This window comes from Streptomyces sp. NPDC005070, from assembly GCF_053600395.1.
The window spans coordinates 1-53,802 of sequence record NZ_JBSFZS010000056.1; the positions used below are offsets into that span (position 1 = coordinate 1).

A 53,802-nucleotide genomic window follows, 5' to 3' on the forward strand; every position below is an offset into this window, starting at 1 on the left:
GCCCCCCGCCGGTAGCGGCTAGCGCAGCTTCGCCGCGATGCCGGCCAGCGCCTCCGTCGCCCGGCGCTGCAGGCCGGGGCCGAACGTGACGCGTGTGGCGCCCAGTTCACCCAGTTCGGCGGGGGACGCCCCGTCGAGGCGGGCGAAAGCGCTCAGGGGCCCCTGGATGCCGGACCGCAGCAGCGGAAGCACCTCGGCCGGAGCCCCGATCGGATACACGCAGTCCGCACCCGCCGCGACGTACAGCGCGGCCCGCCCGATGGCCTGCCCGGGATCCCCGTCCCCGTACGCGAAGACGTCGACACGGGCGTTCATGAACAGCAGGTCGGCCGCCGCGCTCCGCACCTCGGCCAGCCAGTCGGCGTGCCGGGCCGCGTCCTTGAGGACCCCGCCCTCGGAGTCCTCAAGGTTGCAGCCCACAACCCCCGCCTCCAGCAACCGCTCCACCAGCTCCCGGGGCGCCAGCCCGTAGCCGCCCTCGACGTCCGCCGACACCGGCACGTCGACCGCCCGGGCGATCCGGGCGACGGCGGCGAACATCTCCGCGGCGGGTGTCTCCCCGTCCGCGTACCCCAGCGACGCGGCCACGCCGGCGCTGGGCGTGGCGAGCGCGGGGAACCCCTCGTCCGCGAACACCCGGGCGCTCGCCGCGTCCCAGGGCCCGGGCAGCACCAGCGGGTCGCCCGGCACGCGTCCGTGGTGCAGCGCCCGGAACCGCTCGGCCCCGTCCGGCGCCGCGTGCTCCCCGCCCACGGCCGGCCGGGTCGTCACTTGTGCCCGCCCGGCCGGTAGTGGCCCGGCACCATGCGGCAGGTCACGGCGAACCGGTTCCAGGCGTTGATCATCGTGATCGAGGCGATGAGCTGGACCAGATCGGCGTCCTCGAAGTGCCGGGCCGCGCGCTCGTACACCTCGTCCGGGACGAAACCGTCCGTGATGACCGTGACGGCCTCGGTCAGCTCGATCGCCGCGATCTCCTTCTCCGTGTAGAAGTGCCGCGACTCCTCCCACGCGCCGAGCTGGATGATCCGCTCCACGCTCTCGCCCGCCGCGAGCGCGTCCTTGGTGTGCATGTCCAGGCAGAACGCGCAGTGGTTGAGCTGCGAGGCGCGGATCTTCACCAGTTCGAGGAGCGTGGGGTCCACCCCGCGCCGGGCCGCCGCGTCGAGCCTGACCATCGCCTTGTAGACGTCGGGGGCGAGCTCGGCCCAGGGCAGCCGGGGGGAGTGCTCGGGTGCGTACGGTGCGGTCCCGGCGGGGGCCGGGAGGGAGGAGCCGGCGGGGGGCGTGGGGGTCGTGGTGGGCTGCGTGGTCGTGTCCTGCGTCGTCATGCGATCGACCCTACGAGGGGAGTAGCCCAGGAGTATGGTCCATTCCCATGGGGAAAACATGGGCCACTCTGGGTGTCGACCTCCATGTCGAGCCGACTGGGTCCGGCATCCGCAGGGGGCTGACGGAGGCGCTGCGCGAGGCCGTCCGGGGCGGCCGGCTGGCCCCCGGGACCCGGCTCCCGTCCTCCCGCTCCCTCGCCGCCGACCTGGGCATCGCCCGCAACACGGTCGCCGAGTCCTACGCCGACCTCGTCGCCGAGGGCTGGCTCACCGCACGCCAGGGCTCGGGCACACGCGTCGCCGAGCGGAGCGTCGTACGACCGGGGCCGCAGGCCGCGCCGCGCCGCCGCGAGCAGACCCGTCCCGCCTACGACCTCGTCCCCGGCCGCCCCGACCTCGCGTCCTTCCCGCGCGCCGCCTGGCTCAAGGCGGCCCGCCGCGCCCTGGCCGGCGCCCCGCACGAGGCCCTCGGCTACGGCGATCCGCGCGGCCGCCCCGAACTGCGCACCGCCCTCGCGGGTTATCTCTCCCGCGCCCGGGGCGTCCGCGCCGACCCGGAGCGCATCGTGGTCTGTTCCGGCTTCTCGGACGGCCTCACACTGCTCGGCGCGATCCTGCGGCGGCGGGGGCTCCGCTCGATCGCCGTGGAGTCGTACGGGCTCGACGTGCACTGGAACCTCCTGCACCGGTCGGGCCTGCGCACGACCCCCCTGCCGTTCGACGAACTCGGCACCGACACACGGGACATGGCGGGCGTGCGGGCCGCACTCCTCACCCCCGCCCACCAGTTCCCGATGGGCCTGCCCCTGCACCCGGACCGACGGGCCGCCGTCGTCGCCTGGGCGCGCCGTACCGGCGGCCTCGTCCTGGACGACGACTACGACGGCGAGTTCCGCTACGACCGGCAGCCCGTCGGCGCGTTGCAGGGCCTCGACCCCGAGCACGTGGTCCATCTGGGCACCGCCAGCAAGTCCCTGGCACCCGCGCTGCGCCTCGGCTGGCTCGTGCTGCCGCCGTCGCTCGTGGACGAGGTCGTCTCCCTGAAGGGGGAGGGCGGCTGGTCCACCGGGGTCCTTGACCAGCTCACCCTGGCGGAGTTCATCACCTCCGGCGCCTACGACCGGCACGTCCGTTCCGCCCGGCTGCGCTACCGGCGCCGCCGGGACGCCCTCGTCGCGGCGCTCGCCACCCGTGCGCCCGACGTGCACGCCACCGGCATCGCGGCCGGGCTGCACGCCGTGCTCCGGCTCCCGCCGGGCACCGAGGGGTCCGTGGTCCAGGCCGCCGCCTTCCAGGGCCTGGCCGTGCACGGCCTCGCCCACCACCGCCATCCGGACGCGCTCGTCCCGCACCGGGACGCGCTGGTCGTCGGTTACGGCACCCCGCCGGACCACGCCTGGTCGGGCGCCCTGGACGCACTGTGCCGGGCGCTTCCCTGAAGGGGCCGTGCGCTCGAACGGGTTCACCGGAGCGCACGGCGGCCACGAGGTTCACGAGGACGCCGGCGCGGACGGCTCCTTGGCCGGTGCCTCGCCGAACCGCGCCAGCGCCAGAGCCCCCGCCACCGCCACCGCGAAGCCGAGAACCGCCAGCCAGGTCAGCCCCTCGCGGGTGCGGTCGCCCAGCCACACCACGCCGACCAGCGCGGGCCCGATGGTCTCCCCGATGACCAGACCGGCGGTGGCCGTGGTCACCGAACCCCGTTCCAGGGCCGTGGTGAGCAGCAGGAACGCGGCGCCGCCACCGATCAGCAGCGCGTACGTCGCCGGATTGGCCAGGAGCGTCCCCGGATCGAGGTCGGCGATCAGCCGTACCGCCACCTCGACCACGCCGAACCCGAACCCCGACCCGAGGCCCAGCGCGAGCGCCCGCCCCCGGTCGGGCAGCCGTCCGCCGACGAGCGCCAGCAGCAGGACGGCGACGGACGTCCCGAGCATCGCGTACTTCAGTGCCAGGGACCCCGTCCGGTCCCCCTCCGGCCCGGAGGCCAGCCCCAGCATCGCGAGTCCGCCGCACACCACCGCCACCGCGGCCCACTCGACCCGGCTCAGCCGTACATGGAGCAGCCGCGAGGCGACCACGGCGGTGACGGCCAGGCTCGCCGCGAGGGCCGCGCCGACCGCGTAGATCGGAAGCGACCGCAGCGCGAGGATCTGCAGCACGAATCCGACCCCGTCGAGGCCCAGTCCCGCCAGGTAGCGCCACTGGCGCAGCGCCCGCAGCAGCAGGACGGCCGCGCCGCCGGCGCCGCCGCCCGTCCCGCCCTCGCCCGCGGCCCGTGCCGCCATGGCCTGCAGAACCGTCGCCGTACCGAAACAGACCGAGGCGCCGAGGGCGCAGATCATTCCAAAGAGCACGAAGCGACTGTAGGGGACGCCGCGTTGCCCGGGGCCGTCGTGGACTCGCCGTGTGCGGGATCTCTAATCTGTCCTCTTCGATCAGAAAACGAACCACAGAGAACAAACGGGGGAACGAACATGGCAAACATACGACGTCAACTGCGCTCGGGCACGGTCGTCCTCGGCGGCATGGGACTTCTCGCGGCGACGCTCACCGCCTGCTCCTCGGACCCCGACAAGCGCTGCGTCGACCGCGACAGCTACCGCGCGGCCAAGGGCTACGAGGTCGTCGCGGACAAGTACTGCACGTCCTCCTCGGGTTCGTACCACACCGGCTGGTACTACGGCGGCAGCAAGAAGAGCAGTCGGGTCGAGGGCGGCTCCTTCGTCAAGCCCAAGGGCTCCGGCGGCTCCGGGGGCTCGGGCGGCAGCGGCGTCCACCGCGGCGGTTTCGGCGGCGGCAAGGGCAGCTCCGGCGGCTGATCCGCGCCCGCCCGCCGGAGCGAGAGCTCCGGCACCCGACCCACCCGCCGAGACGGAGAACCCACACACCCCATGGAACGCCGCACCATCACCCCCCGTCCCGGCTGGCAGCAGACCGTCGAGCGGCAGGGGCTGATCTACCCGCTCACCCGTCACCCCGACGACTCCCTGCGTCCGTACTGGGACGAGAGCGCCTACTACGCCTTCTCGCTGCCCGAGGTGGAGGCGCTGGAGGAGGCTGTCGAGGAACTGCACACCATGTGCCTGACGGCGGCCGGCCACATCGTCGAGCGGGGACGCTTCGCCGACCTCGGCATCGACGATCCCCGGGTCGCGGCGGCCGTCGCCGAGGCCTGGCACCGGCGCGCCGAACTCCCTTCGGTCTACGGCCGCTTCGACCTCCGCTACGACGGAACGGGCCCGGCGAAGCTCCTGGAGTACAACGCCGACACGCCGACCTCACTGGTGGAGGCCGCGAGCCCGCAGTGGTTCTGGATGGAGGACCGCTTCCCCGGCGCCGACCAGTGGAACTCCCTCCACGAACGCCTCGTCGCGGCCTGGAAGAAGCAGGGCGCGCTCCTGCCGCCGGGCGGCCCGCTCTACTTCGCGCACTCCGCCGAGGACGAACTCGGCGAGGACCTGATGACGGTCGCCTACCTGAAGGAGACCGCGGAGCAGGCGGGACTCGACACGGACTGGATCTCCATGGAGGAGATCGGCTGGGACCCGCTCTCCGGCCGCTTCGTCGACAACCGGCTCGCGTTCATCCGGAGCTGCTTCAAGCTCTATCCCTGGGAGTGGCTGACCTCCGACGCGTTCGCCGACCATGTCCTGGACACCCTCGACAACGGCGGCGGCACCGGTACGACCCTGTGGATCGAGCCCGCCTGGAAGATGCTCCTCTCCAACAAGGCGCTCCTCGCCGTCCTCTGGGAGCTCTACCCGGACCATCCGAACCTGCTCCCCGCCTACCTCGACGGCCCCCGCGAGCTGGCCCGCACGAACGGCTACGTCGCCAAGGCCCTGCTCGGCCGCGAGGGCGCCGGGGTGACGATCCACGAACCCGGCGCCGCGCCCGTCGTACGCGAAGAGGCCTGCTGCTACCAGGAGCTGGCGCCGCTCCCGGACTTCGACGGCAACCGTGTCGTCCTCGGCGCCTGGGTCGTCGAGGACGAGTCGGCGGGCCTCGGCATCCGGGAGTCCTCCGGCCTGATCACGGACGAGTACGCCCGCTTCCTGCCCCACGTGATCCTCTAGGGCGGTTCGCAGGGACCCGGGCCCGGGTCCCTGCGCGGGTCCTCCCGGGCCCGGGTTCCTACGCGCCGAGTACGGCCCGGAGCTGGGCCAGGCCCCAGTCCAGGTCCTCCTCGGTGATGACCAGAGGCGGGGCGATCCGGACGGTGACGCCGTGGGTGTCCTTGACGAGGACGCCCCGCTCCATCAGCCTCTCCGAGATCTCCCGGCCCGTGCCATGGGCGGGGGCGATGTCGACGCCCGCCCACAGACCGCGCCCGCGCACCGCCGTGACATGACCGGAGTCCTTCAACAGGCCCAGTTCACGGTGCAGCCGCTCGCCGAGCGTGGTCGCCCGCCGCTGGTACTCGCCCGACCGCAGCATCGCGATCACCTCCAGCGCCACCGCGCACGCCAGCGGATTCCCGCCGAAGGTCGACCCGTGCTCCCCTGGCCGGAACACCCCGAGCACCTCCGCGCTCGACACCACCGCCGACACCGGTACGACCCCGCCGCCGAGCGCCTTCCCGAGGACGTACATGTCCGGCACCACGCCCTCGTGCTCGCACGCGAACGTACGGCCGGTCCGTCCCAGACCCGACTGGATCTCGTCCGCGACGAACAGCACGTTCCGCTCCCGCGTCAGCTCCCGCACGGCCGGCAGATATCCGGCCGGCGGCACCAGCACCCCCGCCTCGCCCTGGATCGGTTCCAGCAGCACGGCCACCGTGTTCTCCGTGACCGCCGCCCGCAGGGCCGTCAGGTCCCCGTACGGCACGATCTCGAAGCCCGGTGTGTACGGGCCGAAGTCCGCCCGGGCCTCCGGGTCCGTCGAGAAGCTGATGACCGTCGTCGTACGCCCGTGGAAGTTGTTGCCCGCGACCACGATCTTCGCCATCTCGGCCGGGACGCCCTTGACCCGGTACCCCCACTTTCTGGCCGTCTTCACCGCCGTCTCCACCGCCTCCGCGCCGGTGTTCATCGGCAGCACCATCTCCATGCCGCACAGTTCGGCCAGTTCCCGGCAGAAGTCCGCGAACCGGTCGTGGTGGAACGCCCGCGACGTCAGCGTCACCCGGTCCAGTTGCGCCTTGGCCGCCTCGATCAGCCGCCGGTTGCCGTGGCCGAAATTCAGCGCCGAGTATCCGGCCAGCATGTCGAGGAAGCGGCGCCCCTCGACGTCCGTCATCCAGGCCCCGTCCGCCGTCGCCACGACGACGGGCAGCGGGTGGTAGTTGTGCGCGCTGTGCGCGTCGGCCGAGGCGATGAACGCCTCCGTCGTCTCCCTGGCATCCATGGTGGTCACGGGATCTCCGTTCTCTGTCGAGCGGCACGGGGGAGAGGCGCGGTCCCTTCCGGCGTGCCGCACGGCGCGTTCTCCCCGGGCCCGGACGCGTGGCGTCCGCGCGGGGGCGGGTTTCTGGCCTATTTCCTATCGTCGCTCGCATGGTGGAACGGGGACCCCCGTGATCCGGCGCGCCCGGTAGTCTGACCGGCGGGGCCGTGACTGGCGCGCTGGGATGGGACCGACCATCGGGGAGCGGCACCCGCGCTGAGGCTTTCCCGGGGCGATCCCGGACCTCCGGACGGAGCGGCAGGCCGCCTGGAGGAGCCCGGAGTGTCCGGGCGAGGAGTCGTGGCAACCGAGTGCCGTGCGCCTGGGCCGACCCGTGAACGCTGAACGCAACGTCCGGAGGCCGTCATGCCAGAGCCCCTTTCCACCGAGTCCACCGCCTTCCGCAGCGCCCTCGACGTGATCCGGGCCGTGGAGCCCCGCGTCGCCGACGCCATCGGCCAGGAGATCGCCGACCAGCGCGACATGCTCAAACTGATCGCGTCCGAGAACTACGCCTCCCCGGCCACCCTCCTGGCCATGGGCAACTGGTTCAGCGACAAGTACGCCGAGGGCACCGTCGGGCGCCGCTTCTACGCCGGCTGCCGCAACGTCGACACCGTCGAGGCCCTCGCCGCCGAGCACGCCCGCGAACTCTTCGGCGCCGAGCACGCCTACGCCCAGCCGCACTCCGGCATCGACGCGAACCTCGTCGCCTTCTGGGCCGTCCTCGCCGCCCGCGTGGAGGCCCCGGCCCTCGCCCAGGCCGGCGTCCGCAACGTCAACGACCTCTCCGAGGCCGACTGGGCCGAACTGCGCCAGGCCTTCGGCAACCAGCGCATGCTCGGCATGTCCCTGGACGCCGGCGGCCACCTCACCCACGGCTTCAGGCCCAACATCAGCGGCAAGATGTTCGACCAGCGCTCGTACGGCACCGACCCCGCCACCGGCCTCATCGACTACGAGGCCCTGCGCGTCTCCGCCCGCGAGTTCAAGCCGCTCATCATCGTCGCCGGATACTCCGCCTACCCCCGCCTGGTGAACTTCCGGATCATGCGCGAGATCGCCGACGAGGTCGGCGCCACGCTCATGGTCGACATGGCGCACTTCGCCGGCCTCGTCGCGGGCAAGGTCCTCACCGGCGACTTCGACCCGGTCCCGCACGCCCAGATCGTCACCACCACCACGCACAAGTCGCTCCGCGGCCCGCGCGGCGGCATGGTCCTGTGCGACGAGACCCTCGCCGAACAGGTCGACCGCGGCTGCCCGATGGTGCTCGGCGGCCCGCTGCCCCACGTCATGGCCGCCAAGGCCGTCGCGCTCGCCGAGGCCCGCCGCCCCGAGTTCCGCGACTACGCCCAGGCCGTCGTCGACAACTCCCGTGCCCTGGCCGAGGGGCTGATGCGCCGCGGCGCCACGCTGGTCACCGGCGGCACCGACAACCACCTCAACCTCATCGACGTCGCCACCTCCTACGAACTGACCGGCCGCCAGGCCGAGTCCGCGCTGCTCGACTCGGGCATCGTCACCAACCGCAACGCCATCCCCGCCGACCCGAACGGCGCCTGGTACACCTCCGGCATCCGCATCGGCACCCCCGCGCTGACCACCCGCGGGCTCGGCGCCACCGAGATGGACGAGATCGCCGGTCTGATCGACCGCGTCCTGACCACCACGGAGGCGGGCACCACCGCCAAGGGCGCGCCCTCCAAGGCCCAGCACGTGCTGGACGCGAAGATCTCCGACGAGATCGCCCACCGCGCGAGCGACCTGCTCACCGGCTTCCCGCTCTACCCGGAGATCGACCTGGGCTGACGCACCGCACCGGGGCCGGATCCCTCCGGCCCCGGACCGCGGACCGGCCCGTCCTAGACCTCGACCAGCTCCTGGACCGGCTCCGGCAGCGGTTCGGCGTTCACTCGGCGGGCCGTCGCGCGGCGGACGAACCACGTGGCCCCGGCGCCGAGGGCCAGGCCCGCGGCGAGTCCGGGCAGTGCCCACGCCGCCGGGTCCGGCTCCACCCGGACGGAGGACGCGGCCGCCCCGGAGCCGAACAGTCTTTCCTCCCGCGCGAGCTGGTCGAACACCGAGAGCGGCGCCCGGTGCCAGCGGAAGTCGCCGCCCACCATGTCGGGAGCCAGATCCGACCGCACCCACGGCGCGCCGTCGGCGGTGAGGAACACCTGGTCCTGGCGCTCGATGGCGACGTCACCCCCGGGACCCGTGACCCCCCAGATCACCGTGACCTCAGGACCGGGAAGGTGGCCGTCCGCCCACTCGTCGGGCGTCTTCTTCGGCCCCGTGTACCGGGGTGACAGCAGCCGCCACAGCAGTCCGAAATCCGGATCGCCGCTGTGCAGGGTGGTCGTCCGTCCCGTGTCACCGGCGATGGTCAGGACGATGTCCGGGCTGTCGCCCGAGGGGCGCTGCGCGGCGTTCTCGGCGCTCTCCCGGACCGCCGGTGCGGCCACCGGCCCGCTCGCCGCCGGGCCGGCCAGGGCGGACGGCGCCGCCGACACCACCACCGCGGCGGTCGCCCCCAACGCCCCCACCACCGTGACCAGTCCACGAAGCCCGCGCATGGAACCCCCAACCGGCCGACGCAGAGCCGGCCCGCACACCGTTGTGCCAATTTCTGGGTACGCCGACGGACCCGCCGGGGTTCCCCTCGACGACGACGTCCGAGCAGCGCTCCGCCCTGCCGAATCCGGCTACCTGGGCGGATCGGCATTGTTAAGCGCCCGTGACGCCGAAAGCACCCCCTCCAGGCGGAACGTCACCTCACCGTTGCACTTCCATGACGGTGGGTGTTCGAATCCCGCTCAGGTGAGCGAAATGGTCACCGTCTGTGCCGGTGAGCCGGAGGCTCGGAGGGCGCGGTTCCCGGAACCGCGGCGCCGACGCACCCGAGTCGCATCTCTTTCCGGCCAGTTCCGGAGCGGGCGCCGGTACCTGAGAGAATGGTGAACATGGCCTCTGACAGTCCTCGCGTGCTCTCCGGAATCCAGCCCACGGCAGGCTCGTTCCACCTCGGCAACTACCTCGGCGCCGTCCGTCAGTGGGTGGCGCTCCAGGAGTCCCACGACGCGTTCTACATGGTCGTCGACCTGCACGCGATCACGATTCCGCAGGACCCCGCGGACCTGCGGGCCAACACCCGGCTCGCCGCGGCGCAGCTCCTCGCCGCCGGTCTCGATCCCGAGCGCTGCACGCTGTTCGTCCAGAGCCACGTCCCCGAGCACGCGCAGCTCGCCTGGGTCATGAACTGCCTCACCGGCTTCGGCGAGGCCTCCCGCATGACCCAGTTCAAGGACAAGTCCGCCAAGCAGGGCGCCGACCGCGCGAGCGTCGGCCTCTTCACGTACCCGGTCCTCCAGGTGGCGGACATCCTGCTGTACCAGGCCCACGAGGTCCCGGTCGGCGAGGACCAGCGCCAGCACATCGAGCTGACGCGTGACCTCGCCGAGCGCTTCAACGGCCGCTTCGGCGACACGTTCAGGATTCCGAAGCCGTACATCCTCAAGGAGACGGCGAAGATCTTCGATCTCCAGGACCCGTCGATCAAGATGAGCAAGTCGGCGTCGACGCCGAAGGGGCTCATCAACCTGCTCGACGACCCGAAGGTGACCGCCAAGAAGGTCAAGAGCGCCGTCACGGACACGGACACCGTCATCCGGTACGACACGGAGGACAAGCCGGGCATCAGCAATCTCCTCACCATCTACTCCACCCTCACCGGCACGTCGATCGCCGCGCTGGAGCAGGAGTACGAGGGCAAGATGTACGGCGCGCTCAAGACGGACCTCGCCCAGGTCATGGTCGACTTCGTGACGCCGTTCCGGGAGCGCACCCAGCAGTATCTGGACGACCCCGAGACGCTCGACTCGATCCTGGCCAAGGGTGCGGAGAAGGCGCGCGCCGTCGCCGCGGAGACGCTCTCGCAGGCGTACGAGCGGGTCGGATTCCTGCCCGCCAAGCACTGACGGCCGAGGCCGCCGCCGAAGGCGGGGCCGTGCCCCGGCCCCGCGCGGCACGGCCCGTACCACACCACCTTCGGCAGTCAGTACGAGACGAGCGCGACACTCTTACGACGGCCGATTGCGGGTCATACCGCCGTACAGTCGAGAGCGGGGCGGGCGGAGCGATCGCCCCCTCCCGCGCGCAGCACCACCGAACAGCCCTGACCATCGACAACGACAGGAGACGACGTGGGGACCGTAACGATCGGCGTGTCGATCGCGGTCCCGGAGCCTCACGGCAGCCTGCTCCAGGAGCGGCGCGCGGGCTTCGGCGACCCCGCGGCTTGCTGCATTCCCACGCACGTCACCCTGCTGCCGCCGACCGAGGTCGAGGAATCAGCGCTGCCCGCGATCGAGACGCACCTCGTCGAGGTCGCGGCCGCCGGGCGCCCGTTCCCGATGCGGCTGTCCGGCACGGGCACCTTCCGCCCCCTGTCACCGGTCGTGTACGTCCGCGTCGCCGAGGGCGCCGAGGCCTGCACCTGGCTCCAGAAGCAGGTCCGGGATGCCTCGGGCCCCGTCGCCCGCGAGCTGCAGTTCCCGTACCACCCGCACGTCACCGTGGCGCACGGCATCGACGAAGCGGCCATGGACCGTGCCTTCGAGGCGCTCTCCGACTACGAGGCCGCGTGGCCCTGCGCCGGATTCGCGCTCTACGAGCAGGGCGCCGACGGTGTGTGGCGCAAGCTCCGCGAGTTCGCCTTCGGCAGCGCCGTGGTGCCCCCGCAGGCCACCTCGCCCGAGCGGGACACCACGCTTCCCGCGCTCTGACCGGCGCGTACCTCAGACCGGCAGCCGCCTGAACACCGCTCGCGGCGTGTGCCGCAGTGCCGACATGACCATGCGGAGAGCCCCCGGCACCCACACCGTCTCGGAGCGCCGCCTCAGCCCCAGCTCGATCGCCGCGGCCACCGCCTCCGGAGTGGTCGACAGCGGGACCTCGGGCAGATGGGCCGTCATCCGCGTACGGACGAATCCGGGGCGTACGACCATGACGTGCGCGCCCGTGCCGTGCAGCGCGTCCCCCAGGCCCTGCGCGAAGGCGTCCAGGCCCGCCTTGCTGGAGCCGTAGATGAAGTTCGAGCGGCGGGCGCGTTCGCCCGCGACCGAGGACAGCACCACCAGCGAGCCGTGCCCCTGCGTCTGCAGCGCCCGCGCGCACACCAGACCCGAGGACACCGCGCCTGTGTAGTTCGTCTGCGCGACCCGGACCGCCGCGACCGGCTCCTTCTCGTCCAGGGCCTGGTCGCCGAGCACCCCGAACGCCATCAGGACCATGTCGATGTCGCCCTCGGCGAAGACCTTGCCGAGCACGGCCTCGTGGGACTCGGGATCGAGGGCGTCGAAGGCGAGGGTACGGACGTCCGCGCCGAGTCCGCGCAGCCGCTCGGCCGCCTCCTCCAGGGCGGGCGTCGGCCGTCCGGCGAGCCACACCGTGCGGGTGCGCCGGGTGATCATCCGGCGCGCGGTGGCCAGCGCGATCTCGGACGTGCCGCCGAGAACCAGCAGGGACTGGGGGAATCCGAAGGCGTCCTTCATGACAGCTAGCTCCTAAAGACGGGGAACCGGAGGGGCGTGCGGGGCCGGGCGCTCCGCGGGCCGGGAACGGCGTGGGGCGGGGCCGGGAACGGCGCGGTACAGGCTGGGCCGGGAACGGCGCGGGGCGGGGCTGGGCCGGGAACGGCGCGGGGCGCTCTACAGGCCGAGGCGGCGGGACAGGTCCGAGGTGAAGACGCCCCGCGGGTCCAGCTCCCGGCGCAGCGAACGGAACGCGCCGAGCCGCGGATACATCGCTTCCAGCAGTTCGGGCCGCAGCCGCGCGTCCTTGGCGAGGTACACGCGCCCTCCGGCCTCCGCCACCTCCTCGTCCAGCTCGTCGAGGAAGGCGCCGAGGCCCGGCAGGCCCGCCGGGATGTCCAGGGCCAGGGTCCAGCCGGGCACGGGGAAGGACAGCCAGCCCGGATCGCCCTCTCCGAAGCGCTTCAGCACGGCGAGGAAGGACGGGCAGCGGCGTTCGGAGATGCGCCGCACGATGCGCCGCAGGGTCTCCTCCCGGCCGTGTCCGACGACGAACTGGTACTGCACGAAGCCGCCGCGCCCGTAGACGCGGTTCCAGTGCGGTACCCCGTCGAGGGGGTGGAAGAAGGCCGGGATCGGCTGGAGTTCGCCGGTCCGCGCGCGGGGTGCCTTGCGGTACCAGAGTTCGTTGAAGAGGCCCACGGTCGTCCGCCCGAGGAGCCCTTCCGGTACGAACGAGGGGGCGGCCGGCAGGCGCGACGGGCGGAACGCCAGCGGGTGTCTGCGGGCCCGCGGGGGCAGCGCGTCCAGCGGAGCGTGATCGCCGCGGGTCAGCACCGAGCGTCCGGTCCCCGCCCCGCGGGCGAGGAGGTCGATCCAGGCCACCGAGTAGCGGTACCGGTGGTCGGTGGCGGTGAGGCGGGCCATCAGGTCGTCCAGGTCCACCGTGCGTTCGGTGTCGACGGACATCAGGCCGCTCTCCACCGGCTGGAGGCGGACGGTCGCCGTCAGGATCACCCCGGTCAGGCCCATGCCGCCCGCCGTCGCGTCGAACAGGGGGGTGCCGCGCCCGACCGTCCTGATCTCGCCGTCCGCCGTCAGCAGCTCGAAGGACAGGACGTGACGGGCGAAGGAGCCGGACACGTGGTGGTTCTTGCCGTGGATGTCCGCGCCGATCGCGCCGCCCACGGTCACATAGCGGGTCCCCGGCGTCACGGGCACGAACCAGCCGAGGGGGAGCAGGACCTCCATGAGCCGGTGCAGGGACACCCCCGCGTCGCACAGGACCGTGCCGCCGCCCGCGTCGATGGCGTGGATCCGGTCCAGGCCCGTCATGTCGAGCACCGCCCCGCCCGCGTTCTGCGCGGCGTCGCCGTAGGCCCGTCCGAGCCCCCGGGCGATCCCTCCCCGGGCCCCGCACTCCCGGACGGCGGCCGCCGCCTCCCCGTAGGTGCGCGGACGGACCAGACGGGCGGTGGTCGGAGCGGTGCGGCCCCAACCCGTGACGGAGACGGAGTCGGCAGGCATGACCGTGACCGTAGCGCCGCCGAGGGTGCGCAACGGGGCAATCTGCCCACCGCTCCCGGCTCCTCACCGAAATGGGTGATTAATGGGATGTCGTCCAAGATTGCCGTAGTTCTGCGACCGCTCCCTAGAAGAGTGGCCTCACATGGACGACCTTGACGACCGTGACGAGATGGATCGGCGGCTTGACGGCGTGGACCGTCCACCGGGCGACATGGACCGCCGACTGCTGTCCGTGCTCCACGCGTACGGCGGGAATCCGCACGTCGCGGCCGTCGCGCGCACCCTGTCCCGGAGCGGGGAGCACGGCGCCCTGTGGCTCGCCGCCGGGCTTGCCGGGGCGGCCGCCGACCGCGATCGGCGCGGCGCGTGGCTGCGCGCGACGGCGCTCACCGCCGGCGCGCACCTCGCGAGCATGGGCGTGAAACGGATCGTGCGCCGCCCGCGTCCCACGCACGTGGCGCCCCGGGCGCGCACGGCCGGACGGCACTCCTTCCCCAGCTCCCACGCGGCCTCCGCCACCGCCGCGGCGGTGGCCTACGGCACGCTCGGCGCCTACGCCGTCCCGCCGCTCGCCGCCGCGATGTGCCTCTCGCGCCTCGTCGTGGGCGTCCACTACCCCACGGACGTCGCCGCCGGCGCGGCCCTCGGCGCCGCGGCGGCCGGACTGGGCGCCCGCTGGATCGGGGCCGGCCGTGACTGAGCGCACGGCGCTGCTGGAGCGCACCTCGGCCCCGGCCCCGCCACCGCGGAGCCTGAGCCGGCTGCTGCGCGGCCTCGTCCGGACCGCGCGCCCCCGCCAGTGGGTCAAGAACATGCTCGTCGTGGCCGCCCCGGCCGCCGCCGGCCGGCTCTTCTCGCAGCACGCGGTCGTTCAACTCGCCGTGGTCTTCGTGCTGTTCACGGCCTGCGCCGCCGCCGTGTATCTGATCAACGACGCCCGGGACGCCACCGCCGACCGCGCCCATCCCGTGAAGCGCCACCGCCCGGTGGCCGCGGGCCAGGTCCCCGTCCCGGTCGCGTACGCCGTCGGCGGCACCCTCGTGGTCCTCGCGCCCGCGGCCGCCGCCTGGTTCTGCCCGGCGGCCGTCTGCGCGCTGCTGACCGCGTACCTCGGCATGCAGCTCGCGTACTGCGTGAGCCTCAAGCACGTGCTCGTCGTGGACCTCGTCGTCGTCACGACCGGGTTCCTGATGCGGGCCATGATCGGCGGTCTGGCCCTCGGCATCCCGCTCTCGCGCTGGTTCCTCATCACCACCGGCTTCGGGGCGCTGTTCATGGTCTCGGCGAAGCGCTACTCCGAAGCGGTGCAGATGGCGGGCACAGCGGGAGCCACGCGCGCGCTGCTCACCGAGTACACGACCGGCTACCTGCGTTTCGTCTGGCAGCTCGCCGCCGGGGTCTCCGTCCTCGGCTACTGCCTGTGGGCCCTGGAGGAGGGCGGAGTGCCGAGCACCGGGCTGCTGCCGTGGCGTCAGCTCTCCATGGTCGCCTTCATCCTGGCCGTCCTGCGCTACGCGGTCTTCGCCGACCGGGGCACGGCGGGCGAGCCGGAGGACGTGGTCCTGCGCGACCGTCCGCTCGCCCTCATCGGTCTGGTGTGGCTGGCGATGTACGGACTCGCCGTGGCCAACTGGTGAGCGTGACCGAGGACCGGCCCGGCCCCGCTCTCCTCGCCGGCCACGGCGCGGACTCCGGGGCGCCCGCCGCCTCGGCGTCCGCCGTCGCGGAACGGGTGACGGCCCGCGAGGAGGCCCGCCCGCGGCGGCGGTTCCTGCGGGAGCTCCTCGGCTTCGCGGCGGTCGGGGTCCTCGCCTACGCGGCCGACCTCGGCCTGTTCGTGTGGCTCCGTGGCCCGGCGGGTCTCGACCCTCTGACGGCCAAGGCGGTGTCCTTCCTCGCGGGCTGCTCGGTGGCGTACGTCGGGAACGCGCTCGGCACCTACCGGCACGCGGCGGCGCGGAGCCCGCGGCGGTACCTGATCTTCCTCGCGGTGAACATCGCGGGCGCGCTGATGCAGTTGCTGTGCCTCGCCGTCAGTCACTACGGGCTCGGGTTCACCTCACCGCGCGCGGACATCGTCTCCGGCGCGGGAGTCGGTATGGCGCTGGCCACGGTCCTGCGATTCTGGGGTACCCGGTCACTGGTTTTCCGAGGCGAGGGCAGAGTCGGATCATGGACTGGCTGAAAAAGATTCCCGGCGTGGGACCTTGGGTCGTACGCCTCATGGCGACGCACGCGTGGCGGTCGTACGAGCGGCTCGACCGCGTGAAGTGGACGCGGCTCGCCGCGGCGATGACCTTCATCAGCTTCGTGGCGCTGTTCCCGCTGCTGACCGTGGCCGCGGCGGTCGGTGCCGCCACGCTGAGCGCGCAGCAACAGAAGGACCTCCAGGACAAGCTGGCCGAGCAGGTGCCGGGCATCTCCGACCAGCTAGACATCAACAGCCTCGTGCAGAACGCCGGCACGATCGGGCTCGTCGCGGGCGCTCTGCTGCTGGTCACCGGCATCGGCTGGGTCGGCTCCATGCGGGAGTGCCTGCGCGCGGTCTGGGAGCTGCCCGACAGCGAGGGGAACCCGCTTCTGCGCAAGATCAAGGACGGGGGAGTCCTCGTCGGTCTCGGCGGCGCCGTGCTCCTCACCATCGCCGTCTCCACGCTCGCCTCCACGGCGATGGGCTGGTCCGCGCGGCACGTGGGCCTCGACGAGAACGGCTGGGGGAGCACCCTTCTCCAGGCTGTCGCCTTCGCGGTGGCCGTGCTCGCCGACTTCCTGGTCCTGCTGTACGTGCTGACCCTGCTGCCCGGTGTGGAGCCGCCGCGCCGCCGGCTGATCGTCGCCGCGCTGATCGGCGCCGTCGGGTTCGAGCTGCTCAAGCTGCTGCTCAGCGGCTACATGCGGGGGGTGGCGTCGAAGAGCATGTACGGGGCTTTCGGCGTGCCGATCGCGCTGCTCCTGTGGATCAACTTCACCTCGAAACTGCTCCTGTACTCCGCCGCCTGGACGGCGACGCCCAGCGAGGGCCAGGACCGGGAGGCGGCCGCAGACGGCGAACCGGCGGGCGACGGCGAACCGGCGGGCGACGGCGAACCGGCGGGCCCGGGGGACCGGGGGGACTCGGGGGATCCGAAGAGCGCGACCAAACCGCCCGAGTCCCGGGCGGTCAACGGCGGCGGCGCATCAGGTCCGGCAGCGGCCAGCGGCGGTTGACCAGGAAGACGCCCGCCGCGAGCAGGGCGAGGAAACCGCCCGTCAGACCGAGCGCGATACCGATACCGCTCGAACCGCCCTTCGCCGCCGCGGTGGAGGCCGCCACCGGCTTCGTGGAGCTGTGCGCGGTGCCCGTGCCGGAGCCGGTGCCGGGGCTCGACCCGTCCGACGCGTTCGCGCCCGGCTGGGCCGTGGTGTCCACGCCCTTGGGCGCGACCAGTTCGCCCACCGGCTGGACCTTGTCCGCGGCCTGGAAGCCCCAGTCGAGCAGTTGCGCGGCCTCCTTGTAGACCTCGTTGTGCTCCTTCTTCTCCGGGTTCATGACCGTGACGAGCAGCACCTTGCCGCCGCGCTCGGCGACGCCCGTGAACGTGGCGCCCGCGTTGGTGGTGTTGCCGTTCTTCACACCCGCGATGCCCTGGTACGGGGTGATGTCGCTGTCACCGGACAACAGCCGGTTGGTGTTCCGGATCTCCGAGGACGCGCGGGCGGACGTGCCCTTCTTGTTCCCGGTCGTCTTCCCGGCCGTCGTGCCCGGGAAGGTGGCCCGCACGGTCGAGCAGTACTCCCGGAAGTCCTTCTTCTGGAGCCCCGAACGGGCGAACAGCGTCAGGTCGTAGGCGGACGACACCTGGCCCCTGGCGTCGTAGCCGTCCGGGCTCACCACGTGCGTGTCGAGGGCCTGGAGGTCGTCCGCGTGCGCCTGCATGTCCTTGACCGTCTCGGGGACGCCGCCGTTCATCGCGGACAGCACGTGGACGGCGTCGTTGCCGGACTTCAGGAAGACACCGAGCCACAGGTCGTGGACGGTGTACGTCTGGTTCTCCTTTATGCCCACCACGCTGGAGCCCGCGCCGATGCCCGCCAGCTCGGAGGAGGCCACCTTGTGCGAGGTGCTTCTCGGGAACTTGGGCAGCACCGTGTCGGCGAACAGCATCTTCAGCGTGCTCGCCGGAGGCAGCCGCCAGTGCGCGTTGTGCGCGGCCAGGACGTCGCCGGACTCCGCGTCGGCGACGATCCAGGAACGGGCGGTGATGTCCGGAGGCAGCACGGGGGCGCCGGTGCCGAGGTCCACCTGGTTGCCGGGCCGGCCGAGCCGCTCGCCGCCGAGGCTCGACATGTTCGCCGGGGGCGTGGCCGACGGGGAGGAGGCGGGGCTCGCCGTCGGGCTCGCGTCATCGGTGTCGGCGAACGCGGGCGCGGTGAGGGAAACGGTCAGCAGAGTGGCTGAAGTGATCAGCAAGGATCGTCGAATGGTCTTTTTCGAGGCGGGCACGATCGAGAAAGTACAGGTGTTGTGACCGGAATTCCCGTCACCATTCGGGGGAGCCGCCTCGCCCTCTCCACCCCGGCGCCGGATCACGGTGGCCGACGGCGATACTGAACGCATGAAGCTCAGCCGCCCCGTGTCCTGGTTCCTGCTCGCCTTCGGGGTGTGGAGTTGGGTCATTTGGGTCACTTTCGCTAAGAATCTCTGGAAAGACGCCAGTGGGCTCGCGTTCGACGACGCGGGCGATCCGACCGCGTATTTCTGGGTGCACCTGACGCTCGCCGTCGTGTCGTTTGTCCTTGGGACGGTCGTCGGGGTCATCGGGTTGCGCGGCGTACGCGCTTTGCGCCAGACGTCATAACGGGGGATACGGCGTCATGGTCATCTTGTTCGTGTTGGTGGGCCTGACCGTGCTGGCCGTGCTCGGCGGCCTGCACTGGTACGCATGGCGCCGGCTGGTGCGGGACACCACGAGCGGGCCCGGACCGGCCCGTCGGCTGGGCACGGTCCTCTTCGTCGCCGCGCCGCTGCTGATGGTCGGCGCCCTCGTGGCCGAGCGCGCGGGCGCTCCCTTCGTGCTCCAGCGGACGCTGGCCTGGCCCGGATTCCTGTGGATGCCGCTGAGCCTCTACCTCGTACTGGCGCTGCTGGCCGGGGAGCTCGTACGGCCGCTCCTGCTCCGCGCCGACGCGCGCAGGGCGGCCCGGCGGCAGGAGACCGACGGCTCCTCGGCACCCGTGGCCGCCGAGGGTGCGGAGCCGCGCGCGAGTGCGCGATCCGCCTCCGGCGCGGCACCGGCGGGGAAGGAGCGGCCCGGACCCGCGGAGGCGCCGGAACCGGCGGGCAGGGCCGAGCCGGCGGGGCCGGCTGAAACGGAGGGGCCCGCTGGACCGGTGGGGTCCGCCGAACCGGCGGAAGCCGTGTCCGTGCCCTCGCGGCGGCTGTTCGTCTCGCGGGTCGTGGGTGGCACGGCCGCGGCCGTCGCCGTCGGGACCGTGGCCCACGGGACGTACGGCGTGCTGCGCGGGCCCAGGGTGAAGCGGGTCACCGTGCCGCTCGCCAAACTGCCCCGGTCCGCCCACGGTTTCCGGATCGCCGTCGTGAGCGACATCCACCTCGGACCGGTGCTCGGACGCGGATTCGCGCAGAAGGTCGTCGACACGATCAACTCCACGCAGCCCGATCTGATCGCCGTCGTCGGTGACCTGGTCGACGGCAGCGTGAAGAACCTCGGCCCCGCCGCCGCACCGCTCGCCGGGCTGCGCGCCCGGCACGGGTCCTACTTCGTCACCGGGAACCACGAGTACTTCTCCGGAGCCGAGCAGTGGATCCAGGAGGTGCGGGAGCTGGGGATCCATCCCCTGGAGAACGCGCGGACCGAGCTGGCCGGATTCGACCTCGCCGGCGTGAACGACCTCCAGGGCGAGAGCGAGGGACAGGGACCCGACTTCGGCAAGGCGCTCGGAGACCGCGACACGACACGAGCCTGTGTGCTCCTCGCACATCAGCCCGTACAGATCCATGAAGCGGTACGCCACGGGGTCGACCTCCAGTTGTCCGGACACACCCATGGCGGACAGCTCTGGCCGGGCAATCTCATCGCGGCCGCCGCCAATCCGACGGTCGCCGGCCTGGACCGCTACGGCGACACACAGCTCTACGTCTCCCGGGGCGCCGGAGCCTGGGGGCCGCCCACCCGGGTCGGCGCGCCCTCGGACATCACCGTCGTCGAGCTGGCGTCACGCGAAGCCTGAGAATCCCCTGTGAAAGAGGGACGGAAAAGATCATTTTCGTCGGTCCTGAGCACTTTCCCGATTCGCTTCCCCGGCCGAAACTCCTGTGATTAGGTGATCCGCGCCACTAAGGGAGTGGTGTGCGGGGCGCCTGGGGAGGGCACCGATGCGATCGGTTCGCTTATGGATTCTGGTGGCGTTACTCGTCGTCGCGGGCGCCGGTGTGGCCGGCTGGCAGCTCCTGCCGGCGAAGGGGAACGACAACCGCACCATCACCGTGGGCACCACGGACGCCGTCACCTCGCTCGACCCGGCCGGCGCCTACGACGCCGGATCCTGGGCTCTGTTCAGCAATGTCTTCCAGTCGCTGCTCACCTTCGAGCCCGGCGGCGCCAAGCCCGTCCCGGACGCCGCCAAGAGCTGCGCGTTCACCGACACGGGCCTGCGCACGTACCGCTGCACGCTCCGTGACGACCTGGCGTTCCCGAGCGGGCGCACGATGACTGCCGAGGACGTGAAGTTCTCCTTCGACCGCGTCAAGCGCATCAACGACGAGGTCGGGCCCGCCTCACTCCTCGCCACCCTGGGCAGCGTGGACGCGAGCGGCCGGACCGTCGTCTTCCATCTGTCCTCGCCCGACGCGACCTTCCCGTTCAAGCTGGCGACCGGCGCCGGGTCGATCGTCGACAGCACCCGCTACCCCAGGCGCAGCCTGCGCACCGGCTCCGGCGTCGACGGCACGGGACCCTACGTCCTGAAGACGTACACGCAGAGCTCGCAGGCCGTCCTCGCCCCCAACCCTCGCTACCTGGGCGCCGTCGACGGCCTCGGCAGCCCCGTCGTGCTGCGCTACTACGCCAACTCGGAGGCGCTGCAGGTGGCGTGGAAGGCGAAGGAGCTCGACGTCGTGGCCCGTCAGTTACCGCCCGCCGTGCTCGCCGCCCTCTCACCGAGCGACCCCGCGCAACGCGTCACGGAGGCCGAGAGCGCCGAGACCCGCAACCTCGTCCTCGACGTGCGCGAGAGTTCGCCGCTGCACGACCGGCGGGTCCGGCAGGCCCTCGCCTCGCTGATCGACCGCCAGGAGCTGGTCGACCGGACGTACCGCGGGACCACCGACGCGCTGTACGGGCTGATCCCGGCGGGCATCACCGGGCACGCGACCTCGTTCTTCGACGCCTATCCGAAACCGGATCCCAAGAAGGCGCGGGCCCTGCTGACCGAGGCCGGGGTCTCCCTGCCCGTGCGCTTCACCTACGGGTTCGCCGAGGGACGCGGTGCCGCGGGCGAGGAGGCGGCCGAGCTCAAGCGGCAACTGGAGGCGGACGGACTCTTCAAGGTGACGACCGAGGGGTTCGAGTGGACCGAGTTCCAGAAGAAGTACGCGGAGGGCGGGCTGGACGCCTGGGCGGTCGGCTGGGTCGCCGACTATCCCGACGCGGACACCTTCGGCGCGCAGCTCGTCGGCACCGGCAACAGCATGAAGAACGGCTACACCAGCAACGAGGTCGACCGTCTGATCAAGGAGACGCAGGACGACGCCGACCGAAGCCGCACGGCGGACGCGTTCCGGCGGCTCCAGACGCGCGTCGCGGAGGACGTCCCGCTGGTTCCCCTGTGGCAGCGCAAGGACTACGTCATCAGCACGGAGGACATCAGCGGCGGCCAGTACCTGTCCGACGGCACCGGAGTCTTCCGCCTCTGGCGGCTGAACTGGCTGTGACGACGGCCCCGGGAGCCGGGGCTGTCGTCACAGCCGGTGCTCCTAGGGGTGTGGCGTGGATCCGTACGCCGTCAGGAAGCGGTCGCGGAACGAGCTCATCTTCCACACCGGAGCGTTGTGCTCGGGCTGGATTCCGTCCGTCCAGCCCCAGTCGGCGATCTTGTCGAGCACCTTGGGGTCCTTGGCGACGATCGAGACGGGCACGTCGCGGCTGGCGTGGTTGCCGCTGACCCGCGCTATCGGCTGGTGGTCTCCGAGGAAGATCAGCACGGTGTTCTTGTTGCCGTACTTCACCAGGTAGTCGACCAGGCTCGTCACCGAGTACGAGATCGCCTTGCCGTACTCCACCTTCGACTTCTGCGAGCTGGTGATGATGTCGCCGGGATCCTTGCCGGCCTTCTGGATGGCGTCGTAGACCGAGCCGTCGCCGACCTGGTCCTGGGGGACCGTCTTCGGGATGGGCGCCCAGGGCTGGTGGCTGGAGGTCAGGATGATCGTCGACATCAGCGGCTTGTCGTGCTTCTTGCCGTGCGCCAGGCGCTCGAACGCGGTCAGGGCGTACTGGTCGGGCATGGTCGACCAGCTGAACTTCGGTCCCTTGTACCCGAGGTGGAAGGCGTCGTAGAGCTTGTCGATGCCGTAGAACTTCTGCTCGGGCCAGCCCTTCTGGATGCCCGGCATGACGCCCACGGTGTCGTAGTCGCCCGTCTTCTTGAAGGCGCTGATCAGGGAGAGGTGGTCGCCGGCGGTCACCGTGCGGTAGCGCTGCTGGTTGTTGATCCACAGGCCCGACAGGAACGTCGAGTGGCCGAGCCAACTGCTGCCGCCGTACGTGGCCGAGGTGAGCCAGCCGCTCTTCGCCGCGAAACCGGCCTGGGTCAGCTTCTCGTTCTCCGCGGTCAGGGTCGCGTCGACGTCCGGTGCGATGACCGGGTCCTCGACGGCGCTGCGGCCGTAGCTCTCGATGAACGTGACGATCATGTCCTTGCCGCGCAGGTCGGTGAGCATCTCGTCGGGCGGCGTGTTCGCGAAGTCGTCCTTCTTGACGATCCTGGCGAACTCGGCTTCGTCCCGCAGGGTGCTCCGCACCCGCGCCGCCCGGTCCTGGACGACCAGGGCGGTGTGCTCGGAGGCGATGGGCACCCCGGTGTACTGCACGCCGAGCGCCGCGCAGGTGACCCAGGCCATGGCCAGGACCAGGGTCGTGCGGGTCGCCGTCTCGGTGTTCCTGGCCACCAGGCTGCCGAGCCGGACGACCGACAGCGTCATGAGCACCGGGATGGTGATCACGAGCGCCACGGCCAGCGCCGCGATGCCGAGCGCGCCGCCGTGGCCGAACGTGTCCTCGAGGTAGGCCTGCGCGTCGGCGAACAGCGACCAGTCGAGGACGAGGTTGAAACCCCGTCCGAGGTATTCGTGGAAGCCGATGTCGAGGATGTTCAGGATCGTCAGCACGCCCAGGAGCAGCCCGGCGGCCACCGACAGCGCGATCCGCGGCCGGCGGGGCAGGACGATCAGCAGCGCGCCACCGAAGATCGCCTCCACCGGGAGCCGCAGGAATTCCGCCGGACGGAAACTGTCCTCCTGGCTCGGCATGAGCAGCGCGAACAGGACGAGCGCGGCGGCGACGAGGGTGGTCGTCCAGGCGAGGGCGCGGGCGGCACCGGGATGCCGGCCCCGCCACCCGCTCCCCGGGCCGGACCCGGACGGCTCGTCCCCCGGAGGCTCCTCGCCGCCCCCGGCCCCGTCCCCGAGGGCGGCGTCGGGGACGTCGGGGGCGCTCGGGGTGTCGGGGGTGTCGCGGGCGTCGTCCTCGGGCGAGGACGCGTCGGCGTCCGCGCCGGTCTCGCCGGGCGCTTCGGTCCCGGTCGCGGTGCCGGCCCGGGTGTCGGTCTCGGGCGCCGTGCCGACGGCACCCGGAACCGTGTCGGCCGGGGCACCCGCGTCCTCGGCCCGGCCTTCGTCCGGGACGTCGGTCCCGGACGTGCCGGCGGCCGTTCCGTCGTCGCTCCCGTCGGGGTCCGCCTCTTCACCGGAGGCGGCTTCCGGCGGAGTCTCCACCGGGGCGCCGGAACCGATCGAGGCGGCCTCCTCGGTCGTGGTGACGTCGGGGGCCGCCCCGGCCGCTGCCTCTCCCTCACCCGAGGCGGCGGCGTCCTCATCCGTAGTGGTGTCGGTGTCGGTGTCCGTGTCGGGGTCCGCGTCCGCGTGCGGCTCCTGCGTCGGCTCGTCGCGCGAAGGCGTCTCGTCCGTGTTCGGTAGCTGTCGAGAGCTCGTTTTGAACGACAACCCGGCGGTCCTTCCGTGCGAAGCGCGGTGGTGGCGTGGCGGGCCGATCGCAAGCGGCCGAAGCGCCCTCGTCGTGGTGTACGGGGCCGCGGCGGCCCGTGTTCAACCGCCTCGGTCAGCTTCTGTCCAAGTTCGTTTCCACAGGTCAGAGTGGTACGAGAGGGGTTCCCCTACGGCCGCGGCAGACTCCGCGGTGTCACCGGCCCCGCACCGGCAGCGTCACCGTCACCGCCAGCCCCTCGCCCGGGGCCGTCCGGACCGCGACGCTCCCCCCGTGGGCCCGCACCACGCCCTCCACGATCGCCATCCCGAGCCCGCTGCCCGCGCCGCCGCCGGCCCGGAAGAAACGGTCGAAGACACGCGCCGCGTCCGCCTCCGAGAGCCCGGGGCCCTTGTCCGCGACACACAGCCGCAGGACGCCGTCCGCGCGCTCCAGACCGAGCCGCACGGGCACGTCGCCGGGTGTGTGGGTGCGTACGTTGCCGACGAGGTTGCCCAGCACCTGGCGCAGCCCCGATTCGTCGGCCTGTACGAGCAGGGTGCCGTCGGCGTCCACGGTCACCGGGCGGCCGGGCTGCTGGGCCCGCAGGTCCGCGGCCGCGTCCCGCACGAGCCGGCTCAGGTCGACGTTCCTGAAGCGCAGCTCGGGCCGCTGGTCGAGGCGGGCCAGGGTGAGCAGCTCGTCGACCAGCCGGCCCATCCGGTCGGCCTCCGCGTTCATGCGGTCCCAGGCACGCTTGCGCTCGACGGGGTCGGTCAGCATCCCCTTCTCGTAGAGCTGGAGGTAGCCGCGGATGGCCGCCAGCGGGGTGCGCAGCTCGTGCGAGGCGTCGCCGACGAACCGGCGGAGCTGGGCGGCGCTGTCCTCGCGCGTCCGGTAGGCCGACTCGACCTGGTGCAGCATGGAGTTGAGCGCGAGCCGGAGCTGTTCGACCTCCTGGGTCGGATGCTGGCTGGAGGGGACGCGCCGGGTCAGATCGCCCTCGGCGATGGCGGACGAGGTCTCCACCATGGCCTCCAGCGGCAGCATCCGGCGGCGCACGCTGAACATCGTCAGGCACGCGAGGAGCGCCAACAGCAGGGTGCCCACGGCCAGATCGAGCTTGAGCGCCTTCGCGATGCCCTTGTGCAGTCCGTCGGTCGAGCTGCCGAACAGGACGTAGGTCCCGTCGGCGAGCCGCGTCCCGGTCGCCCGGTAGTCGGCGCCGCGCACGGTGACGTCGCGCGGGTCGACGGCGCGGGTGAGGCCGCCGGGGTCGCCCACGACGGCGGCGAACGCGCGCTGGGTGTCGGTGGGTTCGTAGCCCGCCACCTCGACGGCCCGGCCGTTCCGGTCGACGGCCGCGAAGATCGATTCCGGCTTCGACGACTCGTCCGCGGCGGGTCCGATCCGCTCGTGCACGAACGCGAGGGCGCTCAGCGAGTCGATCTGGCGCATGGTGAGCTGCGAACCGCCCAGTGACGTACGGGTCTTGAGGAGCTGGGCGTCCACCTGGTCGAGCAGATAGTGCCGCATGCCCATCAGGCTCACGGCGGTCGCCACCACGATGCCCAGGGCCAGCAGTCCCACGTTCGCGATCGTGAGCTGGCCGCGCAGCGAGTGGATGCCGTGCCTGCGGCGCGCGGGCCGGCAGCCGGGCCGGAGGGGCGGGTTCACGCGAGCCCGTATCCCACGCCCCGGCGGGTCTTGATCACCGGGGGACCCAGTGGTTCCAGCTTGCGCCGCAGGTAGCTGATGTACGTCTCGACGACCGTCGACTCGGCGGGGTGTTCGTACTGCCAGACATGGCGCAGGAGTTGCTCCTTGGGCACGATCCGGCCGCCGTTGCGGACGAGGAAGCGCAGCAGCGCGTACTCGGTGGGGGTGAGTTCGACCGTGGTGCCCGCGCGGTGGACGCGGTACGTCGTCTCGTCCAGCTCCAGGTCGCCGTAGCGCAGGGGCGGGCGCTGGGGCAGGACGTCGTCGGGCCGGGTGCGGCGCAGGACGGCGGTGATGCGGGCGACGACCTCGTCGATGTTGAACGGCTTGGTGATGTAGTCGTCGCCGAAGCCGAGCGCGCCGACGATCTCGGCGGGCGCGTCCCGCGCGGTGAGGAAGACGACGGCCAGGTCCGGCTGCCGCAGGCGCAGTTCACGGCCGAGCGCCCGGCCGTCGCCGTCCGGGAGCATCACGTCGAGCAGGGCCGCGTCGGGGCGGGTGCGCTCGGCGAGGGCCAGGGCCTCGCGGACGCATCCCGCGGCCATCACCTCGAAGCCGTGGTAGCGCAGCGCGATGGTCAGGACGTCCGCGATGCTCGGCTCGTCCTCGACGACGAGCACGGTGGCTGCCTCGTGAGCGGTCATGTCCCCAGTATCGGCTGGGCTGTTGACGGCGTGGGCCGTTCGCTCCTTGGAGTTCCTTGAGAGTCATGCGCGGGTCGTGTCCACCGGCGTGCCCGGCCGCGAATCCTGGTGCCCAGGACCTGGGGGACCGACCGACTAAGGAGCGTTGAACGTGGCGGTATTGGCACGGTGGTGCTATCGGCACCGGCTGGTGGTCCTGTTGCTGTGGGTGGGCGCGCTGTTCGGTCTGGGGTTCGCGGCGACCACCGCGGGCACGGACTACGCGAACGTGTTCTCCCTTCCGAACACGGACTCCAAGCGTGCGTACGACCAGATGGAGAAGGCCTTCCCGGACAGCGCGGGGGACACCGACACGGTGGTGTGGAAGGTCGCGGACGGCACGGTCGAGGACGCCTCCGTGCGCGACCGGATCCAGCCCGTGCTGGACGAGATCGCGGGCATGAAGGGCGTGGGCCAGGTCGCGGGTCCGTACCAGGGCGAGCGGGGCGCCGCGCAGATCAGCCGTGACGGCACGATCGCGTACGCCCAGATCACGTTCGCCGAGCAGGCGAACGCCGTACCGAAGGAACTGGTGCAGGACGTCGTCGACACCGCGCAGGGTGCCGAACGGGCCGGGCTCCAGGTGGAGCTGGGCGGTCAGGCGATCCAGCGGGTGCAGGAGCCGCCCACCGGGCTCGCCGAGATGGTCGGCGTCCTGGCCGCGGCGGTCGTCCTCTTCCTCGCCTTCGGTTCGCTGTTCGCCATGCTGCTGCCGATCGGCATCGCGGTCTTCGGGGTGGGTACGGGGCTGTTCTCCACGCAGTTGCTCAGCCACACCACGGACATCCCGGATCTGGCCCCGTTGCTGGCCACCCTGATCGGCCTCGGCGTCGGCATCGACTACGCGCTGTTCATCGTCACCCGGCACCGGCGCGGTCTTCTGCGGGGCCTGGAGTCCGAGGAGTCGGCGGTCGTCGCCCTCAACACCTCCGGACGGGCGGTGCTGTTCGCGGGCGGCACGGTGTGCATCGCGCTCGCGGGCATGCTCGTGACGAACCTCCGCTTCCTGGACGGCGTGGTCATCGGCACCTCCCTGACCGTCGTGTTCAGCGTGCTCGCCGCCACCACGCTGCTGCCCGCGCTCCTCGGCGTCCTCGGCACCCGGGTGCTCAGCCGCCGCCAGCGGCGCAAACTGGCCGCGAACGGTCCGGAACCGGAGCGGGCGAGCGGGGCCGCGGCCCGCTGGTCGATGAGCGTGCAGCGTCGGCCCCGTACGATCGCCGCCCTCGCGCTGGCCGTGATGGCCGTCCTCGCGCTCCCCGTCCTGTCGCTGCACCTCGGTGCCACCGACCAGGGCAACGACGACGGCACGACGACGACCAGGCAGGCCTACGACCTGCTCGCCGAGGGCTTCGGGCCCGGCTTCAACGGTCCGCTGCAGGTGGTCGTGACCGGCGGTGACACGGACGCCCTGGCGAAGAGCATCGAGGGCACGCCCGGGGTCGCCGCGGTCGCCGCGCTGCCGCCCGCCAACGGCGTGACGGTGATCCAGGTGGTGCCGACGACGTCACCGCAGTCGGTGAGGACCGACCGGCTCATCGACACCCTGCGGGACCGGGTGATCCCGGACGCCGGGGCGACGGCCCACGTCGGCGGGGTCACCGCCGTGTCCAAGGACTTCGCCACGATCACCGGCGACCGGCTGCCGTTGTTCATCGCCACGATCATCGGGCTCGGCTTCCTGCTCCTGCTGATCGCGTTCCGCTCCCTGGTGGTCCCGCTGACGGCCGCGCTGATGAACCTGATCGCGGCCGCCGCGTCCTTCGGAGTCCTGGTCGCGGTCTTCCAGTGGGGCTGGGGCCTGGACCTGCTGGGCCTCGGCAGGGAGGGTCCGATCAACGCCTTCCTGCCGGTCATCATGCTCTCGCTGCTGTTCGGCCTCTCCATGGACTACCAGGTGTTCCTGGTGAGCCGCATGCACGAGGAGTGGGTGCACACGAAGGACAACGCGCGCGCGGTGCGCGTCGGGCTGGCCGAGACCGGCCGCGTCATCAACTCGGCCGCCCTGATCATGGTGTGCGTCTTCCTCGCCTTCGTCCTGAGCGGGGACGCGGGAGCGGCGATGGCGGGGGTCGGCCTCGCGGCCGCGGTCGCCCTGGACGCCTTCATCCTGCGCACGGCCCTGGTGCCCGCCGCGATGCATCTGCTCGGCGACTCCAACTGGTGGCTGCCCCCGTGGCTGGACAGGCGACTGCCGCATCTGGCGGTGGAGCCCGCGGAGGAGCCGTCGAAGGAGGCCGCGCCGGCCGGCGGCGGTGCCTCGGCCGTGCACGGCTTCGTCCGTGACACGGAGGGCGAGCCCGTCGACGGGGCGGTCCTCACGCTGCTGTCCAAGGGAGGCCGGCAGCTCGACCGGGTGACCTCGCTGGCCGACGGTTCCTACATCGTCTCGGTCCCGGCCCCGGGGACGTATCTGCTGTCGGCGACGGCCCGTTCGTACGGGGCGCGGGCCCGGCACGTCGTCGTGACCGACGAGCCGCTGGTGCACGACGTGGAACTGGTCCAGGGAGAGGTGGACGCCGACGCGGTCAACTGAGGCCGCCGGCCGCCGGCCATCGTGCGCCGGACCGTCCCGGCGCACGGTGGCGCCCGCCTCGGCGGGCGCCTCTCAGTCCGTTTCCCCCGCCGGGTCCGCGGGGCGTCGGCGCGGCTTCCTCGCCGGGTCCGCGGGGCCTCGGTCCGTCTTCTTCGCCGGGTCGGGCAGGGCCTTCGTCATGCCGGGCAGGAAGTCCGTGAACAGTTCGTGCACCTCGTGGACGAGCGGGCGCAGCAGCCGGAAGCGGGCCAGTGAGACGCCGCGCGCCGTCAGACGCGCGCCGCGCTCGGCGAGCCGGTAGCTGCGCTCGCGGCCCTCGGTGCGGTCGAAGACCCAGTACAGGACGAGCCCCATCTGGGAGAGCCACATCAGCTCGGGCAGCACCTCGCGCAGTTCCTCCGGCACCTTGGTCTTCGCCCCGGCCAGCACTTCCTTGTGGACGCTGATCGCCTCACGGCGCGCGTGCTCCGACTCGGGGGAGAAGGGGCTGAGCGGACTGTCCGGGTCGGCGGCGTTCTTGAAGAACTGCACGGCGAACTCGTGGTACGGCGTGGCGATGTCCAGCCATGCCTTCAGGACACCGCCGAGCCGGGCCTCCAGGTCCGTCTCGCGGTCCAGTACCTCCCGGACCGCCTCCTGGTGTTCGGCGGCGATCCGGTCGTAGAAGCCCTGGATCAGGTGTTCCTTGCCGGCGAAGTAGTAGTACGCGTTGCCGACGGAGACCCCGGCCTCCTGGGCGATGGCTCGCATCGTCGTCTTGTCGTACCCCCGTTCCTGGAAGAGCCGCATCGCGGTCTCCAGGATCAGGGCCCGGGTCTGTTCGCTCTTCGCCGGGCTCTTCGCCTCCTTGCCCGGGGACTTGGCGGGCTCGGAGGCCGCGCTGGGCTCGGCGGAGCCGATGGGGCCGGGGCTGTCTTTCGGTGCTGGCACGGCACGAGCCTAACGACTGGGAACCGTCGTACATCCGCCGCTGTCACAGGCGGGTGGCTCGAAGGTCCATCCGGCGGTCGGGTGGTAGCTCCAGCCGTCGCCCCACTCGTACGCGCCGCCGCCCCACCGCCGGGACGACTGCGCCTCGCGCCACTTGGCGGCGGCGAGGGTCGCGCCCCTGGCCAGCCTCGCACCCGTGGGCGTGCTCAGCCGGTGGGCCAGTGACCGGTAGTCGCGCAGTGCCCAGAGGGTGACGATCCAGGCGGCGGCTCCCTGGTAGACCTGCCCGGCGTCCCCCACGACGGTGATCTCGTCCAGGGTGGCGCGGTGGTCGAGCCCCGGACAGCTCCGGGCGGCCTCCTCCGAACCGGCCGGCACGAACCGCAGCGGTACGAGCTGCGCCTGCCCGGCGAGCCACTTCTTCAGGAACGCGCACAGCGAGCAGTGCGCGTCGTAGAGGACGGTGAGCCCGAGGACCGGGACGCGTGCCGCGTCCCGGTCCCGGGTGGCCGAGGCGGCGGTCACCGGTCTCACGCCCCGGCCGTGGGGGCGACCCAGTCGGTCGGCCGCACCGGCGGGATCTGCTCCCGCTCCATGACACCCCGCCGCCGGATCTTGTTGAGGGCGTAGACGTTGCCCAGGTGCATCACGCCGAGGATCAGCAGGACGACACCCAGCTTGGTCGACAGGGCCTCGAAGATCTCGCGGGCGTTGGAGATCTCGTCGCTCTGGTGCAGATAGAGGGCGACGAAGCCGAGGTTGACGAGGTAGAAGCCCACGACCAGCAGGTGGTTGACGGCGTCGGCGAGCTTCTCGTTGCCGTGCAGGACGTCCGACAGGAAGATCCGTCCATTGTGGCTCAGCGTGCGCGCCACCCAGACCGTCAGCGCGATGCTGACCAGCAGATAGATGACGTAAGCGACGACTGTGAGGTCCATGTCCCCACCCCTTCTTGAACGCGTTCAAAACGCTGTCTGGGATGAATGTAGACCTCCTTTTGAACATGTTCAAGTCGGATACGGGGCGAGCGGGAGCCGGGGGCTATCCCCGGGCCCTGCGGGCCAGTTCGGGCCGCTTGGTGTAGTCGGTGAAACCGATGACGTTGCCCCAGGGGTCCGCGATCTCGACGGTCCAGCCGGTGGCGCCGGAGAAGGGTTCGTCGAGGGCCGCGATGCCCGCGGCGGCCAGGGAGCGGGCCGCCGCGCGGGCGTCCGGCACCTCCACCCACAGCCGTGGCGACGCCCACGGCGGCGGCCGGTGGCTCAGCTCCCCGTCCAGCCGCAGCAGCACCCCGGGCGTCTCCTTGCCCACCTTCAGCACGGCGATCCCGGCCTCGTCCAGCCGGAACGCCGGCAGGAACCCGGCCCGCTCGTAGAACCCCACGGCCTCACCGAGATCCCCGACGGGCAACAGCGTGTTGTCGATCCCGAGCAACTCGCACGACTCGCGTGACACGTCATCTGACATGCCATCAGGTTAGGAGCGGGGTTCGGCGCAGGCCCGGAACGACCCGGGCCGGGGAGTCCGTTGTCAGTGGGGGCTCGTACTCTCGGCGGCATGGGAATGGTGACGTTCGTCGACGAGACGACCAGTGGGGGGCGGGGCGCGGGCTGGGGGATCGAGATCGCCGAGGAGCGGCTCGCGGTGCGCGAGCTGATCCGGCGGCGGGTCTTCCAGGAGGTCGCCGAGTACAACGCGAGCATGCCGGAGGTGTTCCAGGGGCTCGTGCAGCCCGAGGACACCGAGCGCGTGCTGAACGGCTACGCGCTGCGTACGCCCCGCCGGATAGACCCGGAGGCGCAGTGCGAGCTGGCGCTGCGGGCCTTCGCCGGGAACGGCTTCCTGGTGCTCGTGGGGGAGCGTCAGATGACCGGCCTCGACGAGGAGATCGAGCTGGTCCTGGGCACCGAGGTCACCTTCCTCAAGCTCGTCGCGCTGGTGGGGGGATGACGATGGCCGACACCAAGACGCATCTGGGGTGGATCCGCTCGAACGCGGCCGAGGGCAACATGGGAGGGCTCGCCACCGACCTCCTCAGGGCCGCACTGGTCAACACCGGCCAATGGGGCAGCGGCTGGGGCGAGATCCTCGGCCTGCTGAGCGCGCTCCCCGCCGACCAGCGGGAAAGACTGGCCGGCGCGCTCGCGGAGGGCTATCACACGGTCGGCAGCAGATCGGAACCCCGCAACCACGTACTGACCATGCTCGCCGCCGTCTCGCACGGCCTCCCGGAGTACCCGCTCGCCGACGAGCGGGCGACACAGCTCGAAGAACTCGGCCGGCAGAACACCGTCTGGTACGCGACACGGGCGGACATCCTGGCCGAGGCCGAACTGGCGGCCGGCCGCGACCTCGACCCGACCGTCGTCGCGGTCCTCCGCCGCACCGGCATGGACACCTACCGCCGCCAGTTCGTCACGGCCCTGCTGAAGAAGCTCACGAGCCCCGTCCTCAACGTCGGCGAGGAATGGGCCGAGCAGGCCATGAGCGACTCCTCCACACCCGACGGGCAGGCCCTGCTCACCCATCTGACGACCGCCACCGCCTCCAAGCCCTCCGCCAAGTGGGACCAGCGGGCCCAGGCCCTCGTGGAAGACCTCGGCGCCGACCGGGTCCGCGCCGCCGCGCTGTCCTGGCTTGCCCTCGTCGGCCGCCCCCGCACCCACCCGCTGGAGGTCCGGGGGTACGAGGCCGACATCAACAACGCCTTCGACCCGTACAACGCCAACGCGCTGCGGGGCCTCGCCTGGCTGGTCTCCCTGCTGCCGCCCCACCCCGACACCGCCCGGGCCCTCGGCGCGCTCGTCGAGACCTCCCTGAAGAAGGTCGCCGGACTGGGCCCGCGGAACCCGAAGGTCGCCAACGCCGGTGTGATCGCGCTGTCCCGCGTCGACGGAGAGTCCGCCCTCGCCGAACTGGCCCGGCTGGCCACCCGGGTGACGTACAAGGCCACAGCCAAGATCGTCGACGGCTTCCTGGAGGCGAAGGCCACCGCCCTCGGGCTCACCCGGGAGGAGATCGAGGAACTGGCCGTCCCGGCGTACGGGCTCACCGGCGTCGGGCAGGCGCGTCACGAGTTCGGTGACAGCACCGCGCTTCTCGAAGTCCAGGGCTCACGCGCCGTGCTGAGCTGGCACAACGCGAGCGGCAAGGCCGTCAAGAGCGTGCCCGCCGCCGTGCGGCGCGACCACGCCGAGGAGCTCAAGGAACTCAAGACGGCCGTCAAGGACATCGACAAGATGCTCTCGGCCCAGACCGAGCGCCTGGACCGGCAGTTCCTCGCCCGGCGCACCTGGGCGTACGACACCTGGCGCGAGCGCTACCTCGACCACCCGATCGTCGGCACCCTCGCCCGCCGGCTCCTGTGGACGGTCGACGGCACACCGGCCGGGTTCGCCGACGGCGAGCTGCGCACCCTCACCGACGACCCGGTGACGGCGGGCGGGGAGGTCACCCTCTGGCACCCCGTAGGCCGGGAGCCCGCCGAGGTCGTCGCCTGGCGGGACTGGCTGGAGCGGCACGAGATCACCCAGCCCTTCAAACAGGCCCACCGTGAGGTCTACCTCCTCACCGACGCCGAACGCGCGACGGGCACGTACTCGAACCGCTTCGCCGCCCACGTCGTGCGCCAGCACCAGTTCAACTCCCTCGCCGCCGCCAGGGGCTGGCGCAACAAACTCCGCCTCTGCGTCGACGACGAGGCGCCCCCGGCCACCCGGGAGCTGCCGCTGTGGGGGCTGCGCGCCGAGTACTGGATCACCGGCGACGGCGAGTACGGCGAGGACACCACCGAGTCCGGCAGCTATCTGCGGCTGCACACCGACCAGGTGCGCTTCTACCCGATCGACGCCCCGCAGAACTCGGCGCACTGCTACGGCGGCGAGTACAGCATGCGGCTGCGCGACGGCCGTGACCCGGTCGAGCCGCTGCCCCTCACCGAGATCCCGCCGCTCGTCCTGTCCGAGGTCCTGCGCGACGTCGACCTGTTCGTCGGCGTCTCCAGCGTCGGCAACGACCCGACCTGGCAGGACGGTGGCCCCGGCGGCCGCTTCCAGGAGTACTGGACGTCGTACGGCTTCGGCGACCTGAACGAGACCGCGCAGACCCGCCGCGCCCTGCTCGACCGGCTGATCCCCCGGCTGGCGATAGCCGACCGCTGCACCCTGGAGGGCCGCTTCCTGCACGTGAAGGGCGAGCGGCACACGTACAAGATCCATCTGGGCTCGGGCAACATCCTGATGAGCCCGAACGACCAGTACCTGTGCATCGTCCCGAAGTCCGCGGCGGGAGGCCCGCGGGCCGGCTATCTGCCCTTCGAGGGCGACGGGATGCTCGCGGTGATCCTCAGCAAGGCGATGCTGCTCGCGGACGACCTGCGGATCACGGATCCGACGATCCTCAGCCAGCTCTGACCCGGACCGGCCGCACGCCGAAGGGCCCCGCTCCGGGAGAGGAGCGGGGCCCTTCGGACACAGCGGAACGGCCGTCAGATGCGGCGCGTGATCAGCGCGCGCTTGACTTCCTGGATCGCCTTGGTGACCTCGATACCGCGCGGGCAGGCGTCCGTGCAGTTGAACGTCGTGCGGCAGCGCCACACACCGTCCTTGTCGTTGAGGATCTCCAGGCGCTGCTCTCCGGCGTCGTCACGCGAGTCGAAGATGAAGCGGTGGGCGTTCACGATGGCGGCCGGACCGAAGTACTGGCCGTCGTTCCAGAACACCGGGCAGGACGACGTGCACGCAGCGCACAGGATGCACTTGGTCGTGTCGTCGAACCGCTCGCGGTCCTCGGCCGACTGCAGACGCTCGCGCGTCGGCTCGTTGGTGTCCTTCGTGATGAGGAAGGGCATCACGTCGCGGTACGCCTGGAAGAACGGGTCCATGTCGACCACGAGGTCCTTCAGCACGGTCAGGCCCTTGATGGCCTCGATCGTGATCGGCTTCGCGGGGTTCAGGTCCTTGATCAGCGTCTTGCAGGCAAGCCGGTTCTTGCCGTTGATCCGCATGGCGTCCGACCCGCAGATGCCGTGGGCGCAGGAGCGGCGGAACGTGAGCGTGCCGTCCTCGTCCCACTTGATCTTGTGCAGCGCGTCGAGGACACGCTCCTTGGGGTCGATCTGGATCTGGAAGTCTTCCCAGACCGACTCCGCCGAGACCTCCGGGTTGAAGCGGCGGATGCGGAACGTGGCGGTGATGTAGGGGGAGTCGGCGAAACCGGGCTCGGGTGCGCCGGCCGCGTCCGCCTTGTCCAGAGTGGGAGTAGCCATCAGTACTTACGCTCCATCGGCTGGTAGCGGGTCTGGACGACCGGCTTGTAGTCGAGACGGATGGACTCGGTGCCGTCGTCGCCGACCTCGCGGTACGCCATGGTGTGGCGCATGAAGTTGACGTCGTCGCGGTTCGGGTAGTCCTCGCGGTAGTGGCCGCCGCGGGACTCCTTGCGGGCGAGCGCGGAGACGGCCATGACCTCGGCCAGGTCGAGCAGGTTGCCCAGCTCGATGGCCTCCAGCAGGTCCGTGTTGAACCGCTTGCCCTTGTCCTGGACCGAGACGTTCTTGTAGCGCTCGCGGAGTTCCGCGATCTTCTCGACCGCCGTCTTGATCGTCTGCTCGGTGCGGAACACCATCACGTTGGCGTCCATGCACTCCTGGAGCTCCAGGCGGATCGCGGCGACCCGCTCGGTGCCCGTGGAGGCGCGCAGGCCCTCGACCTGGGCCACGACCTTTTCGGCCGGGCTCTCGGGCAGCTCGACGTAGCCCGCCTTCGCCGAGTACTCCGCGGCCGCGATACCGGCCCGGCGCCCGAAGACGTTGATGTCCAGCAGCGAGTTCGTGCCGAGGCGGTTGGCGCCGTGCACGGAGACACAGGCGACCTCACCGGCGGCGTACAGGCCCGGGACGACGGTGGTGTTGTCCGAGAGGACCTCACCCTGGACGTTCGTCGGGATGCCGCCCATGGCGTAGTGCGCGGTGGGCTGGATCGGGATCGGGTCCGTGTAGGGCTCGATGCCGAGGTAGGTCCGCGCGAACTCCGTGATGTCGGGCAGCTTGGCGTCGAGCTGCTCCGGCGGGAGGTGCGTGAGGTCGAGGTAGACGTGGTCGCCCTCGGGACCGCAGCCGCGGCCCTCACGGATCTCGGTGTAGATGGAGCGGGACACGACGTCACGGGACGCGAGGTCCTTCATGACCGGCGCGTACTTCTCCATGAAGCGCTCGCCGTCCTTGTTGCGGAGGATGCCGCCCTCACCGCGGGCGCCCTCCGTCAGCAGGATGCCCATGCGCCAGATGCCGGTCGGGTGGAACTGGAAGAACTCCATGTCCTCCAGCGGCAGCCCGCGACGGTAGACGGCCGCCTGGCCGTCACCCGTCAGGGTGTGCGCGTTGGAGGTCACCTTGAAGAACTTGCCGGTGCCGCCGGACGCGTAGATCACGGCCTTGGCCTGGAAGATGTGGATCTCGCCGGTCGCGAGCTCGTAGGCGACGACGCCCGCCGAGTGCTTGACCCCGTCGACCTCGACGATGAGCTGGTCGAGGACGTAGAACTCGTTGAAGAACTCCACGCCCTCCTTGACGCAGTTCTGGTACAGCGTCTGGAGGATCATGTGACCGGTGCGGTCCGCGGCGTAGCAGGACCGGCGCACCGGGGCCTCGCCGTGGTTGCGGGAGTGACCGCCGAAGCGGCGCTGGTCGATCGTCCCGTCGGGCGTCCGGTTGAACGGCAGGCCCATCTTCTCCAGGTCGAGGACCGAGTCGATGGCCTCCTTCGCCAGGATCTCGGCGGCGTCCTGGTCGACCAGGTAGTCACCGCCCTTGATCGTGTCGAAGGTGTGCCACTCCCAGTTGTCCTCTTCCACGTTGGCGAGCGCGGCGGCCATGCCGCCCTGCGCGGCGCCCGTGTGGGAGCGGGTGGGGTAGAGCTTCGTCAGCACGGCGGTGCGGCTGCGCTTCGTCGCCTCGATGGCGGCGCGCATGCCGGCGCCGCCGGCGCCGACGATGACGGTGTCGTACTTGTGGATCTTCATGAGTGGTTGCCTCAGCCCCGTGCCTAGCGGATGTTCGGGTCGAAGGTGAAGATCACCAGCGTGCCCAGCAGGATCGTGAACACCGTGGCGGTGTACAGCAGGCCCTTCAGCCACAGGCGCGTGTTCGTGCGCTCCGCGTAGTCGTTGATGACGGTACGCAGGCCGTTGGAGCCGTGCAGCATGGCCAGCCACAGCATCGCGAGGTCCCAGGCCTGCCACCACGGGCTGGCCCAGCGGCCGGCCACGAAGGCGAAGCCGATCTTGGAGACGCCGCCGTCGAGGACGAGCTGGATCAGCAGGTGGCCGAGGACCAGGACGACCAGGACGATGCCGGACAGGCGCATGAAGAGCCAGCCGTACATCTCGAAGTTGCCGCGGGTCGACTTCGGGGTCTTCTTGGTGCGCTTGCGCGGGGCCTCGATGAAGGGGGCCGGGTTGTCGACGCTGTAGGCCGAGAAATCTCCGGAGCCTTCTACGGGGCCGATACCGGAAGCGGCGGTGTCAGTAGTGGACATCTGCGTCAGCTCCCGAATACTTCGCGGAATGCGTGACCGAGGACGGGGTAAAGCGCCCCGAACATCAGCACGACCCAGATACCGACGACGGTCCAGAGCATCTGCTTCTGATAGCGCGGGCCCTTGGACCAGAAGTCGACGGCGATGACACGCAGGCCGTTGAGCGCGTGGAAGAGAATGGCGGCCACGAGGCCGTATTCCAGCAGCGCGACGATCGGCGTCTTGTACGTGGCTACGACCTTGTCGTAGTCCTCGGGGGAGACACGGACGAGAGCGGTGTCCAGCACGTGTACGAACAGGAAGAAGAAGATGAGGACGCCGGTGACTCGATGAGCCACCCAGGACCACATTCCTTCCCGGCCGCGGTACAGCGTTCCAGCCGGCACGGAAGAACCCTCCGGGAGCGGGGATTGGGGCCGCGCCGGCTTCTCTGTCGGTCGGGCCCGGCCGGGTACGGTCCACCGGCCCCGGCCATCGTAGCGACGTGTTGTCGGAACGCTTACAGCGGCCCTATCAATGTGATCAAACTGGCAATCAATCAGGCACGTTCGGGCTATTCCGGGCGCGGCGTGTCGGCGGGTCGTGCCTCGTGGGCGAACTGACGGACGAGCCGGGTCAGCCGCCCGCGGGCCAGTCGGCGCAGCTCGTCGGCGGTGACGACCCGCTCTTCCTCCGGGTCGTTCGCCAGGCGCGACCGGATGCCGCCGAGGACCTGGTCGAGGGCCTCGCCGGGAGAGAATGCGTCCAGACAGATGACGAACACATGCCCGAATCTGCTCTCGTAGGCGGCGTGCGCGGCGCTCAGCGCGGTGTGGGCGGCGGAGTACGCGCCGTCCGGGAGCGGCGTGAGCGATTCGCCGGCCAGGGCTTCGGCCAGGTCGGCGGGGGTCAGGTCGTACGCCGCCTCGTCGGCCGCGGCCAACAGGGAGCCGAGGTCCGGGTAGGGGCGGTGGTCGGCCAGACGGTGGACCCAGCGCAGGCTGCGGCAGCAGGAGAGCAGGGCTTGGGTGACCTCTTCGGCGGGTGCGGAGTTGAACCCGTCGAGGCGGACCGGGGACGGTTCCGCGCTCTTCTGCTCGGGGAGGGCGACCTGGCCGGGGAGGCGTGGGAGACGGTGAGACGTCAGCGTGGGTCCTCGGCGTGGGGGTGGGACGCGCGACGTCCGGTGAGCGTGACGTGCGTGCGATACGTGTGTTTCGGCAGGGGCGGGAGTGAAAGCTGTGCCACTCACGCTATCGAGGTGTGTCGGGACCTGTCCGACGGATGCCCGGATTTCACCCGCACGGGAGAGTTTCGGAGCGTGTGGTGGACGGTTCGGGTGACGGCCGGGGCAGAGTTCGGGGTGGGAGTGGAGAACCGGTCCGGCGAGGTGCTCCGAAGAGGTGGCCACCTCGACGAGGGAGTACACCTGTAGGAAGGACCGGCCTGGCGACGGCACGGTGAAGTGGGCGCCGCACGGCCGGCGCCGTGAAGTGAGCGCAGCGGGCGCGGTGAGACGAGGGTGGCGGAGTGAGCAGTGGCAGGCGGCGCGCGCCGCGTCGGCGGCGGTCGGGACAGAACGGGCGGGGCAAACTCCTCGCGGCCGGTCTGGCGGTCGCCGGTGTCGTCGCGGTGGCCGTGGTGGTCTGGCCCGACGGGGGCGGCGGGCCGGCCGGGGCGCGGGTACCGTCCGCGGACCGGTCCGGAGCCGTGGCCGCTCCCAGTCCCTCGCCGACCCGGAGTTACCCCCTCTCCAAGGCGCCACGCACCATCCCCGCCGTGCGTGAGCACACCGCGGCCCACGGTCCCGGCTGGCGCCCGGCCACCGGCGCCCGGGTGGTCGTGGACGACAACGGCCTCGCCGACGAGGGCAAGCTGCTCGCCGGCGAGCTGAAACTGACGTACGCGGGACGGGCGGCCGCCAAGGCCGGCGACGTGGAACTGGGCCTCGACAAGAGCAAGGCGGGCCCGGAGTCGTACACCCTGACCGTCAAGAACGGCCGGGTCACCGTCAGCGGGCCCGCCGAGGCCGGGGTCTTCCACGGCACGCGCACGCTCAAGCAGGAGGTGCACGGCGGCGGTACGGCGCCGGAGGGCGTCGTACGCGACCGGCCCGCGAAGCCGGTCCGCGGGTTCATGCTCGACATCGCGCGCAAGCACTTCACGGCGGCCTGGATCGAGGACCGGGTGCGTGAGCTGGGGGACCTGAAGTACAACCAGCTCGGCCTGCACTTCTCCGACGACCAGGGCTTTCGCATCGAGTCCGACACACACCCCGAGATCGTGTCGCGGCAGCATCTGACGAAGGACGAGGTGCGACGGATCGTCGCACTCGCGGCGAGCCGGCACATCACCGTCGTGCCCGAGATCGATTCGCCGGGCCACCTCGGCGCGGTCATCGCGGCGCACCCCGATCTCCAGCTCCGCAACGTGTCGGGCGTCCCCATCCGCGGCGCCGTGGACATCTCCAAGCCCGCCTCGGCGAAGATCGTCGACGATCTGCTCAACGAGTACGCGGGTCTGTTCCCCGGCACCGACTGGCACCTCGGCGGCGACGAGTACCAGGCCCTGACGGTGGCCAACCCGGCGGCGTCCTTCCCACAGCTCGTCACCGCGGCCAGGAACAGGTACGGAGCGGGCGCGGGCGTCGCCGACCTCACGACCGGCTGGCTGAACGACCGCGCCAAGGTGGTCCACGGGCACGGCCGGACGGCGCGGGCCTGGAACGACGGCTTCTTCCGCAGCAGCACGGTCCAGGCCGACGGCAGCCTCCAGGTGGCGTACTGGACCGGCAAGGAGATCGGCGCCCGGCAGCCCGTGGAGTATCTGAGCGCGGGCCGCAAGGTCATCAACTACAACGACGAGTACCTGTACTACGTCCTCGGCGAACCCCAGACCTTCGTCTATCCGACCGGGCAGCGCATCTACGAGCAGTGGACGCCCCTCGTCCTGCGCGGTACGACGCCGGTGCCCGCGCGGTACGACTCCCAGATCCTCGGCGGGTCCTTCGCCGTCTGGTGCGACCTCTCGAACTCCCAGACCCAGGACCAGGTCGCGGCGGGCATCCGCATGCCGCTGCGCGCCCTGACCCAGAAACTGTGGGACCCGCGCACACCATCCCTCTCCTGGACCCAGTTCAAGGCGCTGGCGGGGCAGTTGGGCTGAGCGCCCCCGCCAGGCCCGAGCGGGACCGGTCCGCGGGCCGATGAGGCGGACCCGCTCGGTCCGTCCGCCGCTCGGGCACAGCCGACCGCTCTCCTGGCCGGCGGCGTCGGCTTCCTGATCCGGTTCCGGCGGGTCCGGATCGGCACCGAGGTCTTCTTCCCCGCCGGGTGCAGGAGGACCCGGCCGCGGTCGGCGGCTGACGGGCACGGAATTGTGCCGGTCCCGGAGTGCGTCTTTGGCTGAAAACCTGTTCATTCGGCTCGTCGAACGGCAAGGTGGGCTCGCACTGTGACACTCCGGGTCCGTTGCACGCAGTAAGGGGAAGTGCGGGCTCCGTAAGGCAAGGGCGCCCTGTCGAGGCATTTCGAGGGAGTCGCGATGAGTCTGGTGGAACTGATCGCTCGGGCCGACGAGCGAGGTCTGGCAGCGAGTGGTCTGGCTTGTTTGGATCGGTGTGTACCGCTCCTCGGCGGTGACGACGACGTCCTGCGGCCCCTGTGGGCCAGCTTGGCGGAGCCGGACACCTGGGCCGAGTGGGGAACGCGCCTGGACGAGGCGCGCGCCAAGATGGACGCGGAGGACCCCGAGCCGGCCGTGACCGACGAGGATCACGCCGCCCTGCTCGCCCGGGGCATGCTGGACGCCGTCCCCGCGAAGCCCTCCGAGGAGGAACTGCGTGCCTGGTCGGACGCCTGCTCGGTGGCGGCGCTGCAGGTCCACCGGTTCCTCGATCACGCCGACGACGCGGAGGCGTGCGTGACGGCACGCCGTGAGGGGCGCACGGAGGGCATGTCCCCGCTCGTCGCCGCCGAACTGCGCCGCCAGGTCTCCGTCCTGGAACTGCTCGCCGAGCACGGCACGGGCGGACTGCGGCTGGCGCTGGACGCGTCGACGGAGGGGCGACGCGTCCTGCGAGCGGTGGTCTCCCGCAGGGCCCGCGGACGGGTGTAGTCCCGGGACGGGCCCGCGAGGGTGCGCCGGAGGAAACACGGCTCCGGCGCACCGAAACCTTGATCGCGAGGGGTTCCTGTGAGGGTCCTGGGGCGGACATGGCGGTCATGGGCCGGTGTCGCGAACCCCGGCCCGGACCCGTGACGAATCCGACCGCCGTCACGCTCTACCGAGTGTGAACGCAACTCAAGCAACTCGGCCCTCGGCTGCGACGAAGCCCGTTCGCTGGGCGGCCGACACGGTCGCGGCCATGCGGGAGGGCGCCAGGCTGCGCCTCGACTACTCGGCACAGAGCCTGTGGCGCGTCGACCGCGTGATCGACGAGATACGCGGGGACGGGGCCCCGTACGCCGCCGTCCAGAGCGTGCTGCGCGGATTCGGCGCGTACGCGGGCGAGGTGGTCGCCCGTCACACCGGCGCCGAGTGGTGGGAGACCGGCGGCGAGCACTGGCTCCGTACGCCCGACGGACGGCTGTGGGACCCGATCGAGGAGGCCCGCCGCTGCTATGCGGGCGACGGCTCCCTGCGTCTGCTGTGCCGTGAGGCCACCCGCTGAGGTCCGCGCCGGGTCCCGCCGGCCCGGACGGAGTGCCCCCGGACGGAGTGTCTGACTCGCTGTGACACTTCCGTGGGACCCGACGCTGATGACCATGAGGGTGTCGGCGCGGACGGCCGCGCCGGCAGGCACATTCGGGCGAACTCGGTGCGAACGAGGACAGTGTTGGGCCAGGGAGGGGAACCCCGCCGCGCGCAGCCGTACGACGCGGAACTGGGCGCGGCCGTGGCGCGGGCGCAGGAGGGCGACGAGCTCGCCTTCGCGGCCGCGTACCGGATCGTTCAGCCCGGACTGCTGGGCTATCTGCGCGGCATCGTCGGCGACGACGCCGAGGACGTGGCGTCCGACGCCTGGCTGGAGATCGCCCGGGACCTGGGACGGTTCCGGGGGGACGGCGCCGGGTTCCGCGGCTGGACCGCGACCATCGCCCGGCATCGCGCGCTGGACCATCTGCGGCGACTGCGGGTGAGGCCCCGGGGCACCGCCATCGAGCAGGACGCGCTGGACCTGCCCGGCAGGCACAGCACCCAGGACGAGGCACTGGAGAGCCTGTCCACCGAATACGCCCTGGAACTGCTCGCGGGCCTGCCGCGCGACCAGGCCGAGGCCGTGCTCCTGCGGGTGGTCGTCGGCCTCGACGGACCGGCCGCGGCACGTGTGCTCGGCAAACGGCCGGGCGCGGTGCGGACCTCCGCCCACCGGGGACTGAAGCGGCTCGCGCGCCAGCTCGGTGGCGCGGGTGTGACGGATGAGGAGCCCCGGACGCTGGGGGAGTCGGGATGAGTAGGACGTCCGGAACGGCCGGCACCACGCCGTCGTCCGGAACGGCATCGTCGTACGGCGGAAGGAACTCGACCGGTGTACGGATGGTGCACGGCGGACGGTCGTCACGCGGAGGACGGCTGCCGGACGGCGGCGGGGCGCCGGCCGGGGCCCGGGCGGCCCATGGCCGGGTGTCGTCCCGCGGGTGCGGGACGTCGTGTGGCGCGAGCGCGTTGTACGTCGTGGAGCGCGGAGCTGAGTCCTGGTACGGCGAGGAGTTGCGGGGCGGAGCGGCAGACGGAGATGGAACCGGACGTGGAACCGCACAGGGAACCGGGTGCGCGACCCGGCATGCGTGAACGGCACGTCGGCGACGGCGCGGCCCCCGGTCCCGGCCTCGCTCGCGCGGCGGACCCCGGAGGCACGGGCCTCGCTCCCGCGGCGGATCCCGCGGGCGTGGAGACTCCCGTGGAGGGGCTTCTCGCCGCGGCGATGCGCGGCCGGGGCGACGACCGGGCGGCGGAGACGCGGGCCGTGGCCGCCTTCCGGTCCGCGCGGGACGGCGGCGCGCACTCCGCGCCCACCCGGCGGAGGGACGACTGGCGCCCCAAGGAGCGGAAGGGGCCGAGCCGTTCGCTGCGGGCCGCGTTCGCCGTCCTGCTGGCCGGCCTGACCCTGGGCGGCGTCGCCGTCGCGGCCATCGGACCGGTCACGCACGAGGACGCCGGGCGCCGGGGCGGAGCCACGGCCCGTGCGTCCGACAGCGTTCCGGGCCGGTTCCCCGAGGCCGCCGCCCCGGTCGGTCCCGGTGCTCCCCGCGCCGTGACCCCTAGCGGCCTCGTGAGCCGCCCGCCGCGCGCCCAGGACACCGAGGCCCACTGCCGTGCGTACGCGTCGGTGAAGGGCCGGGGCGACGCCCTGGACTCGCGCGCCTGGCAGCGGCTCGTCACGGCCGCCGGCGGTGAGGACAAGGTCGAGGCGTTCTGCGCCGGGCAACTGGCCGCGCACACCGGGACGAAGGGCGCGAAGGGTACGGGGCGCGAGGAGAGCGCGGGAGACGCGCTGAAGTCCGGGACGGCGGACGGGACGCCGGCTCAGGAGACCCCGGCCGCGACACCGAAGCCGGCGAAGTCCAGGAGCGAGCGGTAGCCGGGTGACGGCCGCGACAGGCGGGCCGGGACCGGGCCACGAGGGCGGCCGGTGTCTGTGCCGCGAGGGCGGCGGATGTCTCTGTCGTGATGGCGGCAGCTGTCCCGCACCGCGGGGTGCCGCTGCTCGGCTGTCGACGGGTATCCCTGACGCGGCGCCAGGCGTCCGTCTCCGCAAGGCCGTCGGCCCGATTCCTCGCCGATGGCAACGGCCGGGGCCGCCACCCCCCACAGGAGAGGCCCCGACCGTCGCGCGGCACGGGCCGCGCGGCGACCCGTACTCTCTACAGCGCCGGGACTGCGTTTTGTGTCACACCTCGCTCCGTCACCGCGTAGTTGCACGTTGTACGAACATGGACGGGGAGCTGTTTCAGGCCGTAACGTGCCTTTCGCGCCGGTGCGGAAAGAGGACGACCGCAACCACGAGGAACCCGGGACCACGACTGCGCGGACCCGGGGACCGCGACCACGTGGGGCCTGGGGCCGGAACCGTGTGGGGCGGCAGACCACGACCACGCGGACCTGAGACCACAACCGTCCATCGAGGAACGCACGACGGCGAGAACCCGGTCCGCGAGAGCGGAGCCGGTCGAGGCGCAAAGAGGGGCGCGGGGGTGCTGGGGGACGACGCGGAGCTGACCGCCGCGGTACTTGCCGCACAGGACGGGGACGAGGCCGCGTTCCGGACGGTGTACCGAGCTGTGCACCCACGCCTGCTCGGATACGTCCGGACACTGGTGGGCGAGCCGGACGCCGAGGACGTCACGTCCGAGGCCTGGCTCCAGATCGCCCGTGACCTGGAACGCTTCAGCGGCGACGCGGACCGTTTCCGCGGCTGGGCGGCGAGGATCGCCCGCAACCGCGCCCTGGACCACATACGGATGCGCGGGCGCCGTCCCGCGATAGGCGGCGACGAGACCGAGCTGACCGGCAAGGCCGCCGAGTCCGACACCGCGACCGAGGCGATGGAGGCACTGTCCACCGGCAGCACCCTCTCGCTCATCGCCCAGCTCCCGCAGGACCAGGCCGAGGCCGTCGTGCTGCGGGTCGTGGTCGGTCTCGACGCCAAGACGGCCGCCGAGACCCTCGGCAAGCGCCCCGGAGCCGTCCGGACCGCCGCGCACCGGGGTCTGAAACGGCTCGCGGAACTGCTCGGCACCGATCCGGAATCCGTCGGCGCGCTCGACGCCGTTCCCCCGCAACGAGGTTCCCGTACCCGTGCGGTGACGTCCGCCGGTGTGACGCATACGCGTTCGCGGGCGCAGAAGGACATGTGATGGCCGACGAGCAGTACAGGTGGCTGGACCGGGACGCCGCGGAGCGTCTGCTGAACGGGCAGCCGCTGGAAGCCGTCGACCCCGGCACGCGTGACCAGGTGGACCGCCTCGCCGCGGCGCTCGGCGCACTGACCACGGAACCCGAGCCGACCAGCGACGAACTCCCGGGCGAGGCAGCCGCGTTGGCCGCGTTCCGCAAGGCGCGCGAGAGCGGAGAGGTGGTCGCCGCGCAGCCCGGCCGGCACGGTCGCGCGCGGTCCGGCGCGGACGCCGCGGACGCCGGTCTCGTACGGATCGGACGCCCCGCCGCGCACGGACGCCGGACCCGCTGGGGACGGCCCACCCGCTTCGGGCTCGCCGCGGTGCTGGCCGTCGGGATGGTCGGCGGCGTCGCCGTCGCGGCCGGAACCGGAGTCCTGCCGACCCCGTTCACCCGCGAACACCCGGGCCCGGCCGCGACGGCCACGGCCGCTCGGACCCCGGACCGTCCGCTCGTCTCGACCTCGCCCAACCCCTCGCCCGGGGTCTCCGGCGGGAACGGCGCCGTGGTGCCGGTGCCTGACGGCCCGTCGGGCGAACCGTCCGGCGGCACCTCCACGTCCGCGGGCACCGGCCACCCGAGCGGTCCGCCGAGTCCCGACACCGGCGGGACCGCCGACCGCAGCCGCGAGTGGTGGGCCAGGACGCGTGCGTACTGCCGTGACCTCCTCGACGGCAAGGACCTCGACGGGGACCGCAGGCGCGCCCTGGAGCACATGGCGGGCGGCGGTGCCCGGGTGCGGCTGTACTGCTCGGGCGTCCTCGGCCGCGGCCTGGGCGCCGGCGACGGTTCGGGCGACGGCGGCGGGCAGGGTACGGACCAGGGCGGCCAGGGGGACTCGGGGGACTCGGGCGGTGGTGACGGTGACGGCGACGGTCACCACAGAGGACCGGGCGGCAACGACCACCGGGACAACGGTGTCAGCGCCCCGTCCGCACTGCGTCCGCGAACGACCCCGCTCCTGCCGGTCGCGCCGACGTGGTCCCCGCCGTCGGGCCCGACGCCGAGGACGATGCCGCACCGGTCGGCCGGCACGTTCCTCTGAAGCGCCGCGATACCCCTCTGACCAGCACTTTCGTAAGTCGTTGAAATTTCTATCGGCTGGGTGTGACGTTTTCGGCCGCCGCGACGCAGTACGTGATGAGCCGACTGGTCATCGGCCGTAGCACGGAGCCGGGGTTCCCCCCGTACCCACGGCTTCGTGCAACTGGCGCGGGTGGGACACGTTCCCCCGGTCCCGCCCGCGCCCCACTCTCTTCCCCCCGCCTTTCGCGCGGAGGCCCCTCACCAGGAGACGACGACCTTGTCGCCCGTGCGGACCTGCGCGAACAGTGCCGCGACCTTGCTCTCGTCCCGGACGTTGACGCAGCCGTGCGAGGCGCCGTAGTAGCCGCGGGCCGCGAAGTCCGAGGAATAGTGCACCGCTTGGCCGCCGCTGAAGAACATCGCGTACGGCATCGACGTGTGGTAGATCGTCGACACGTGGTGGCGCGACTTGAAGTACACCGTGAACACCCCTTCGCGGGTGGGCGTGTACTGCGAGCCGAACCGGACGTCCATCTCCGAGACGGTCCTGCCGTCGATCATCCAGCGCAGGGTGCGGCTCGCCTTGCTGACGCACAGCACGCGGCCCTTCATGCAGCGCGGGTCGGGCTTCGCGGCCGGCTGCCCGCCGTAGGGGTACAGCTCCCAGCCGGCCGGTTCGTGCGTCATCCTCCGCAGCCGCTGCCAGGTCACGGTGTCCAGCTCACCGGTGCGCGGAAGTCCCCGCTTGCCCTGGAACCCCTTCACCGCCGCGACCGTCCGGGCGTCGTACGTCCCCGTCGGCGGGGTGATCAGCCAGGCGACCTGGTGCAGCCGGGCCTGCGCCCTGCGGATGGCGTCACCCCGGTCGCCCCGGGACCAGAGGACCTTGGCGGGCTCGGCGGTGGGCCGCTCGTCGTCCTTCCCCCCGTCCGCGGAGCCGGATGTGCCGTCCTCCCCCTTCGACGGGGAGGCGGGCTTGCCGTCGTCCTTCTTCGTCGCGCCGGGGGCCGGGGCGAGCGAACCGTCGATCCGTACCGGCCCCTTCTTCCCCTCCGTGTCCACGGCGTGCGCCGTGCAGCCGCTCACCACGGCGAGCACCGCGAGCGCGGCCAGCGACCTCTTCAAGCCAGTCGTACGCATCCGGACCCCTGTTCCACCCGTCCTGTCGTGCACATCAGGCCCCCGTCCCGCCGTCATGTCACCTGAGATGCTCCCCGCGGGTGACCGGTTGCGAACGGGGCGGCATGGTGGAAGAGAACCATGGAACGAGCCGCCGCACGGCGGAACGGAGTCCCTGTCGTCGGGCCGCTTCACGGGAGGCACAGCAATGACGCGCGAATCCGAGTCCGGACTGCCCATCGAACCGGTCTACGGCCCCGAGGCCCTGGACGGCTGGGACCCGGCCGAGAAACTCGGCGCGCCGGGCGCGTACCCCTTCACCCGCGGCGTGTACCCCTCGATGTACACGGGCCGCCCGTGGACCATGCGCCAGTACGCGGGGTTCGGCACGGCCGTGGAGTCCAACGCCCGCTACCGGCAGCTCATCGCCCACGGCACGACGGGCCTGTCGGTCGCCTTCGACCTGCCCACCCAGATGGGCCACGACTCCGACGCCCCGCTCGCGCACGGCGAGGTGGGCAAGGTCGGTGTGGCCATCGACTCGGTCGACGACATGCGCGTCCTGTTCGACGGGATCCCGCTCGACCAGGTCTCCACCTCGATGACGATCAACGCGCCCGCCGCGCTGCTGCTGCTGATGTACCAGCTCGTCGGCGAGGAACAGGGCGTACCCGCCGACCGGTTGACGGGCACCGTCCAGAACGACGTCCTCAAGGAGTACATCGCCCGCGGCACGTACATCTTCCCGCCCAAGCCGTCGCTGCGGCTGATCGCGGACATCTTCAGGTACTGCGGGGCCGAGATCCCGAAGTGGAACACGATCTCGATCTCCGGCTACCACATGGCCGAGGCGGGCGCCTCGCCCGCGCAGGAGATCGCGTTCACCCTCGCCGACGGCATCGAGTACGTCCGCACCGCCGTCGCCGCCGGCATGGACGTCGACGACTTCGCCCCCCGCCTCTCCTTCTTCTTCGTCGCGCGTACGACGATCCTGGAGGAGGTCGCCAAGTTCCGTGCGGCCAGGCGCATCTGGGCCCGGGTGATGCGGGACGAGTTCGGCGCGAAGAACCCCAAGTCGCTGATGCTGCGCTTCCACACCCAGACGGCGGGCGTCCAGCTCACCGCGCAGCAGCCCGAGGTGAACCTCGTCCGGGTCGCGGTCCAGGGCCTCGCCGCGGTCCTCGGCGGCACCCAGTCGCTGCACACCAACTCCTTCGACGAGGCCATCGCGCTGCCCACCGACAAATCCGCGCGCCTCGCCCTGCGCACCCAGCAGGTCCTCGCCTACGAGACGGACGTGACGGCGACGGTCGACCCCTTCGCCGGCTCGTACGTCGTCGAGAGGCTGACCGACGACGTCGAGGCCGCGGCCGTCGCCCTCATGACGCGGGTCGAGGACCTCGGCGGCGCCGTCGGGGCCATCGAGCACGGTTTCCAGAAGGGCGAGATCGAACGCTCCGCCTACCGGGTCGCCCAGGAGACCGACTCCGGCGAGCGCGTGGTGGTCGGCGTCAACCGCTTCCGGATCGACGCGGAGGAGCCGTACGAGCCGCTGCGCGTCGACCCGGCCATCGAGGCCCAGCAGGCCGAACGCCTGGCCCGGCTCCGCGCCGAGCGCGACCAGGGCGCCGTCGACGCCGCCCTCGTCGCCCTGAAGAAGGCCGCCGAGGGCACCGACAACGTCCTCTACCCGATGAAGGAGGCCCTGCGCGCCCGCGCGACGGTCGGCGAGGTCTGCAACGCGCTGCGCGAGATCTGGGGGACCTACGTGCCCTCGGACGCCTTCTGACCCGGACCGTCGCCCCGGGACGAGCCGCCGGGGACGTCGGCCGCTCGCCCCCGGGCGTCCTTCCCGGGGGTGAGCGACCCGTGATGAGACCGCCGGACGCGATGGCGCGGCCGCGTGCGACACTCCGTCCCATGCTTGGTGTCATCGATCTCCCCACCTATCTCGCGGGCCTCGTCCTGATCGTCCTGCTGCCGGGACCGAACTCGCTCTACGTGCTGTCCGTCGCCGCCCGCCGGGGCGTCCGTACGGGGTACACCGCCGCCGCGGGCGTGTGGTGCGGGGACACCGTGCTGATGACCCTGTCGGCGGCCGGTGTGGCCTCGCTGCTCCAGGCGAACGTCGTGCTGTTCAGCATCGTGAAGTACGCCGGTGCGGGATATCTGACCTGGCTGGCGATCGGGATGCTGCGCGCCGCGCGGGCCATGTGGCGGGCCCGCCGGGAGGCGGTCGCCGAGAGCGCGGAGCCCGAGGAGGCGGCCGGGGAGCGGCCGTTCCGGCGGGCGCTGGTGATCAGCCTGTTCAACCCGAAGGCGATCCTGTTCTTCGTCGCCTTCTTCGTGCAGTTCGTCGACCCCGGATACGCCTACCCGGCCCTGTCGTTCGTCGTGCTCGGGGCCTTCGCCCAGCTCGCGAGCGTGCTGTATCTGACCGCGCTGATCTTCAGCGGTACGCGTCTCGCGGCGGCCTTCCGCCGGCGCAAGCGCCTCTCCGCTGGGGCCACGACCGCCGCGGGCGCCCTCTTCCTCGGCTTCGCGGTCAAGCTCACCCTCGCCGGCGCGTAGCACTCAGCCGGCGCTGAGGCCCACCAGGGCCGCGTACTCCCGCAGGCCCTGTGTGCCGGGGCCCGCCCAGCCCACGTAGCCGTCGGGGCGGACGAGGAAGACCCCGGTCCCGTAGCGCTCGTACGACCCGATCCGCGCGGTGCGGACGCCGGGGAGCTCCGCCGGTTCCATGACCGGGCCGACGGTGAGCAGTGTCCAGTGCGCTCCCCGGAACGCGTCGAAGAGGCGTACGCCGTCCACGGTTCCGTCGGGGGCGCGGTCGCCCGCGCGCAGCGCCTCGTCCGGCAGGTCCGTGCGGGTCTCCACCGCGAGGGAGGAGCCGCGGTAGCCGAGGCCGAGCTGACGGGTCTCCTTGCCGCGGCGGGCCTCGCCGCGGTGGATCCGGGTGGACAGACCGAGCATGTGTGCGGCGACGGGGCGGCGTTCCTCCTCGTAGGTGCCGAGCAGCGACGCGGGAGCCTCGCCGCGCAGGACCGCGCCGAGCTTCCAGCCCAGGTTGTAGGCGTCCTGGACGCTGGTGTTGAGCCCCTGGCCACCGGCCGGTGAGTGGATGTGCGCCGCGTCCCCGGCGAGGAAGACCCGGCCCGCGCGGAAGCGGTCGGCCAGCGCCGCGCGCGGCCGGAACTCCGAGACCCAGGTCATCCCGGTCACCGCGTCGGCGGCCAGGTGCGAACGGGCGGCGAACACCTTGCGTACGCCGTCGGGGGAGCTGTCGACCGTGGCTGTGGCCGGGAACCCGGCGACGATCTGGAAGGAGTCCGTGCCCGCGAGCGGGCAGACCGCCATGAAGCCGTCGGTGTCGTCGCTCGGCGGGAAGATGTGCCAGTGGTCGCGGTCCAGGCCGCTGATCCGGGCGTCCGCCACCAGGATCGGGTCCGGGTCGACGACACCCGAACCGTCCGCCCCGGCACCGGTCATGCCGATGCCCACGGCCCGGCGCACGGCCGACCGGCCACCGTCGGCGGCCACCAGGTACCGCGCGCGGACGGTCCCCGCCCCCTCGCCCGAGGTGAAGCGCACGGTCACACCGTCCTCGTCCTGGTGGAGCGCGGTCACCTCCCGGCCGAAGTGGACCCGGCCGCCGAGCTCGGTCAGCCGCGCGTGCAGGATCTCCTGCGTGCGCCACTGGGGGACCATCCACGGCGCGGTGAACGGGGAGCCCGCCTCGCCGTCCTCGGCCGGGTCGAACATCGGGTGCTCGCCCGCCGGGTTCCCGTCCTGCCAGATCAGCCCGACCGGGTAGTCGCCGCCCGCCGCGCGGATCGCGTCGAGGACGCCGAGGTCCTCGAACACCTCCATCGTGCGCGGCTGGATCCCCTTGCCGCGCGATCCCGGCGCGAGGCCCTCGCCCCGCTCGACGACGAGCGCGTCCACACCCTGCCGTGCGAGATCGATGCCGAGGGCGAGGCCGGTCGGGCCGGCTCCGACGACGAGTACGTCCACGTCCACGTTCATGTGGGGATTCAATGTCATGCCCATGCCTCTTTCCTTAACGTTGTTAAGTTCGATGGGACGAGCATGTCCTTAACGGCGTTAAACTGTCAAGCGTGGTTACCCAGAGACCCCAGCGATCCCCCAGGCTGGACAAGAAGCAGGTCGTCGAGACCGCTCTGCGGCTGCTCAACGAGACGGGCCTCGACGGCCTGACCCTGCGGGCCATCGCCAAGGAGCTGAACGTCCAGGCGCCGGCGCTCTACTGGCATTTCAAGAACAAGCAGGAACTGCTCGACGAGATGGCCACGGAGATGTACCGCCGGATGGTCGACACCCCCGGCGCGGCCGGGGGCGACGGCTGGCGGGAGCGGCTGCTCGCCGCCAACCGCGGACTGCGCGCCGCCCTGCTGAGCTATCGCGACGGCGCCAAGGTCTTCAGCGGTTCACGCTTCACGGGAACCCTGCACGCGGTCGAGATGGAGCGGACCCTGACGCTCTTCACCGAGGCGGGATTCACGCTCACGCAGGCGGTCCGCGCGATCTCCACCACGTACCTGTACACGCTCGGCTTCGTCACCGAGGAACAGGGCGTCCAGCCGCTGCCGGGCGAGCGCCGCGAGGGGTACGACACGGACGAACGCGCCCGCCGCATGGCCGACTTCCCGCTGTCGGCGGCGGCGGGCGCGGAGATCTTCGAGGCCTACGAGCGGCACTTCGAGGAAGGGCTCGGCCTGATCGTCGCGGGCATCGAGGCGCGCTACGGCATCGGCTGAGCGCGCGCCCTTCGCCGGTCCGGGGCGGGATTCCCCGGCCGGCTACGGGCGCGGCTTCGACAGGGCCGTGCGCAGCTTCGGGGTGAGCCGGTTCTCCACGAACCGGTTGAGCAGCCAGGCGAGCAGCAGCATCGTGGCGACCGTGGCGAGGAACGTGCCGTACGACGGGATGTGCAGGGTCCGGTGGTAGGCCTTGATGAAGACCCAGCCCAGGTGCTCGTGGACCAGGTAGAACGGGTACGTCAGGGCGCCCGCGACCGTCAGCCAGCGCCAGTTCGCCCAGCGCAGCCAGCCCAGCGCGATCGCGGCGACGGCGACGTAGCCGAAGGTGACGACGAGGATGATGGCGTAGGACGAGCGGTTGGAGAAGAACTCCGGGTTCGGGGCGTGCCACAGGCGCTGGACCGCGTAGTGCTGGCCGATCAGCCAGCTCACGCCGACGATGCCCCAGGCGTACGCGTCACGGCGGTTGCGGTGGACGAGGTAGAGGCCGACGCCGCCGATGAAGTACGGGGCGTACTCCGGCATCAGGACCGTGTTGAGCAGGGGCTCGTTCACGCCCTGCGCGATGGCCGCGGCCAGGGTCCAGGCGGCGCAGAACAGGATCACGCGCTGCCGGTTCGCCCCCGGCAGCACGATGCACAGCGCGAAGAGGGCGTAGAAGCGGACCTCCGCCCACAGGGTCCAGCACACGCCGAGCACCCGGTCGACGCCCAGCGGCTGCTGGAGCATGGTGAGGTTGACCAGCGCGTCGCTCGGGGAGACCGTCTTGTACGCGACGACGGGCAGGGCGAACACGGCCGTCACGATGATGATCGCGGCCCAGTACGCGGGCAGCAGCCGCGAGGCGCGGGAGGCGAAGAAGGAGCGCAGCGGCCGGCCCCAGCCGCTCATGCAGATGACGAAGCCGCTGATCACGAAGAAGACCTGCACGCCCAGGCAGCCGTAGGCGAACAGATGGTGCAGGGTGGGGAACTGGTGCTGGGGCGAGGTGCCCCAGGCCTGGACGACCTCGCCGTCCCGGCCGCCGTAGTGGTAACCCGCCACCATCAGGGCCGCGACGAGCCGCAGCCCGTCGAGGGCGCGCAGCCGGTTCTCCCGGGGCGCCGCGGGTTTGGGTGCGGCGGACGTCTCGGCAGGTGGCAGGACGGTACGGACCACGGTGCCGGTCGACGTCCCGCGGGCCTCCTCGGGCGTGTCGATCACAAGGTTCCCCTCAATGGGACTCAGCTGGCCCACAGCACGTTAGTCCGATAGTCGGGGATGCTTACGGCCTGGCAAGGCCGGTTCGTCGTCTCGCCCACGGGAGTTCATCTGTGTGATGCCCTCACGTTGAGAACTCTTCCGAATCGTGACAAATCGACAGCGGGCTTGCCGGGGCCGGGGAATGCCATCGAACGGGTGTTGTGGCGGCCGGGAGGCGCGGGGGCGCTCGGGGACGGTCCGGGGGAGTGCGGAGAGGCGCACAGGGCTCGTACGGGGGCGTGCGACGTACACAGGGAGCTCGCGGCACAAAGGGGCGGGGCCTCGGGGCTCTGCGGCTTCTCCAGGAAGGCGGTGACGCGCCCGGTGGCGTCGGTGGGGACCAGGCCGAAGGCGCGCGGGTCCTCCAC

At 71.8% G+C, this 53,802-nt stretch carries 49 protein-coding genes and 1 pseudogene; 26 read left to right on the forward strand and 24 right to left on the reverse strand.

Features of this window, described 5'->3' with window-relative positions; all coding sequences use genetic code 11:
• Positions 1–18: 18 nt before the first annotated feature.
• Positions 19–771, reverse strand: coding sequence for an isocitrate lyase/PEP mutase family protein (locus ACWEBX_RS20240; RefSeq protein WP_451886211.1), 753 nt, complete (start codon positions 769–771; stop codon positions 19–21).
• Positions 768–1,331 carry a carboxymuconolactone decarboxylase family protein gene (locus tag ACWEBX_RS20245; protein WP_451886212.1) on the reverse strand — a complete coding sequence of 188 codons (564 nt, stop codon included), beginning with the start codon at positions 1,329–1,331 and terminating at the stop codon, positions 768–770. The genes ACWEBX_RS20240 and ACWEBX_RS20245 overlap by 4 nt, the downstream gene beginning before the upstream one ends.
• Positions 1,332–1,378: 47 nt before the next feature.
• On the opposite strand from ACWEBX_RS20245, the gene pdxR reads away from it, so the two are divergent.
• The gene (gene pdxR, locus ACWEBX_RS20250; protein WP_451886213.1) at positions 1,379–2,770 is read left to right on the forward strand and encodes a MocR-like pyridoxine biosynthesis transcription factor PdxR; all 1,392 of its coding nucleotides are present in this window, start codon (positions 1,379–1,381) and stop codon (positions 2,768–2,770) included.
• A 51-nt stretch (positions 2,771–2,821) separates the two neighbouring features.
• Here pdxR and ACWEBX_RS20255 read toward each other — a convergent pair whose 3' ends face one another.
• A complete protein-coding gene (locus ACWEBX_RS20255) occupies positions 2,822–3,676 on the reverse strand; it encodes a DMT family protein (RefSeq protein ID WP_384793516.1) in 855 nt (284 codons plus the stop codon).
• Between the two features lie 132 nt (positions 3,677–3,808).
• On the opposite strand from ACWEBX_RS20255, the gene ACWEBX_RS20260 reads away from it, so the two are divergent.
• Both ACWEBX_RS20260 and ACWEBX_RS20265 read left to right on the forward strand, forming a co-directional pair.
• Positions 3,809–4,153 carry a hypothetical protein gene (locus tag ACWEBX_RS20260; RefSeq protein WP_451886214.1) on the forward strand — a complete coding sequence of 115 codons (345 nt, stop codon included), beginning with the start codon at positions 3,809–3,811 and terminating at the stop codon, positions 4,151–4,153.
• Between the two features lie 72 nt (positions 4,154–4,225).
• Positions 4,226–5,410, forward strand: coding sequence for a glutathionylspermidine synthase family protein (locus tag ACWEBX_RS20265; protein ID WP_451886215.1), 1,185 nt, complete (start codon positions 4,226–4,228; stop codon positions 5,408–5,410).
• Between the two features lie 58 nt (positions 5,411–5,468).
• On the opposite strand, the gene rocD is transcribed toward ACWEBX_RS20265, so the two are convergent.
• Positions 5,469–6,683, reverse strand: a complete 1,215-nt coding sequence (gene rocD / locus ACWEBX_RS20270; protein WP_451886247.1) for an ornithine--oxo-acid transaminase — start codon at positions 6,681–6,683, stop codon at positions 5,469–5,471.
• Positions 6,684–7,088: 405 nt separating this feature from the next.
• Between rocD and ACWEBX_RS20275 the strand changes: the two genes are divergently transcribed.
• Entirely contained in the window at positions 7,089–8,534 is a 1,446-nt protein-coding gene (locus ACWEBX_RS20275; RefSeq protein ID WP_451886216.1) for a glycine hydroxymethyltransferase, read from the forward strand.
• A 53-nt stretch (positions 8,535–8,587) separates the two neighbouring features.
• Here the strand turns inward: ACWEBX_RS20275 and ACWEBX_RS20280 are convergent, their stop codons facing one another.
• Positions 8,588–9,301, reverse strand: a complete 714-nt coding sequence (locus tag ACWEBX_RS20280; protein WP_451886217.1) for a hypothetical protein — start codon at positions 9,299–9,301, stop codon at positions 8,588–8,590.
• A gap of 387 nt (positions 9,302–9,688) precedes the next feature.
• Between ACWEBX_RS20280 and trpS the strand changes: the two genes are divergently transcribed.
• Both trpS and ACWEBX_RS20290 read left to right on the forward strand, forming a co-directional pair.
• Positions 9,689–10,702, forward strand: a complete 1,014-nt coding sequence (gene trpS / locus ACWEBX_RS20285; protein WP_451886218.1) for a tryptophan--tRNA ligase — start codon at positions 9,689–9,691, stop codon at positions 10,700–10,702.
• A 225-nt stretch (positions 10,703–10,927) separates the two neighbouring features.
• Complete coding sequence (locus ACWEBX_RS20290; protein WP_451886219.1) at positions 10,928–11,509, forward strand: 2'-5' RNA ligase family protein; 582 nt, start codon at positions 10,928–10,930, stop codon at positions 11,507–11,509.
• 12 nt (positions 11,510–11,521) lie between these two features.
• Here the strand turns inward: ACWEBX_RS20290 and ACWEBX_RS20295 are convergent, their stop codons facing one another.
• Together ACWEBX_RS20295 and ACWEBX_RS20300 are read right to left on the reverse strand one after the other, a co-directional pair.
• Positions 11,522–12,277 carry a decaprenylphospho-beta-D-erythro-pentofuranosid-2-ulose 2-reductase gene (locus ACWEBX_RS20295; RefSeq protein WP_451886220.1) on the reverse strand — a complete coding sequence of 252 codons (756 nt, stop codon included), beginning with the start codon at positions 12,275–12,277 and terminating at the stop codon, positions 11,522–11,524.
• A 156-nt stretch (positions 12,278–12,433) separates the two neighbouring features.
• Complete coding sequence (locus ACWEBX_RS20300; RefSeq protein ID WP_451886221.1) at positions 12,434–13,783, reverse strand: FAD-binding protein; 1,350 nt, start codon at positions 13,781–13,783, stop codon at positions 12,434–12,436.
• Positions 13,784–13,952: 169 nt separating this feature from the next.
• Here ACWEBX_RS20300 and ACWEBX_RS20305 point away from each other — a divergent pair, with 169 nt between their 5' ends.
• The 4 genes from ACWEBX_RS20305 (at position 13,953) to ACWEBX_RS20320 (ending at position 16,990) form a co-directional block, all read left to right on the forward strand.
• Entirely contained in the window at positions 13,953–14,483 is a 531-nt protein-coding gene (locus tag ACWEBX_RS20305; protein WP_451886248.1) for a phosphatase PAP2 family protein, read from the forward strand.
• Complete coding sequence (locus ACWEBX_RS20310; protein ID WP_451886222.1) at positions 14,476–15,420, forward strand: decaprenyl-phosphate phosphoribosyltransferase; 945 nt, start codon at positions 14,476–14,478, stop codon at positions 15,418–15,420. Before ACWEBX_RS20305 ends, ACWEBX_RS20310 begins: the two co-directional genes overlap by 8 nt.
• Positions 15,421–15,515: 95 nt before the next feature.
• Complete coding sequence (locus ACWEBX_RS20315; protein ID WP_451886249.1) at positions 15,516–15,968, forward strand: GtrA family protein; 453 nt, start codon at positions 15,516–15,518, stop codon at positions 15,966–15,968.
• Positions 15,956–16,990 carry a YihY/virulence factor BrkB family protein gene (locus tag ACWEBX_RS20320; protein ID WP_451886223.1) on the forward strand — a complete coding sequence of 345 codons (1,035 nt, stop codon included), beginning with the start codon at positions 15,956–15,958 and terminating at the stop codon, positions 16,988–16,990. The genes ACWEBX_RS20315 and ACWEBX_RS20320 overlap by 13 nt, the downstream gene beginning before the upstream one ends.
• Here the strand turns inward: ACWEBX_RS20320 and ACWEBX_RS20325 are convergent.
• Positions 16,944–18,266, reverse strand: a complete 1,323-nt coding sequence (locus tag ACWEBX_RS20325) for a D-alanyl-D-alanine carboxypeptidase family protein (protein WP_451886224.1) — start codon at positions 18,264–18,266, stop codon at positions 16,944–16,946. The two genes, ACWEBX_RS20320 and ACWEBX_RS20325, sit on opposite strands and share 47 nt — an antisense overlap.
• A gap of 112 nt (positions 18,267–18,378) precedes the next feature.
• On the opposite strand from ACWEBX_RS20325, the gene ACWEBX_RS20330 reads away from it, so the two are divergent.
• The 3 genes from ACWEBX_RS20330 to ACWEBX_RS20340 all read left to right on the forward strand — a co-directional run bounded on the left by ACWEBX_RS20330 (position 18,379) and on the right by ACWEBX_RS20340 (position 21,716).
• Positions 18,379–18,621, forward strand: a complete 243-nt coding sequence (locus ACWEBX_RS20330) for an SCO4848 family membrane protein (protein ID WP_355759704.1) — start codon at positions 18,379–18,381, stop codon at positions 18,619–18,621.
• Positions 18,622–18,637: 16 nt separating this feature from the next.
• On the forward strand, positions 18,638–20,014 hold the full coding sequence (locus ACWEBX_RS20335; RefSeq protein ID WP_451886225.1) for a metallophosphoesterase: 1,377 nt from the start codon (positions 18,638–18,640) through the stop codon (positions 20,012–20,014).
• 145 nt (positions 20,015–20,159) lie between these two features.
• Positions 20,160–21,716 carry an ABC transporter substrate-binding protein gene (locus ACWEBX_RS20340; protein ID WP_451886226.1) on the forward strand — a complete coding sequence of 519 codons (1,557 nt, stop codon included), beginning with the start codon at positions 20,160–20,162 and terminating at the stop codon, positions 21,714–21,716.
• A 42-nt stretch (positions 21,717–21,758) separates the two neighbouring features.
• Here ACWEBX_RS20340 and ACWEBX_RS20345 read toward each other — a convergent pair whose 3' ends face one another.
• The 3 genes from ACWEBX_RS20345 to ACWEBX_RS20355 all read right to left on the reverse strand — a co-directional run bounded on the left by ACWEBX_RS20345 (position 21,759) and on the right by ACWEBX_RS20355 (position 26,348).
• Positions 21,759–24,005 carry a sulfatase-like hydrolase/transferase gene (locus ACWEBX_RS20345; RefSeq protein WP_451886227.1) on the reverse strand — a complete coding sequence of 749 codons (2,247 nt, stop codon included), beginning with the start codon at positions 24,003–24,005 and terminating at the stop codon, positions 21,759–21,761.
• A gap of 196 nt (positions 24,006–24,201) precedes the next feature.
• Positions 24,202–25,662 (reverse strand): ATP-binding protein, encoded by a 1,461-nt coding sequence (locus ACWEBX_RS20350; protein WP_451886228.1) that lies wholly within the window; start codon positions 25,660–25,662, stop codon positions 24,202–24,204.
• Positions 25,659–26,348: a response regulator transcription factor gene (locus tag ACWEBX_RS20355; RefSeq protein WP_451886229.1), complete on the reverse strand. Its 690-nt coding sequence runs from the start codon at positions 26,346–26,348 to the stop codon at positions 25,659–25,661. The genes ACWEBX_RS20350 and ACWEBX_RS20355 overlap by 4 nt, the downstream gene beginning before the upstream one ends.
• 160 nt (positions 26,349–26,508) lie before the next feature.
• Here ACWEBX_RS20355 and ACWEBX_RS20360 point away from each other — a divergent pair, with 160 nt between their 5' ends.
• Complete coding sequence (locus ACWEBX_RS20360; protein WP_451886250.1) at positions 26,509–28,923, forward strand: MMPL family transporter; 2,415 nt, start codon at positions 26,509–26,511, stop codon at positions 28,921–28,923.
• A gap of 72 nt (positions 28,924–28,995) precedes the next feature.
• Here ACWEBX_RS20360 and ACWEBX_RS20365 read toward each other — a convergent pair whose 3' ends face one another.
• The 4 genes from ACWEBX_RS20365 to ACWEBX_RS20380 all read right to left on the reverse strand — a co-directional run bounded on the left by ACWEBX_RS20365 (position 28,996) and on the right by ACWEBX_RS20380 (position 31,320).
• Positions 28,996–29,712, reverse strand: coding sequence for a TetR family transcriptional regulator (locus ACWEBX_RS20365; RefSeq protein WP_451886251.1), 717 nt, complete (start codon positions 29,710–29,712; stop codon positions 28,996–28,998).
• 150 nt (positions 29,713–29,862) lie between these two features.
• Positions 29,863–30,387 (reverse strand): thiol-disulfide oxidoreductase DCC family protein, encoded by a 525-nt coding sequence (locus ACWEBX_RS20370; protein WP_451886230.1) that lies wholly within the window; start codon positions 30,385–30,387, stop codon positions 29,863–29,865.
• Complete coding sequence (locus ACWEBX_RS20375) at positions 30,384–30,791, reverse strand: hypothetical protein (RefSeq protein WP_451886231.1); 408 nt, start codon at positions 30,789–30,791, stop codon at positions 30,384–30,386. The genes ACWEBX_RS20370 and ACWEBX_RS20375 overlap by 4 nt, the downstream gene beginning before the upstream one ends.
• Before the next feature lie 103 nt (positions 30,792–30,894).
• Positions 30,895–31,320: a VOC family protein gene (locus ACWEBX_RS20380; RefSeq protein ID WP_451886232.1), complete on the reverse strand. Its 426-nt coding sequence runs from the start codon at positions 31,318–31,320 to the stop codon at positions 30,895–30,897.
• Positions 31,321–31,410: 90 nt separating this feature from the next.
• Between ACWEBX_RS20380 and ACWEBX_RS20385 the strand changes: the two genes are divergently transcribed.
• Positions 31,411–31,803 carry a hypothetical protein gene (locus ACWEBX_RS20385; protein WP_451886233.1) on the forward strand — a complete coding sequence of 131 codons (393 nt, stop codon included), beginning with the start codon at positions 31,411–31,413 and terminating at the stop codon, positions 31,801–31,803.
• Complete coding sequence (locus tag ACWEBX_RS20390; protein ID WP_451886234.1) at positions 31,800–34,265, forward strand: DUF4132 domain-containing protein; 2,466 nt, start codon at positions 31,800–31,802, stop codon at positions 34,263–34,265. Before ACWEBX_RS20385 ends, ACWEBX_RS20390 begins: the two co-directional genes overlap by 4 nt.
• Positions 34,266–34,339: 74 nt before the next feature.
• On the opposite strand, the gene ACWEBX_RS20395 is transcribed toward ACWEBX_RS20390, so the two are convergent.
• From ACWEBX_RS20395 to ACWEBX_RS20415, 5 genes are all read right to left on the reverse strand, one after another.
• Positions 34,340–35,119, reverse strand: a complete 780-nt coding sequence (locus ACWEBX_RS20395) for a succinate dehydrogenase iron-sulfur subunit (protein WP_355759684.1) — start codon at positions 35,117–35,119, stop codon at positions 34,340–34,342.
• A complete protein-coding gene (gene sdhA / locus ACWEBX_RS20400) occupies positions 35,119–36,873 on the reverse strand; it encodes a succinate dehydrogenase flavoprotein subunit (RefSeq protein WP_451886235.1) in 1,755 nt (584 codons plus the stop codon). The genes ACWEBX_RS20395 and sdhA overlap by 1 nt, the downstream gene beginning before the upstream one ends.
• A 23-nt stretch (positions 36,874–36,896) precedes the next feature.
• Positions 36,897–37,388, reverse strand: coding sequence for a succinate dehydrogenase hydrophobic membrane anchor subunit (locus tag ACWEBX_RS20405; RefSeq protein WP_355759680.1), 492 nt, complete (start codon positions 37,386–37,388; stop codon positions 36,897–36,899).
• A gap of 5 nt (positions 37,389–37,393) precedes the next feature.
• The gene (gene sdhC, locus ACWEBX_RS20410; protein WP_355759678.1) at positions 37,394–37,774 is read right to left on the reverse strand and encodes a succinate dehydrogenase, cytochrome b556 subunit; all 381 of its coding nucleotides are present in this window, start codon (positions 37,772–37,774) and stop codon (positions 37,394–37,396) included.
• Positions 37,775–37,941: 167 nt separating this feature from the next.
• On the reverse strand, positions 37,942–38,514 hold the full coding sequence (locus ACWEBX_RS20415) for a 2-oxo-4-hydroxy-4-carboxy-5-ureidoimidazoline decarboxylase (RefSeq protein ID WP_451886252.1): 573 nt from the start codon (positions 38,512–38,514) through the stop codon (positions 37,942–37,944).
• A 383-nt stretch (positions 38,515–38,897) separates the two neighbouring features.
• On the opposite strand from ACWEBX_RS20415, the gene ACWEBX_RS20420 reads away from it, so the two are divergent.
• The 7 genes from ACWEBX_RS20420 to ACWEBX_RS20450 all read left to right on the forward strand — a co-directional run bounded on the left by ACWEBX_RS20420 (position 38,898) and on the right by ACWEBX_RS20450 (position 46,311).
• Entirely contained in the window at positions 38,898–40,532 is a 1,635-nt protein-coding gene (locus ACWEBX_RS20420; RefSeq protein WP_451886236.1) for a beta-N-acetylhexosaminidase, read from the forward strand.
• Between the two features lie 378 nt (positions 40,533–40,910).
• Positions 40,911–41,483 carry a hypothetical protein gene (locus ACWEBX_RS20425; protein WP_451886237.1) on the forward strand — a complete coding sequence of 191 codons (573 nt, stop codon included), beginning with the start codon at positions 40,911–40,913 and terminating at the stop codon, positions 41,481–41,483.
• 175 nt (positions 41,484–41,658) lie between these two features.
• A complete protein-coding gene (locus tag ACWEBX_RS20430; protein ID WP_451886238.1) occupies positions 41,659–42,039 on the forward strand; it encodes a hypothetical protein in 381 nt (126 codons plus the stop codon).
• Positions 42,040–42,204: 165 nt separating this feature from the next.
• Positions 42,205–42,822, forward strand: a complete 618-nt coding sequence (locus tag ACWEBX_RS20435) for an RNA polymerase sigma factor (protein WP_451886239.1) — start codon at positions 42,205–42,207, stop codon at positions 42,820–42,822.
• 330 nt (positions 42,823–43,152) lie between these two features.
• Positions 43,153–43,950: a hypothetical protein gene (locus tag ACWEBX_RS20440; protein ID WP_451886240.1), complete on the forward strand. Its 798-nt coding sequence runs from the start codon at positions 43,153–43,155 to the stop codon at positions 43,948–43,950.
• A gap of 613 nt (positions 43,951–44,563) precedes the next feature.
• Positions 44,564–45,226 (forward strand): RNA polymerase sigma factor, encoded by a 663-nt coding sequence (locus ACWEBX_RS20445; protein ID WP_382793301.1) that lies wholly within the window; start codon positions 44,564–44,566, stop codon positions 45,224–45,226.
• Positions 45,226–46,311 carry a hypothetical protein gene (locus ACWEBX_RS20450; RefSeq protein ID WP_451886241.1) on the forward strand — a complete coding sequence of 362 codons (1,086 nt, stop codon included), beginning with the start codon at positions 45,226–45,228 and terminating at the stop codon, positions 46,309–46,311. Before ACWEBX_RS20445 ends, ACWEBX_RS20450 begins: the two co-directional genes overlap by 1 nt.
• A 239-nt stretch (positions 46,312–46,550) precedes the next feature.
• On the opposite strand, the gene ACWEBX_RS20455 is transcribed toward ACWEBX_RS20450, so the two are convergent.
• The gene (locus tag ACWEBX_RS20455; protein WP_451886242.1) at positions 46,551–47,432 is read right to left on the reverse strand and encodes a L,D-transpeptidase family protein; all 882 of its coding nucleotides are present in this window, start codon (positions 47,430–47,432) and stop codon (positions 46,551–46,553) included.
• 187 nt (positions 47,433–47,619) lie between these two features.
• On the opposite strand from ACWEBX_RS20455, the gene ACWEBX_RS20460 reads away from it, so the two are divergent.
• Together ACWEBX_RS20460 and leuE are read left to right on the forward strand one after the other, a co-directional pair.
• Complete coding sequence (locus ACWEBX_RS20460; RefSeq protein WP_451886243.1) at positions 47,620–49,200, forward strand: acyl-CoA mutase large subunit family protein; 1,581 nt, start codon at positions 47,620–47,622, stop codon at positions 49,198–49,200.
• 131 nt (positions 49,201–49,331) lie between these two features.
• Positions 49,332–49,982, forward strand: a complete 651-nt coding sequence (gene leuE, locus ACWEBX_RS20465) for a leucine efflux protein LeuE (protein ID WP_451886244.1) — start codon at positions 49,332–49,334, stop codon at positions 49,980–49,982.
• Between the two features lie 3 nt (positions 49,983–49,985).
• On the opposite strand, the gene ACWEBX_RS20470 is transcribed toward leuE, so the two are convergent.
• Entirely contained in the window at positions 49,986–51,455 is a 1,470-nt protein-coding gene (locus ACWEBX_RS20470) for an FAD-dependent monooxygenase (RefSeq protein ID WP_451886253.1), read from the reverse strand.
• A gap of 74 nt (positions 51,456–51,529) precedes the next feature.
• On the opposite strand from ACWEBX_RS20470, the gene ACWEBX_RS20475 reads away from it, so the two are divergent.
• The gene (locus ACWEBX_RS20475) at positions 51,530–52,189 is read left to right on the forward strand and encodes a TetR/AcrR family transcriptional regulator C-terminal domain-containing protein (RefSeq protein ID WP_451886245.1); all 660 of its coding nucleotides are present in this window, start codon (positions 51,530–51,532) and stop codon (positions 52,187–52,189) included.
• A 42-nt stretch (positions 52,190–52,231) separates the two neighbouring features.
• Here the strand turns inward: ACWEBX_RS20475 and ACWEBX_RS20480 are convergent, their stop codons facing one another.
• Both ACWEBX_RS20480 and ACWEBX_RS20485 read right to left on the reverse strand, forming a co-directional pair.
• Entirely contained in the window at positions 52,232–53,395 is a 1,164-nt protein-coding gene (locus ACWEBX_RS20480; RefSeq protein ID WP_451886246.1) for an acyltransferase family protein, read from the reverse strand.
• 320 nt (positions 53,396–53,715) lie between these two features.
• Positions 53,716–53,802: pseudogene (locus ACWEBX_RS20485) on the reverse strand (sugar phosphate nucleotidyltransferase); the annotation flags it as partial.

Coding starts and splice junctions, on each gene's coding strand:
- ACWEBX_RS20265 (WP_451886215.1), top strand. CDS start 4,226: ATGGAACGCCGCACCATCACCCCCCGTCCCGGCTGGCAGCAGACCGTC.
- ACWEBX_RS20380 (WP_451886232.1), bottom strand. CDS start 31,320: ATGTCAGATGACGTGTCACGCGAGTCGTGCGAGTTGCTCGGGATCGAC.
- rocD (WP_451886247.1), bottom strand. CDS start 6,683: ATGGATGCCAGGGAGACGACGGAGGCGTTCATCGCCTCGGCCGACGCG.
- ACWEBX_RS20275 (WP_451886216.1), top strand. CDS start 7,089: ATGCCAGAGCCCCTTTCCACCGAGTCCACCGCCTTCCGCAGCGCCCTC.
- ACWEBX_RS20330 (WP_355759704.1), top strand. CDS start 18,379: ATGAAGCTCAGCCGCCCCGTGTCCTGGTTCCTGCTCGCCTTCGGGGTG.
- ACWEBX_RS20300 (WP_451886221.1), bottom strand. CDS start 13,783: ATGCCTGCCGACTCCGTCTCCGTCACGGGTTGGGGCCGCACCGCTCCG.
- ACWEBX_RS20335 (WP_451886225.1), top strand. CDS start 18,638: ATGGTCATCTTGTTCGTGTTGGTGGGCCTGACCGTGCTGGCCGTGCTC.
- ACWEBX_RS20450 (WP_451886241.1), top strand. CDS start 45,226: ATGGCCGACGAGCAGTACAGGTGGCTGGACCGGGACGCCGCGGAGCGT.
- ACWEBX_RS20425 (WP_451886237.1), top strand. CDS start 40,911: ATGAGTCTGGTGGAACTGATCGCTCGGGCCGACGAGCGAGGTCTGGCA.
- ACWEBX_RS20340 (WP_451886226.1), top strand. CDS start 20,160: ATGCGATCGGTTCGCTTATGGATTCTGGTGGCGTTACTCGTCGTCGCG.
- ACWEBX_RS20395 (WP_355759684.1), bottom strand. CDS start 35,119: ATGGCTACTCCCACTCTGGACAAGGCGGACGCGGCCGGCGCACCCGAG.
- trpS (WP_451886218.1), top strand. CDS start 9,689: ATGGCCTCTGACAGTCCTCGCGTGCTCTCCGGAATCCAGCCCACGGCA.
- pdxR (WP_451886213.1), top strand. CDS start 1,379: ATGGGGAAAACATGGGCCACTCTGGGTGTCGACCTCCATGTCGAGCCG.
- leuE (WP_451886244.1), top strand. CDS start 49,332: ATGCTTGGTGTCATCGATCTCCCCACCTATCTCGCGGGCCTCGTCCTG.
- ACWEBX_RS20390 (WP_451886234.1), top strand. CDS start 31,800: ATGACGATGGCCGACACCAAGACGCATCTGGGGTGGATCCGCTCGAAC.
- ACWEBX_RS20460 (WP_451886243.1), top strand. CDS start 47,620: ATGACGCGCGAATCCGAGTCCGGACTGCCCATCGAACCGGTCTACGGC.
- ACWEBX_RS20280 (WP_451886217.1), bottom strand. CDS start 9,301: ATGCGCGGGCTTCGTGGACTGGTCACGGTGGTGGGGGCGTTGGGGGCG.
- ACWEBX_RS20305 (WP_451886248.1), top strand. CDS start 13,953: ATGGATCGGCGGCTTGACGGCGTGGACCGTCCACCGGGCGACATGGAC.
- ACWEBX_RS20260 (WP_451886214.1), top strand. CDS start 3,809: ATGGCAAACATACGACGTCAACTGCGCTCGGGCACGGTCGTCCTCGGC.
- ACWEBX_RS20455 (WP_451886242.1), bottom strand. CDS start 47,432: ATGCGTACGACTGGCTTGAAGAGGTCGCTGGCCGCGCTCGCGGTGCTC.
- ACWEBX_RS20470 (WP_451886253.1), bottom strand. CDS start 51,455: ATGACATTGAATCCCCACATGAACGTGGACGTGGACGTACTCGTCGTC.
- ACWEBX_RS20320 (WP_451886223.1), top strand. CDS start 15,956: ATGGACTGGCTGAAAAAGATTCCCGGCGTGGGACCTTGGGTCGTACGC.
- ACWEBX_RS20385 (WP_451886233.1), top strand. CDS start 31,411: ATGGGAATGGTGACGTTCGTCGACGAGACGACCAGTGGGGGGCGGGGC.
- ACWEBX_RS20440 (WP_451886240.1), top strand. CDS start 43,153: ATGCGTGAACGGCACGTCGGCGACGGCGCGGCCCCCGGTCCCGGCCTC.
- sdhA (WP_451886235.1), bottom strand. CDS start 36,873: ATGAAGATCCACAAGTACGACACCGTCATCGTCGGCGCCGGCGGCGCC.
- ACWEBX_RS20255 (WP_384793516.1), bottom strand. CDS start 3,676: ATGATCTGCGCCCTCGGCGCCTCGGTCTGTTTCGGTACGGCGACGGTT.
- ACWEBX_RS20365 (WP_451886251.1), bottom strand. CDS start 29,712: ATGCGGCTCTTCCAGGAACGGGGGTACGACAAGACGACGATGCGAGCC.
- ACWEBX_RS20355 (WP_451886229.1), bottom strand. CDS start 26,348: ATGACCGCTCACGAGGCAGCCACCGTGCTCGTCGTCGAGGACGAGCCG.
- ACWEBX_RS20295 (WP_451886220.1), bottom strand. CDS start 12,277: ATGAAGGACGCCTTCGGATTCCCCCAGTCCCTGCTGGTTCTCGGCGGC.
- ACWEBX_RS20405 (WP_355759680.1), bottom strand. CDS start 37,388: ATGTCCACTACTGACACCGCCGCTTCCGGTATCGGCCCCGTAGAAGGC.
- ACWEBX_RS20375 (WP_451886231.1), bottom strand. CDS start 30,791: ATGGACCTCACAGTCGTCGCTTACGTCATCTATCTGCTGGTCAGCATC.
- ACWEBX_RS20245 (WP_451886212.1), bottom strand. CDS start 1,331: ATGACGACGCAGGACACGACCACGCAGCCCACCACGACCCCCACGCCC.